The sequence below is a fragment of the Patiriisocius sp. genome (assembly GCF_051252435.1).
GTDB lineage: Bacteria > Bacteroidota > Bacteroidia > Flavobacteriales > Flavobacteriaceae > Patiriisocius.
Window position 1 is genome coordinate 461,372 of record NZ_JBPOFW010000002.1, and the last position, 48,617, is coordinate 509,988.

The window sequence follows — 48,617 nt, forward strand, 5'->3', positions numbered from 1 at the left end:
GGGACAACACTTTTTAACCGATGTTTTATTAGGCTATGCGCTTGGTGCTGCCACTGGTTATTTAGTTCCAGAATTACACAAGAAAAGATTAGACGGAGTTTCATTATACCCAACGGGAGGAGTTAATTTTTTGGGTGATGAATACAAAGCAATGGCACTTAGAGTACAATTTTAATACAAATAACATTAGCATAACAAAAAGGGCTTTTTCTACTATTAGAAAAAGCCCTTTTTTTATTAGAATAGTATATTAACTCACTAAACATTAAAACGGAAATGCATCACATCTCCATCGCTTACAACATATTCTTTTCCTTCCACCCCCATTTTTCCAGCTTCTTTTACTTTTGCTTCGCTACCATAACTTACGTAGTCTGCATATTTGATGACTTCAGCACGAATGAATCCTTTTTCAAAATCGGTATGGATTACTCCCGCTGCTTGTGGCGCAGTTGCACCTACGGGAATTGTCCAAGCACGAACTTCTTTTACTCCTGCTGTAAAATACGTTTGTAAATTCAGTAATTTGTATGCACCACGAATCAATTTTGCTGAACCTGGCTCTTCAAGACCGAGGTCTTCCAAAAACATCTGGCGTTCTTCAAAAGAGTCTAATTCTGTGATATCTGCTTCTGTTCCTACTGCTAGGATGATTACTTCGGCATTTTCATTGGCAACGGCGGCTTTTACTTTTTCTACATATTCGTTACCTGTTGCAGCCGCATCTTCATCTACATTACACACATACATTACCGGTTTGTCTGTAATAAACTGTAATGGTCTCACAAACTCTTCGCGGTCTTTTTCTGTAAAGTCAATTGCTCTAACTGAAATTCCTTGCTCCAAAGATTCTTTGATTTTCACTAAAATGCTTTCTTCTTTTTGAGCTTCTTTATTTCCGGTACGCGCGGCACGCTTTACTTTTTCAAGTTTTTTATCGGTAGTTTCCAGATCCTTTAATTGCAATTCAATATCAATCGTTTCTTTATCTCTAATAGGGTCAACGCTTCCGTCCACGTGAACGATATTGTCATTGTCAAAACATCGTAACACATGTAGAATAGCATCTGTTTCTCTAATATTTCCGAGGAACTGATTTCCAAGACCTTCGCCTTTACTAGCGCCTTTTACAAGACCCGCAATATCTACAATCTCCACAGTAGCGGGCAATACGCGCTCGGGATTGACTAATTTTTCTAATTGAACCAAACGATCATCAGGGACATTTACGACTCCAATATTGGGCTCAATAGTACAGAATGGAAAGTTTGCACTTTGCGCCTTAGCGTTGGACAAACAATTAAAAAGTGTTGATTTACCTACATTGGGCAATCCTACAATACCTGCTTTCATGACATATTTTTTGTTTTTCTGAAATGTAACACGAATGTTAATTTAGGTCATATTTCAGAATTAAATTTTAACCTAAAAAATCGTGCAAAGATATGGTTTAATAGGATATTAAGTCACAAATAGAAATCCTTTCTTTTTAAAATTATAAGAAAACTTTATTACCTGTTTTGCAAACAATTAACAACTCCTTATCTATTTTTGAATCAAACATTTAAAACAACAAACCCATGAAAAAATTAGCAATTAGTCTAGGTGTATTAATTTTCGCAGCAGGCGGGATGATGGCACAAGAAAATGTAGACGTTAAGAAAGAGACTGTTACTAAGAAGGTAAGAGTACACGATAAATATTCTGAAGATGTTCAGGTAACTGAAGACGTTGAAGAAGAAGTTGAAGTTATTCAAGTTGAGCAAAATAATCAAACTAATCAAGAGACTTCAAGACTATCCAATAAATCAGAAGGCAAAAACGTCTTAGTTAAAACTTCTACAGTTGATACTGACAAAATGAAGCAGGACGCGATGAAGAACGAAATGCTTAAAGAAGAAATTGAGGTTAAAAAAGTTGCTGAATTGCAAGAATCTAAACAAAAAATGATGGAGCGCGAGGAAATGGAGAAAAAAGCAATGGAGCAAAAAGAAGCGATGCTCGAAAAAGAACGTTTGGAGCGTAAGGCAATTTTAGAAAGAGAAGTTGGTCAAACTGAAAAAGAGGCTAAAATGATGGCGAAAGAGGCTAAAAAAGAGAAAAAAGCGGCTAGAAAAGCTAAGAAAAAAATTGATAATAGATAATTAAAAAAGTCTATCATCATGAATCGGTTTCAATATTAATTATTGAAACCGATTTTTTTATTTCAAACTTTCTTCAATGGTGGAAGTGTATTCTGCGAAAGTACCTATGTTGTGATGCGTTGCGTTTGGTATTGTTATAAAAGTAAGCTGTTTTTTAGGGATTTGCGTAGCTAGTTTTTCGCCTGATTTATAATCTACTATAGCATCATTGGTTCCATGATAAATAACGATTGGTGATGTTATATTTTTGACGTATATATTGCTTGTCAATTTAATTTTCAACAATGAATCTAAAAAAGGAATCCATGAAAATTTCTGCTTTGCTACATCCTTAAGATTATAAAATGGTGTTTCTAAAATTACTTTTCGAGGTTTGTTTTTGGACGCCAAATATGTTGCAAATCCAGTCCCTATAGACCTACCATAAATTATAATATCTTTTTCTGAATTTGATTTTAGAAGATAATTATACCACAATTGGGTATCGTCTAGCATTTTTTGTTCATCGATACTGCCAGTGCTTTTTCCATATGTGCGGTAATCGACTACTAAAACATCATACTGCAAGGTTGTAAAATAAGACGCAATATGCCCCCAACGAGACAAATCTCCAGAATTACCGTGAAAATATAAAATAACACCTTTAGGGTTTTCAACTTTGAAATGAATGCCGTGTAGCGAAACGTCATTTTCTGCAGTCAATCTCACTTCTTCAAATGAAATATCGAAATCGAATGTATAATCTTGATCTAAACTTGTTGCTGCAAATACTATATCCTCTTGTTTAAAATACATTACGGCTGTGCCAATTGAGATGAGTAAAATAAGACCCGTTAGCGCGATTAAAGCCCTCTTAATTATTTTTTTCATTATTTATAAGAATGCTTAACACCTATGCTAGTTGTGGATAAATCAATATCTACCGTGCGTTCTTGGATAATCCGGGTCAACGTTTTATGATACGCAGCAAAGGTATTCATGTTTTTGTGTCCACCACCAAGAATGGGATATAATTGTGTTTTTTCTGGTTGTATTTCGGCCAATTTTAAACTCGATTTAAAAGGTATTAACTTATCATCGGTCCCGTGAATGATGTGAATGGGACATTTTACATATTTTAGCCATTTGTGCGTAGGCATTGGGTATCGCAATAAAATACTCAAAGGCATAAATGGCATATATCTATTTGTCACTGACAAAAGGCTATAATATGGTGCGTCGAGGATAAGCATTTTTGGAGTGTTCATTGAAGCCAACTTTGTTGCAAATCCAGAGCCTAAGGATCTGCCGTAAAGAATGATGTATTCTTCCGGAACCCTATCTTTTATTTTGTTGTATACAAATTGTAAATCTCTTTTAATTGCCTCCTGCGAGCGTTTTCCAGTACTTTTTCCGAAACCTCTATAATCAACCATGATTACGTCGTATTGGTTTCGGGTGAAGTCGACCGCAAATTTACCCCAACCTCTAATGCTTTTACTATTTCCTTTTAAGTAAAGCACGACACCTTTTGGGTTAGTGGTTTTAAAATGAAGTCCGTTAATAGTTGCGCCATCTTTTGTTTCAAGATTATACTCGTCAACTTTTTGGTTTTCATATTCGAAAAGAAAATCCTTTGGAAGCTTCTCTGGTTTAAAAAGAAATTGATCTTGAAGATAATATAGCAATACACTAATCACAATGTAGATTGCAAGTATCCAAATGAGTGTATGAAGCCAAACGGGCATGAGGAATAATTTAATTAAAACCGAAATGTTTGTCCTATAAAGTTACATTAAAATTTCAGAAGAAAACAACGCATAAAAAAAGAGTCTCGATTGCTCGAGACTCTTTATCTATAAAAATTTAACCTGAAATATTATTTCTTCACAAACTTCTTAGTTAATGTTCCCTCTGTTGTATTGATTTTCAAAAAGTAAACACCACTTGTCAATATGGAAGTATCTATTTGATTTTTATTTGTCGAAACAGGTATCGTTTTTCCTAAAGCATCAAAAATTTGTACCGAATCAATCGTAATTTGAGATGTTGTTTGGATGAATAGTATATTGGTTGTAGGATTTGGAGAAATACTAACTTGCGATTGTAAATTATCATTTACTGACAATTCGGTACAAATTGCTCCATAGACAAAATTACCGAACAATTCGCCACTACCAGTCATACCCTCTAGTTCAATTCTAGTAATCTGCTCATCAGATATTAACCCAACAAAAGCCTGTGTTTCAATAGGGGCATTAATAACATAGGTTTCAATCAAAACATCACCTATTCCATAAATCCTAATTGACGTGTCAGGGTTACTATTTTCCCAAACATCTGCAGCTACAGCAAAAACGGGTGGGTCAAAAGTTGCGATTGTAAATTCTGCAAAAGCAGATGCACCAATTAAAGAATCAGTATTCCCTATCGCGCCTGCAGGTATGTTTACCATATCTGTATTGCTTGAAGCTGTGGCAATAAAACCATCTTCAATTTCACCAACAGCAAAACAACTATCGCCAGCACTACTAATGGACAATCCGCAAGGGGTAATAGTAGTTGGACCATTTGTAAAGTTTTCACTTGTAAGCACAGTATTTGGACAGTTAGTCAAAACACCGGCATTAAAATTAGCTAAATCAGTATATGTCTCTATAATAGGCATTCTATTCGTATCGACTCTAGACATGGTTGCCACTGAACGCCCAGAATTTGATGCAGGGTGAGCATTTGAAGTTAAAGCTTCATTATAATTTGTTGGACTCTGAGCAAATGAAATTGTGCAGGTCAATAATGTGAGGATTGTAATTTTCTTCATTTTATTTTTTTTGTAGGGTTAAATTAATATTTCAGAATAAAATATAAAAAAGAGTCCCGATTGATCGAGACTCTTTAACTATATAACTAAATGTGACTTCTTATTTCTTTCCGTCCATTTTGTCTTTTAAAGCTTGAAGTGCTGAGTTAGCATCCCCTAAAGTAGGTTTCGCTTCGTCGGCTTGTGCAGCAGCTTTCTTAGCAGCTTGCTTTACAATCTTCGCTTCTTCTTCTTTGTGAATTGCCATGTGAGATGCTACCACTTTCTTGAAATCTTTATTGAATTCAATAATTTGGAATTCTGCTTCTTCACCTTTTTTCACATCAGTACCGTCTTCTTTTTCAAGGTGACGTTTAGGTACAAATGCAGAGATATCTTCGTTAAAGTTGATAATCGCTCCTTTGTCAACAACTTCGTCAATAGTAGCTGTATGTGTAGTACCTACTGCAAACTCAGCCTCATACTTGTCCCAAGGGTTATCCTCAGTTTGTTTGTGACCTAAACTAAGTTTACGTCCTTCAACATCTAATTCAAGTACAACAACATCAAGTTTGTCTCCAATGTTTGTAAACTCACTTGGATGCTTGATTTTCTTAGTCCAAGAAAGATCAGAGATATAAATCAATCCATCAATTCCTTCTTCTAATTCAACAAATACGCCAAAGTTTGTAAAGTTACGTACAATACCTGTGTGGCGTGAACCTACTGGATATTTTGTTGTGATATCAGTCCATGGGTCTGGTGCCAATTGTTTGATACCTAAACTCATTTTACGTTCTTCACGGTCCATTGTCAATACTTGCGCTTCAACAACATCACCAACATTTACAAAATCCTGTGCGCTACGTAAGTGTGTAGACCAAGACATTTCGCTAACGTGGATAAGACCTTCAACACCTTCAGCAACTTCGATAAATGCACCGTAATCTGCGATTACAACTACTTTACCTTTTACTTTATCACCCACTTTAAGCTCTTCACCAAGTGCATCCCAAGGGTGTGCGCTCAATTGTTTAAGACCTAATTGGATACGTGTTTTATCCTCATCAAAATCAAGGATTACAACGTTCAATTTTTGGTCAAGCTCTACAATCTCGTTAGGGTGGTTGATACGTGACCAAGAAAGGTCTGTAATGTGTACCAATCCATCAACACCACCAAGATCAACAAATACTCCGTAAGATGTGATGTTCTTCACGATACCTTCAAGTACTTGTCCTTTTTCAAGTTGTCCAATGATTTCTTTTTTCTGCTCTTCGATATCTGCTTCGATAAGCGCTTTGTGCGATACTACAACGTTTTTAAATTCGTGGTTGATTTTCACAACTTTGAATTCCATAGTTTTACCTACATATACATCGTAATCTCTAATAGGCTTCACGTCAATTTGAGAACCTGGCAAGAATGCCTCAATTCCAAAAACGTCAACGATCATACCTCCTTTAGTTCTGCACTTCACAAAACCGTTAACGATAGTTGCTTCGTCGTGTGCTTTATTAACACGGTCCCAAGCCATAATCGTTCTCGCCTTACGGTGAGAAAGAATCAATTGACCTGTACTGTCTTCACGCACATCAATTAAAACCTCAACTTTATCCCCTACCTTAAGGTCTGGATTGTAACGAAATTCGTTTAAAGAAATAACACCTTCACTCTTCGCGTTGATGTCGATAATTACATCACGGTCCGATAAGAACACTACTTCACCTTCAACAACCTCATCATCAAGTGTATCTACGAAGTTTTCCGTTACTAATTTTTCAAATTCCTCTAACTTACCATCATCTACGGGGTCAATTCCCTCTTCGTAGTTGTGCCAGTTAAAATCCTCAAGAAATTTCTCAGGATTTGATTCTTTTAAAGAAGGCTCTCTTTTTTCCTTTACAGGAGCGGCTACTTCTTCTTCAGTTGTTTCTACTGAGTTCTCCATTTCTGCATCGGCAGGAGCTACAACAGCAGGAGTTCTTTTTCTTGTTTTTTTAGCAGTTTCTTTAACCGCTTCGTCTTTTGCTTTTTCAGCCATTTGTTTAATTCTCTTAAGGATTTAATATTCCCGCGAAAGCGAAAAGCTTTAACCTCAATGAGTTTTTGTATTCTGCTAGTGTATACTGGTTAAAACGACGCACCCACAGAAGGGTTATGTTTAGTTTGATTTCCTTTTTCCAGTACTTGATCGTTAAAAGGGGTGCAAAAATAATCTATTTGTTTTGATTTTCAAAAGGATATATTAAAATGTTGAACTATATTTATAGGTGTTGTTACATTTCGGGAATAGAGAGCATTGACGGCAAATATAATTTACTACTTTTAGTTCTTATTCATATCTATCATCCTATTAACTTCGGAAATTTAAAACACATGAAACATATTGCCATTGTTGTATTATTAGGTCTTATAGCCTGCGGCACTAGAACCAAACCGACCACCGTCACCGAAACACTCGAAATAGCAAGTTTTAAAGTAACTTGCCAAGGAATAGGCGATTCGCAATGCATGCAGGTACGCAAGCATGGACAAAAAAACTGGGCAGAATTCAATATACCTATTCAAGGTTTTGAATACCAACAAGGCTATAAATATACGATTCAAGTAACAAAAGAAAACCTAGACCCATCAATAATACCAGGCACGGCTGCCAGTTTAAACTACACGCTGGTGAAACAGATAAGAAAACAAAAAGAAAACACCATTAGACTGCACGATATTTGGGTTGTAAAAACAATCAACGATACTCCAGTAAAGGAGCTAGGTAATCAACCGCAAATAACACTCGAATTACAACTTAACGAAAAAAAGATTTTTGGAAACGATAGTTGCAATGAATTCTTTGGAGCGATAGAACAAGTAGATGATAATAATCTACAATTTGGATTATTGGGAAGAACTAAAAAAATGTGCCCAGATATGGCCTTAGCAAATCTATTTTATGATACCATGCAAGAAGTTGCCGGCTATCGTATTGAAAAGTTATCATTGTATTTACTCAATAATAATGAGGAGCAAATTATGCAGCTGCAAAAAGTTGACTAAAAAAAACGACCTATTTTAGGTCGTTTTTTTTTTAATTGGGAAAATTATATTAATCAAGCATTATAACACCATCATAAGTCCCACTACCGTCAGTATAATTAAATACACCAGAGGAAACAGGACCACAGGGATCGGCAGAATAATAATCACCGGATTCGTTATGAATAGACCAAGAAGCCGCCCCTCCTAAATCAGATGTTTGACTTATAGCAAAAACAAAATTGGAATTAGCACCAGGGACATAGTTAGGAATACCATAACAATCAAAATCAAAACTTTCAAACTCAGTATCTGTTATTTCCATACCATTATAGGTAACCATTAAAAGCGATAATTCTTCTTCTCCAGCAACAGCTCCAGCCGAAACTGTACCATTGGTCATCAAATTCCAAGTACCAGTTAAAGATGGATTTTCTGGATCAGTAAATGTTCCTGTTCGCGAAACAGGCATTCTTGTACTTGTTGCTTTCGCTACCTGAACAAAATAAGGATTGTTATTTAAAGTTACATCTTTCACAACTGCTTGAGATTGATTCAAGTCTAACACAAAAGAACCGTTGGAGGATACAAAAGTAAAACTTCTGTCAGCAATATCAGCTGCAAAACTATTATTGGAAGTATATTCAATTATTTCACCACTTACCATTTCAACGTAAGCATTATAAGTTCCATTATTTTCTGCGTTTATCCATATAACACCCCTATCTTGAGTGTTGGCAGCCGCAATAACTCCTGTGTAAATACCTTTTTTCTGGGTATCAAAAAGACTATTGGGTGTTTGTTCTTTGGCATTTAAAGACTGACTTGTCTGTAGATTTAAATTTTCTTGTTCTTCTAAAGTTGCATCTTTTGAGCAACTTGCAAATGCTAGTAATCCAGCAATTGCCATTAATTTGATTTGGGTTTTCATAAAATTAGTTTTTAAAGGTTAGTACTTAAAAAACAAATCTAGGTAGGTTTCAGAGTTGTTTTAAGCGGGTTGGAAACAAAACTACATAAAAAAATTCGATTAAAAACAATATTTTACGATTAAATGTAAAATTTAATATTCACAAAGACACCATAAATCTAAAAATATTGTAACAAAATCGCTAAAACACCAATAATATATGTTTAAGCGACATATCTAAAAATTTATTTGTAAGAAAAAAGGAGTTTTGACAAATCTTATTTTAACATTCTACCAGCAATTCTATCTTTTGCTAGTTGGAGAATGACGTGAAATTGATCTTCAAGATTCATTTCACTGTTGTCAATTTCAATAGCACCTTTGGCTTTACGCAGCGGAGAATCTTCTCTTGTTGAATCAATATGGTCGCGTTCAATTACATTTTCAAGTACGTCTTTGTATAAAATAGCATCTCCACGCTCTAGAAGTTCTTTGTAACGGCGTTGTGCACGAGTTTCAGGTGAGGCATCTAAGAATATTTTGAGTTCGGCATCTGGGAATACAACTGTACCAATATCGCGTCCATCCATTACTACACCCTTGCCCTGCCCCATTAATTGTTGCTGATGAACCAATTTTTTTCGTACTTCAGAAATCGTTGCAATGGGACTAACGAATTCTGAAACTTCTAACGTTCTAATTTGGTTTTCTACGTTTTCACCATTGAGATAAACTTCGGCAATTCCGGTAGCTTGATTTTTTTTGAAGGTGATTGAAATGTCATCGAGACTTTTAATAAGTCCTTGGGTGTCTAGTATTTCAGAAGAAATGAAACTATTTCGCATTGCAAATAGTGTGACCGCTCTGTACATAGCACCTGTATCAACGTAGATGTAGTCTAACCAATCTGATAATTGCTTGGCGATGGTGCTTTTTCCTGTAGATGAAAAGCCGTCAATGGCAATGGTAATTTTTCCCATGTCGCAAAGTTATCGTAAATCAACTTGTACTCCAAAGAAACTTGCGGAGGCTGCTGTATTATATTTTGAATACGAATAATTGAGTCTAATTTTATTGAGCTTTATCCCAAATCCTGCACTAATTCCTGCAAAAGCACGTCTATCAACAATACGTAACTCTTCTGCTCTTCGGAAATTGTAGCCTAAACGAATATTGAATCCACTTTCTGGAAACAGCTCCACTCCTACTATCATGTGACGAAGTGCGTGGTCAAAAAAGTTTATATTTTCGGTAGTCACTCCTCCCTCTAAATCTGTTATTTCTCTATCTGGATTTGAGAATGCGACATTCCAACGTTGCATATTTTCTAACGTAAAATGCCAACGAATGGGTATTCTTTCTAAAGTTTGAGAGATTCCAAAAATAAGTTCAAATGGTACTTGCTCAAGTTCTATATCATAGGGAGTTACTTGAGTTCCTATATTTCTGGCAACTCCTGCGATGTGTAAATCCCAAGGTTCATAGATATAATTTAAAGCCACATCAACTGCAACTCCAACTGAATTATAACTTTCTAATGTAGAACTAATGAACTTAATATTTCCGCCGACGTGAAAATCGGTATATGGAATATTACGTGCATGACCAATGGAAACAGCTACTTCACCACCACTAAAACTGCCGGTTTCGTTACCATTTTCGTCATAACCTTCAAAATTTCCGTAGTTAATATACGTTGCACCAGCGTGGATTACCTGCGTTCTTCTGTCCCATAAATAAGCGTATGCAACAGTCCCATAATTAACATCGCCTATATAATTATTGTAATTTACAGAGAGTTGATTATCCATTTCTGGGTTAATCGAAGCTGGATTGAATAATCCCTGCACTGGGTCGTAGTCATAATTTGTCACCGTCTTACCCCCTAGAGCAGCCTGCCGGGGATTGTTAACCAAATTTAAAAAAGAATAGGTAGAACGTCCACCAATTTGCCCAATCGCAGAAACGGTTAATAATGAGGCTAATAAGAATAAAACCTTGTGGTTCATTGGCATTGGGACGCGGTGTCTTTACATAGTAACGACTGCAAGTATAAAATATTTTTGAACGGTAAAAAAAGGAAACATTATTATATAACAAAAGAGCCAAAACTATATAAGATATTCCATATTGAGTTTTAGCTCTTTTGTTTTATAATTTCTTCGCGTCCTTCACTTTTTCTTTTGTCAATGCGAGTGTTAATACATCGCTCATATCTTTGACGTAATGAAAAGTGAGTCCTTTTAAATATTCTGGTTTTATTTCTTCAATATCTCTTTTATTTTCTTCGCAGAGTAGAATTTCTTTGATACGAGCTCTTTTTGCCGCCAATATTTTTTCTTTGATTCCGCCTACGGGTAATACTTTTCCGCGGAGCGTAATCTCTCCCGTCATCGCTATACTTTTCTTCACTTTTCTTTGCGTAAACAATGATACTAATGATGTTAACATAGTAATTCCTGCGCTAGGCCCATCCTTAGGAGTAGCTCCTTCTGGAACGTGAACGTGGACATTGTATTTTTCAAAAATTTCAGGATTAATGCCCAGTTTATCTGCATTAGCTTTAATGTATTCCATGGCAATGGTTGCAGACTCTTTCATTACTTTCCCCAAATTACCTGTCATATTGAGATTACCTTTTCCTTTACTTAGAATAGACTCAATGAATAGAATATCGCCTCCTACGCGCGTCCATGCCAGTCCTGTAACAACTCCAGCAACATCATTGCTTTCATATTTATTACGTTCCATTTTTGGTGCGCCAAGGATTTCAATAATGGCTTCGTTGGTTACTTTTACTTCATACTCTTCCTCCATTGCAATCTTCATTGCTGCAAAACGAACGGTTTTTGCTATTTGCTTTTCTAAACCACGAACGCCACTTTCTCTTGTATATCCTTCTACAATCTTTTCTAATTGAGTCTTACCCACCTTAAGATGATCTGTAGTTAAGCCGTGCTCTTTTAATTGTTTTGGTAATAAATGCTGCTTGGCGATTTCAACTTTTTCTTCAATCGTATATCCTGTGACATTAATGATTTCCATACGGTCACGAAGTGCTGGTTGAATGGTGCTCAAGCTGTTTGATGTAGCTATGAACATTACCTTTGATAAATCGTAACCTAACTCTAAAAAATTATCATAGAATGCACTATTCTGTTCTGGATCTAGAACCTCAAGCATTGCCGAAGACGGATCACCTTGACTGCCCACAGATAATTTATCAATTTCGTCCAGTACAAAAACCGGATTACTTGTCCCTGCTTTTTTTAGACTTTTAATAATTCTACCTGGCATTGCGCCAATGTATGTTTTACGATGTCCTCGTATTTCGGCTTCGTCTCTTAATCCACCTAAACTAATACGAATATATTCTCTCCCCAATGCTTCGGCTACAGATTTTCCCAAACTTGTTTTACCAACTCCCGGAGGTCCGTATAGACATAATATGGGCGATTTCATATCATTTCGGAGTTTGAGAACTGCTAGATATTCAATGATTCGTTTCTTTACATCGTCAAGACCATAGTGATCACGGTCAAGAATTTTCTTTGCGCGTTTTAAATCGAATTTATCTTTACTGAATTCATTCCAAGGTAGATCCAATAACAAATCTAAGTAGTTTTTCTGAATACTAAATTCAGCTACCTGTGGATTCATTCGTTGTAATTTCGCCAATTCTTTACTGAAATGTTTACCAACAGCTTTATCCCATTTTTTAACATTTCCGCGACTGCGCATTTCTTCAATTTCAGCTTCCGAAGAATTTCCACCCAATTCCTCTTGGATGGTTTTCATCTGCTGATGCAAGAAATACTCACGCTGCTGTTTATTTATATCGCTGTGAACTTTACTTTGGATATCATTGCGCAGAGAAAGTTTTTGTAACTCCAATTCCATAAATCTAAGTGTCTCCAATGCCCTATCTCTCAAATCATTTATTTGAAGCAACGTTTGCTTTTCGGCAACGGTAACATTCAAATTTGAGGATACAAAATTGATTAAAAACGAAGGGCTCTCTATATTTTTTATCGCGAACGACGCCTCGCTAGGAATATTAGGACTATCCTTTATAATCTTTAAAGCCTTTTCTTTAATCGAAGCAACTATTTCCTTAAACTCAGCATTATCCTTTGCCGGACGTGCCTCAGCGACTGATCGTACAGTTGCAGTCATAAAAGGCTCTGTGGTCATTACTTGATTGACCTCAAAACGTTTTTTTCCTTGGATGATAACTGTAGTATTACCATCTGGCATTTTTAGGACTTTTAAAATTTTTGCAACAGTCCCTACTGTATTAATATCATCAATGCCCGGCTCTTCTTCGCCTTCCACTTTTTGGCTTACAACGCCAATTATCTTGTTGCCTTTATTTGTTTCGTTGATTAATTTTATGGACTTGTCACGGCCTGCAGTAATTGGTACAACAACACCCGGAAATAAAACAGTGTTTCTCAATGGAAGGATAGGGAGAATTTCGGGTAGTTCTTCATTGTTCATTTCTTCCTCATCTTCTGTAGACATCAACGGTATAAACTCCGCATCATCTTGAAATTCCTGCAATGACAGACTGTCTAATATTTTTATTCTTGATTTTGACATAGTATGTGATAAGACATTGTGTCACGTATATACGCAAAACACTGTCGTTAAGTTTTTTAAATGAAATGTAATCTCGCTGATAGGAACTGATTTTCAGTAGATTCAATGACTATCGCAATTACTATATTTCAAAGTGTATGCCAAGGGGAAATGTTTGCTGCGGAAATGAAGAAAACAAAAACTCATTTAACTATAAGGACAAATTTTATGTAATTTATATTTCCGAAGAAAAAATAAATTATGCAAATCGTAAATTTTTTTCCTCCAACTGTAACAATTAAAAACCAGCCGTATCTTTATAACAACCAACCATCAAAAAAGTGTCATTAACCAAAGTACCTGTTGAAAGTTTACTCGAGCTCTGTTTGCAGAAGAACAATCTGGCGCAGTTAGAAATTTATAATAGGTACCAGAAAGCGATGTTCAATACATCAGTTCGGATTGTAAAAAATAGTGCACTTGCGGAAGACATAATGCAAGAGTCGTTTTTGACAGCCTTTAATAGGTTGGATACATTTAAAGGCACGGCAACTTTTGGATCTTGGTTAAAAAGGATTGTTGTGAACAATAGTATTTCGGCATATCACAAATCCAGTAAATATGTTCCCTTAGACCAATTTTTACATAACGAAGAAACCTATGAAGATGAAGATGAAAATGGCATAGCCGAAATTTCAAACGAAAACCCAAAAGCAAATAACCTATTAAAAGTAATGAAAACCTTGCATCCCAATTATGACCAAGTGTTGACCCTCCACTACATTGAAGGATTTGATTACGAAGAAATTTGCGAGATTTTGAACATTACAAATGCCAATTGTAGAACCATGATTTCAAGAGCAAAAGAAAGTTTGAGAAAAAAATTGAACCTAAAATAATGAAAGACTCAATAGAACATATTCTAAACAACAACAACGGTCAATTTGATATTGAGGAAACGCCACAAGGCCATCAAAACAGATTTTTTGATAAACTGAAAGCGCAAGAAAATGCTATTGAAAAGACCCGTAAAAAAACGAATTGGTGGAAACCATTGAGTATTGCAGCTAGCATTGCCGTAATTGTTGCCGTTGGCTCTTTGTTTTTTAATAAAGCACCCAAAGATGCAGAACTTTCAAGTATCTCTATTGAAATGCAAGAAACACAATCCTTCTTTACGACCGCTATTAACAAGGAGTTAGAAACCTTAAAAAGTTATGACGACCCAGAATTAAAACAAATCATCAACGAAACACTAACCGAAATTGAATCCCTAGAAGCGCAATACAAAAATTTGAAAGTAGATTTACTGCAAAGCGGCAATGACAAACGCGTTGTAACTGCCATGATTGCAAACTTTCAAAATAGAATAGAGTTGCTTCAAGGGGTAATTGACATTATAGAAGATATAAAAATTCAAAAAAATAATAAAGATGAAATCACATTATAACATACTATTACTAGTACTACTCATCCCTGCAATGACTTTTGCAAATGAAACTAAGTTTAAAGGTAAGTACACAAAGGAAAAAAAAGTCTCTAAAGAGTTTACAGTTAGCCCCAACGCTGGATTGAACGTTGATAATGCCTACGGAAATATCAATATCACAACTTGGGATGAAAACCGAACAGTTATAGACGTCCTAATTAAAACAAATGGTGACGACGAAAGTAAAGTTCAAGAAAAACTTGAAGAAATTACGATTGACTTTAACGCAACTAGTAATCAAGTGAACGCCGAAACTAATTTTAAAGATGGCGGCAACAACTCTAGCTGGAAGAAAAATGGTAACCAAGTTTCGTTTGAGATAATTTACACCATAAAATTACCAAAGAGCAACAACGTAGATTTGACAAATAAATACGGCGCTATCACAATCACCTCCCTCAACGGAAACGCAAAAATAAATGCCATGTATGGCGATGTTATTATTGGAGATTTAAATGCTGATGACAACTACATCAAAATGCGCTACACAGATCACGCTACCATTAATTATATGAAAAACGGCAAAATTGAAGCAGATTATTCAGATTTTTCATTGGAAAAAGTGGATGACCTTGAATTAGTTGCAGATTATACAAAAAGCAATATTGGCACTGTAAGCAAACTCGACTATCAAAACCGCTACGGTAAATTGAGAGTGGAAAATGCGGGTAGCGTAAATGGAAAAGCAGATTATAACGGCGGTATCTTTATGAATGTAAAGTATGATTTCAACGTCACTGCACGCTATAGTTCATTGAGTATAGAAAAAACCGAAACCACGATGAAAGACATCCTTATTGATGGTAGCTATTCAAAAATCTCATTGGGAATAAACCCTGGGTATAACTTTAAATTCAAAGCAGATTTAGGATATGGTGGATTGAAAGGAGCCGATTTTATTACAATGACCAGCGAGAATAAAAAGTCGGGTAAATCTGAATATGTGGGTTACTTCGGAAATATGAATTCCAAAAACAATATAAATATCAATTCACGCTACGGAAGCATAACAATAACCAAAAACTAAAATTATGAAAACTTCAAAAATACTTAACACACTATTATTCATTGCAATATGTATAGCAACCACACAAAGTACCCTTGCTCAAAAAAAGATTACCGGAAGTGGTAATGTAGTTACAAATACTGTAAATACCGCAGATTATCACACGGTAAATACGGTGGGCTCTATTACCGTTGAACTTGTTTCCGGGAACGAGGGAGACATTAAAATTATTGCCGAAGATAACTTGCAGCAATATGTTGAGCTTACCAATAACGACGGCACATTAAAAGTTACCACGAAAAACAAAATGCCGTATTATGAATCAAAACATAAAATACGTGTTATTGTTCCTTTCAAAGATTTGGATGCAGTTACACTAACAGGTTCTGGCGATGTGATTGGAAAAGATGTAATCAATGCTCAAAATTTTGAAACGAAACTTACAGGGTCAGGCGATATTACTTTGCAACTGCAAGCTAAGAATATAGAAGCAAATCTAAAAGGAAGCGGCGATATGACACTAAATGGCACAACTGACACATTGAACGCGGTGGTGTCTGGAAGTGGCGACTTTAAGGCTAAAAATCTAAAGGCAACTACAACCGATATTTCATTAACTGGATCAGGTGATGCTGCGGTATTTGCTTCGGGAAGTATAAAAGCACGCGTGAAAGGAAGTGGTGATATCGAATACTTTGGAAACCCTACTCAAAAAGATACCAAAGTTTTTGGCTCCGGTGACATCGATAAGATGTAATTATAAACTCTAGATAAAATTTAAAAAGCTCCCATATCTTCGGAAATGTGGAGCTTATTTTAATTTAGGGTTTGCATTTACAAAGAATTTCAGCATAACAAAAAGCCTCTTTAAAATGAATTAAAGAGGCTTTGATATTTAAAATTTCCGAAGTGCTACTAGAGAATATTTAATGCAAATTCTCCTTCAGTAATTGAAGCAATTGAGGGGTTTGTCCCAACATTATCTATTGCAGTAAATGAGAAGGTCGCTCTAATTTCTCCCGTCTCAGAATCATACTCTTGAACGGTAAGGTTACCTGGATTTGAACTGAAAACTGTATTCACGTTAGGCAATGTATACGTTCCAACGACTTCATCACCATTTACAACCTCAGGTGCCATTTCATAGACCCCTACTTCAACGTTTACAGGCAAAGTGATAGTGATTTCTCTTCCGCTTGGTATTGTAGCTGTAATCGTTCTTGACTCAATCATGTTCACTTCATTATTTGTTACAATAATGTCATTTACCGCAGGTAAAAATTCCAATCCATCAACGACTGCTCTAAAAGGTAGTGGTTCTGGTATTGAAATATCCGTTGTGAAAACTGTAAATGTACCTTCGGTTATTTCTACAACTGTTGGGTCTTGCATGAGTGGATCTCTCGCGGTGAAGAAAAATGTTCCTTCAAGAATTCCATCTGTAACATTAAAGGTAGTGATTGTCATTTCGCCAGGATTTGAACTTAAATTCTCTCCTCCGGTATTTCCGTTATAAAGACCTATTAACATAGAACCGTCTGAAATTTCACTCTCCATTGGGAATGTTCCAATTCCAATATCCGAAGGAATATCAAGACGTATTAATTGTCCTGTGGCTGTAAGCGCTTCAATTTTAATAACGAGCACCTCTCCTACCATATTTGAAGTTGTAGTTAATGTGGTGTCAACAAATTCTTCACCATCAGCCAATGCAAAGAAATCTTCAACAGGACCATTTGGATCTCCGCCACCGCCATTTCCGCCGCCACCGCCACCATCTTCATCTAATATGTATGGGATTGCGGTAAATAAACCTTCTGTGATTTGAACCTGTTGAATGATCGGGTCTCCATTACCATCAAAAAGCGGAGTGCCTTGAGCATCTTGAGCTTGTCTGGCTCCAGTAAACTGAAATGAACCAGAAATTAACATGTCAATTTCATTGTAACTCGTAATCACCATTTGCCCAGAACCTCCTATACCACTTAATGTTGTGTAAGGATTGGTTACTTGTGCCGCATCTACGTAAGCTGCAGTATTACTGGTATCTGGTATATCCGTTAGGCTAAAATTACCAGTAGCTATATTAGGAACCGAAATTGTAATCGCATTGTTACTACCCGATACTCCTGTAATTGTAAAAAAACCATCGCTAAAAACAACAGCCGAAGTACTTGCTGCAACAAAATTCACCCCATTAATTTTAGCAGTAAAGGCTCCAACTTCACCTTCTGCAGGTCCGCCACCTGATTGTGGGAATTGGCCTTCTAAAGGTTCATCACTACATGAAGCAAATTGAAATGCCATTAAGGCGACAAGCATCCAATTAAATAGTTTAAATTTTTTCATAGTTAAGTAAGTAAGTTCTTTCTTTAAACGCAAACATAAAGAAAAATTGTGTAATCCTTTTTATTTTTTAGGCACTCTAAACAGTAAAATAACGCCAATTACAAAGAAAACAACGAGAAATAAGATTGCGTTACGCATGCTTCCCGTAATCTGATCTATAAAGCCATAAATACCCATTCCTATAACGATACCGATTTTTTCGGCAACATCATAAAAGCTAAAATAAGACGTGGTATCCTTTGTTTGGGGTAAAAATTTTGAATAGGTAGAGCGCGATAAAGATTGTATTCCACCCATTACCAAACCAACAAATCCAGCCGTAATATAAAACTGAACAGGTTCATAAATAAAAAATGCTGAAATGCATAATAAGACCCAAACAGTATTTATAAATATCAAAGTTTTGATATTTCCGAATTTAAAAGATGCTTTGCTGGTTAAATAAGCTCCTAAAACTGCAACCAATTGTATAATTAAAATACTGCCTATAAGCCCTACAGTCTTGGCGTCACCATCTCCCCAGTTTATTTCTTGTTCACCAAAATATGTCGCCACGAGCATTACTGTTTGTACAGCCATGCTGTAAACGAAGAATGCTCCTAGATATCGTTTTAGCTTTAAGTTATTGGTCAAAGATTGATAGACGCTTCTTAATTCTCGAAATCCATTAAAAATAACTGCGCTGGTAACTTTGTGACCAGATTTGTTTCCTTTTGGTAAATGATAAAATGAATATTGACTGAAAATAATCCACCACAAACCAACCGTTATAAATGAGATTTTCATAGCCTCAATACTTCCGTTTCCGTCGTCACTTAAACCAAAAATTCCAGGGTACATTACCATTCCGAGATTAAAAACAAGTAACAAAACACTTCCTATATACCCCAATGAATACCCCTTTGCACTAATGCTGTCTTGTTGTTCTTTATGGGCAATGTCTGGCAGATAAGAATTATAAAAAACCAAACTTCCCCAAAAACCAATGAGCGCAAGAAAATAACTCAATAGGCTTATGTAAATATTTTCAAGATTAAAGAAATATAATGCGATGCACGACAAGGCTCCCAAATAGCAAAAAAACTTCATAAAGTTTTTCTTGTTACCCACATAATCAGCAATACCTGAAAGTAGCGGAGACAAAATGGCAACAACTAAAAATGCCGCAGCTGTTGTGAATGTAATCAAAGGTGTACTACGAATTGCAATACCAAATACCTCAACTGCTTCAATCCCTTTTTCTTTGAAGAGCGCCCCATAAAATATAGGGAAAACCGCCGATGCAATTACTAAACTATAAACAGAATTTGCCCAATCATAAAACGCCCACGCATTCAATAACTTTTTAGACCCTTTTTCTAGTTTTGCCATGTTGAAATATTAAACGTCTAAAATAAAAATATCCCGATGAATCATCGGGATATTTGATAGTTAATTTAAAAAATATTTCTATTAATTTTTAAATGTGGTAACACCATATTTTCTAGCTTCGGCTCTTGCCTCTGGTGCCCATTGCATAATATTATTGATACGTGTTTGGTTTGCGGGGTGCGTGCTTAAAAACTCTGGTGGAGCTCCTCCGCCTTGCTGGCTCATACGCTCCCAGAGTCTCGCTCCTACTAGTGGGTCATAACCAGCGATTGCCATTAATGTCAATCCAATTCTATCAGCCTCAGTCTCGTGACTTCGGCTAAAAGGCAACATCCCTAAAACATTTGAACCTACTCCAAAAGCTTGATTATAAATAGCCGCATTTTCAGAACTTGCAGTACCTACGGCTACTCCTACAGCAGCTAATTGTTGCAACTGTCCTGCGCTCATACGTTGTTGACCGTGATTAGCAAGTGCGTGTGCTACTTCATGCCCCATAATTGCTGCAACTCCAGCTTCATTTTGAGCGATAGGCATAATTCCTGTATAGAAAACAATTTTCCCCCCAGGCATACACCAAGCATTAATCGCTGGGTCTTCAACAAGATTATATTCCCAACGGTAATCGGTCAAATATCCCGCATAACCATTAGCCGTTAAATATCGCTCCGCAGCACTTGATATTTTTTGTCCAACGTTTTTTACCATATTTGCTTGAGGCGTTCCATTAATAACCTTATTTTCAGTTAAAAATTGGTCGTACTGCTGAAATGCCATCGGCAAAATCTGCGAATTTGGCACCAAAGCCAACGTGGATTTCCCCGTAAATGGATTTGTTGCGCATGCTACCATAAATATGGCAACAATTGCTATTGAAAGTATCTGTTTGTAATTCATAATGATGGTGTTTGTTTTTGTAAAATTAAAAGTACTGTTTTAACATTTCAATTATATTAAAAAAACTATAAATTCTTTCTTCGGAAATAGAAATATCAAATACAACGCCAAGACTTCTTTGGCTTAATTTTAATACTGAAATTTTAAGAAAGCGACTACCTTTAACTTCTCAATTTAAAATTCAGCAAAAACGGAATCGTTGTTGTAACATTTCCGAAAAACAAAACAATTATGAAACATTTATTTTTATTCCTTGGTATTACAGCATCGCTATTATTTTCATCGTGTGAAGGCGACCCAGTACCTCCTGGAGAACCGGGTATCAACATTTTAGGCCAAGTTTTTGAAACTACATTGAATTTTAATCTGGACACAGGTAATAATCAATATGTATCACAAATTATTAATTATCCGTTTGAAGTATTTGAAAGTGATGCTATTTTAGTCTACAGGTTGCAAGCGGTAGTACCTTTAGGCGACGGTACGCCAGCAGATGTATGGACACAATTACCACAAAATGTATTTTTCAATGACGGTACTGGAGATATTTTTCAATATAATTTCAACCATACTTTTCTTGACGTTCAAATGACGATAGAAGGTAATTTTGATTTGACTAACATAGGCAGTGAGAATATAAACAATCAAACTTTTAGAATTGTTGCCGTTCCAGCAGAATTTGCAGATGCTAATTTAAGTATGGACGATTTATTACGACAGATAGAAATAGATGCTTCGGAAATCGAACATATATCAAACTAATAATAATAAATTAAAATTTCAGAATTATGAAAAATCTAATATTCGCACTTGCTTGTTTTACTCTCTTTAGTTGTAATTCACAAGCTAAAAAAAGTGAAAAATCTGCCGAAAATTTTAAAGTGACAAAAACCAAAGAAGAATGGAAGGAACAATTAACATTTCAGGAATACGATGTATTACGAAATGAAGGAACCGAGCCGCCATTTTCGAGTAAATTAAATAAAAATTACGCGCCCGGAACCTATGTTTGTGCAGCTTGTAATACGCCTGTTTTTAAAAGTGAACATAAATTTGACAGCGGAACAGGATGGCCAAGTTTTGACCGTGAAATTGAAGGAAATGTAGCTTTTGATACAGATAACAAATTAGGATATACAAGAGTTGAAGAGCATTGCGCAACATGTGGTGGGCATTTGGGACACGTATTTAACGACGGACCAAAGGACACTACTGGAAAAAGACATTGCATTAACGGCGTGGCGTTAAACTTTATCCCAGCAGAAAATGAGTAAATACCCAGTCCAAAAAACCGAAGCCGAGTGGAAAAAAGAACTCGGTGAAGCCAGATATAAAATTTTAAGAGAAAAAGGAACCGAGCGTCCCCACACAGGAGAGTACAATCTCACTTTTGAAAACGGAACGTATGTTTGCGGTGCATGCCACAACCCACTTTTTGAGAGCGACAGTAAATTTGAAAGTGGCTGTGGATGGCCAAGTTTTGACGAAAGCATCCCCGGAAATGTAGAATACATAAAAGACACTACCTTTGGGATGATGCGCACAGAAATACTTTGCGCGAACTGCGGGAGTCACTTAGGTCACGTTTTTAATGACGGCCCAACTAAAACGGGACAGCGATATTGTGTGAATTCATTATCGGTTGATTTGAAGAAATAAGAATCATATTTTAATAAAATTACATCCCAAATTTCTAGCAATTTTAGCTTTGAGATTTGGGATTTTTTCTTTTATGTAATTTCTCTGTATTTCATTTCACATTTAGTAAATTTGACTTCTTAAATTAACAAGCAAAAAAAGTACCATGAGCAAATATGATGTTATAGTTTTAGGAAGTGGTCCAGGAGGCTATGTTACTGCCATTAGAGCTTCTCAACTGGGTTTTAAAACTGCAGTTGTAGAAAAAGAAAGCTTAGGCGGTGTGTGCCTTAACTGGGGTTGTATCCCTACAAAAGCGCTTCTTAAAAGTGCCCAAGTTTTTGAATACTTGAAACATGCCGAGGATTATGGATTGACCGTTAAAGAATATGATAAAGATTTCACAAAGGTTGTAGAACGTAGCCGTGGCGTTGCCGAAGGCATGAGCAAAGGAGTTCAGTTCTTGATGAAGAAAAATAAAATTGATGTTCTTAATGGCTTCGGAAAATTGAAAGCCGGAAAGAAAATTGATGTTGATGGAAAGGAATACAGCGCAGACCACATTATAATTGCGACGGGTGCTCGTTCTAGAGAATTACCCAATCTTCCGCAAGATGGAAAAAAAGTAATTGGATATCGTGAAGCAATGACACTTAAAAAGCAACCAAAATCTATGATTGTTGTAGGTAGTGGTGCCATAGGTGTTGAGTTTGCACATTTTTACAACGCAATGGGAACTGATGTTACCATCGTTGAGTTTTTACCAAACCTTGTTCCTCTTGAGGATATTGATGTTTCAAAACAATTTGAAAAATCGTTCAAAAAAAGTGGAATTAAAGTAATGACCAATTCTTCTGTTGAAAAGGTAGATACGTCAGGAAAACTAGTAAAAGCAACGGTTAAGACAGCAAAAGGCGAAGAAGTTATCGAAGCTGAGATTGTACTTTCGGCTGTTGGTATTGCTACTAATCTTGAAGGAATAGGTCTTGAGGAAGTGGGTATCGTAACAGATAAAGGGAAGGTTATGGTGAATGACTGGTACCAAACTAATATTCCAGGATATTATGCTATTGGCGATATTACTCCCGGGCCTGCATTGGCACACGTAGCATCTGCCGAAGGTATTACTTGTGTTGAGAAAATAGCAGGTGTTCACGTAGAGGCTATTGACTACGGAAATATACCAGGATGTACGTACGCAACCCCTGAAATTGCAAGCGTAGGGATGACAGAACAACAAGCTAAAGATGCTGGATATGAATTGAAAGTGGGCAAATTTCCATTCTCTGCTTCAGGAAAAGCAAGTGCTGCTGGAACCAAAGACGGATTTGTAAAAGTAATCTTTGATGCCAAATATGGCGAATGGCTAGGTTGCCACATGATAGGTGCTGGAGTGACCGATATGATTGCCGAAGCTGTTCTAGGAAGAAAATTGGAAACTACAGGACACGAAGTGTTAAAAGCAATCCACCCACACCCTACTATGAGTGAAGCGGTAATGGAAGCAGTTGCTGATGCCTACGGTGAAGTAATTCATTTATAGACGTAAGACGTAAGACGTAAGACGTAAGACGTAAGATAAAATTAAAAAGTCCCGAAACAATAATTGTTTCGGGACTTTTTTTTTATTCCATATATTAACGACGAGAGAGAATAATTTTTTTTCCTTTTTCAAAAGCCAAATCCAAGTCCTAGGAATAGAACATTGGGGGATAGCTCTTCAAAACCAATGGTATATTTTAAGTTTGCCTCTATATTTTCAGAGAAATGATATGCAGTACTTATATCTGCTCTTACCTTAAATTTATTGACGAAAAGGTCAAAAAAATAATTGAGACTAGGGCCAAGCAATAAACTCAAATCTTTCGCAACATAATATTCTAGATAAAATGGAGCGTTTATAAAGTGAAAATCTCCCACCCCTTTATATAATAATTCAGGTTGCACGTGAAATGATTCACTAATTTTGAAATCAACAAACAATCCACCAAAATAACCGGTTTCAATTTCTGGGTCTTCTCCAAACTGTTCTTGATTTTCATTGAAGAACGTAAAGTTGACTCCTCCTTTTACACCAAAACTTGTTTGTGCAAGCAGTGTACTAGTTACCGAAGAAAGAAAAAAGGAAATAAAAAATATATACTTCATAAGTCAACTTTTAATGTAGAATGTTCGAAACATAATCTTTGTTAAGATTATGTTTAAACAATTAATAAATACTCTAGATTAAGACAAAAAACTCTGAATAGCCAAATCGTAACTCTGCATTCCAAAACCCAAAATCACTCCTTTCGCTACTGGCGAAATATACGAATGGTGTCTAAAATCTTCTCTTGCAAATGTGTTTGAGATATGTACTTCAACCACCGGTGTTTCGATTGCTTTTACTGCATCACCAATAGCCACAGATGTATGAGTATATGCCGCAGCATTAAGAATAATGCCATCATAATCAAAACCTACAGCTTGTATTTTATCAATCAATTCTCCTTCAATATTGGATTGGAAATATTCTAGTTCGATTTCGGTATACTTAAATTGTAATTTTAAAAAATAGTCTTTGAATGTCTCGTTTCCGTAGATAGCCGTTTCCCGCTTTCCAAGGAGATTTAAATTGGGGCCGTTGATGATAATTAGTTTCATATTTCAAATATAAGGATAAAAAAAACCGAGAAATTATTTTCTCGGTCTCTAAATAAAATGTTTAACAATTAAGTACGTATTAAAAATCAAAAACTAATCCTAGTCGTGCATGTACATAACCACTACCACCTGTTGTACCTGCATCAATAATCGTATATTTAACTTCCCCAAATGCATTTACATTCGATACAATATGTAATTTATATCCACCACCCAAATTTCCACCAAAAAATGATTCACTTACGGGATCAGAGTTTATAACAAAACCTCCAACTGAAGATTTTACATTAAGCGTTTGAGATAGATACTCTCCACCGGCAAAAACATAAAATTCTTCGTACACTTTATATCGCGCATTCAAATCTACTGCAAACCATTTTAATCTGTCATCTGAATCCAAAGTAGCTACCGAAAAGGTATTTGTATTTCCAATCCCCCATTTTTCATCAAGTTCATAAATTAAATCAACACTACCTCCACCACCATCAATCTCAGTCAAATAACCAACACCAAAACCTGCCTTAAATCCTTGCGCCTTAGATGCAGCTATTGAACAAATAAAACAACCTAAAAAAAGTACTTTCTTCATTCTGAAATTTTTAAATATTAGACTTCAAAAATACAGTATTTAAGATAATAAAAAAGTGGAAACTTGATGTTTCCACTTTTCAGTAATTTGAATAATTATGTTTTACAAAAACGAATATCCCGCCCAAACTTGAAATACATTATTTTGGTTCTTGTTATTCGTAAAATCGCTATTATTTATGTTTGAAATTCCTTTGTTATATCGTAAACCAAACAAAAAGCCATTATCTAGTGCATAAGAAGCCCCTATTGCTATACCAATATCTAAATCGTTAAAAGCTTCCTTATTATCAACCTCTACACCATTTTGATTGAATGCTCTCTCACCATCTGCCGAAAGTAAAAATCCGAAGACAGGGCCTAACTCACCACTCAAACCTTTTATAAATCTTCTTTTAACTAATATTGGAGCATTGATATAATTGAGACGTTGATCATCAATATCATTAAAACCAAAGGCGCCACCAAACTGACTCCCTTGTGCAGAATACAATAATTCTGGTTGAATTGAAAACTTCATCACAAGTGGAATTTCAGCAAAAACCCCTACATGGTAAGCAATTCTTGAGTCAAGACCTCCCAATCCTGCGTAAGCATCCCCACCAATGGAGGCTACGTTAAGTCCTGCTTTTACTCCAAATTTTAAATCTTGCGCCTTCGTTGCTGTCATTGCAAAAATTGAAAGACATACTCCTAAAATAATTTTTTTCATGTTTTGTTGTTTTAGTTACTACTCGTTTATCTATTAATGCCTGGGGAGCCAAAAGGTTAACTTCTTTAAATGAATTAAACAATTACAGATTTTAATAAACTGGTTATTAGATAAATATAACAATTATTTTTAACGAATAAATCTAGGTAGGATTTTATTTACATTTACACCATGAAATGGAACCAAGCCCTCAAATCATATCAAGATTATCTTCGCATTGAGCGTGGGCTTTCGGCTAATTCTATAAGCAGCTATTCTTTAGACATCAAAAAATTGATGCTTTGGTTAGAATCGAATAACGTAACTGTTTCCCCCATTAAAATTTCTGCTGAAACGTTACAACAATTTATATATTCGATTGCAAAAGAAGTAAACCCAAGGTCTCAAAGCCGAATTATCTCAGGATTAAAAGGATTTTTCAATTATCTCATTTTTGAAGATATGCGAACTACAAATCCTTTAGAACTTATCGAGGCTCCAAAGATAGGTCGCAAACTTCCGGACACATTAGCAGTTGAAGAAATTGACGCATTAATTGGGGCTATAGATTTGAGCAGTCCGCAAGGCGAAAGAAATCGAGCAATACTAGAAACCCTTTACGGCTGTGGTTTGCGAGTGAGCGAATTAACCACCCTTAAAATTTCAGATTTATTCTTTGAAGAAGGTTTTATCAAAATTACCGGAAAAGGAGATAAACAACGATTTGTGCCCATTGGCGACCATACCATTAAATACATCAATCTCTACCGCAAAGAAGTGAGAGTTCATCAAAATATCAAAGCCGAAGCAAATGACACGCTATTCTTAAACCGAAGAGGCAACGGCCTAACGCGCGCCATGATATTTACCATTATCAAACAACTTGCTGAAATTAGCGGCATTCGAAAAACCATTAGCCCGCATACATTTCGTCATTCTTTTGCGACGCATCTGCTAGAAAACGGTGCCGACTTACGTGCCATCCAACAAATGCTGGGGCACGAAAGCATCACCACCACAGAAATATACACCCACATTGAAACCTCTTTCTTAACCGAAACTATTAATAAATTTCACCCTCGTAAGGATGATTAACTTATTAGTTATCTATTAAATGGATATTCATTTACCCAATTAAACTTGCGATTTATCAATAAGTAATCATTAATATCTTTTAACTTCAATTCTATATATAACGTATCGTTACGGTACATTCCATCTAGCTTTAAAATGCTGTCTTGAAATTTATATTTAAAGTCGTAAAGGTTTGTACTGTCATTCCAAGAGGAGAGTTTCAACGTTTTTTCAATGGTGTCAATCTCTTTTTTCCAATACGAATTCTCATCGTTCTTAAACTGTATTTGTGTACTGTATTTATCAACTATAAATCGTTTCCATTGAATACTATCTGCACTCATTTGTGATAGCGTGTCTTGATTAACAATAAAATTCTCTAATGTATAAATACCGAAAAGAGCTGGCTTTGGAGCTTTTTTACCCCATTGAAATTGGCCTTGATACGAGCTATAACCACTAAATATTACAATGTAAAGGATGAAAATTATTTTTAGCACGAGTTGTGAAATGTTCCATTTCCGAAGTGAAAAATAGTTTGTTATTTGTTTTTTTTCGGTAGGCTTATTTAATATAAAAAAGTATATCACTCTTTTTGAATCTAGCAGTAGCAAAAAGACACTTATCAACAATAAATGACCCGAAAAGAGTTTCACAGGAACGTCAAAACTCATGTTCATCATAAATACATTCAACATAACGCCAGCAGAGACTAACGCGCCAAGTGTAGTAGTTCTTCGGAAAAGTAACAATAACCCTCCTACTACTTCGGCCAGCCCTGAAAATATAGTGTAGGCATCACTATATTCCATAAAATTCCAAATGAGTCCCATAGGAGAAGAATCGCCGTAGGGAGTTACTAAATCACCGAGGGATAATTCAGAAAATTGATTTAGGAATACCTTGGAAAACCCATAAGACAATAAGATGGAAGCTAGATAATATCTCAAAAATACTGTGAAGATGGTAAGGAGCTTATGATAATTTTTCCTTTTGAAATCCACTATTGACCATATAACAGTGGCTACAACCGCAATAATGAGATATGTAAACATCTGCACATAATTAAATAATCTATCACCACTTCCGCCGGGTGTTGGGTCAATCTCATCACTAATCCCAAAAACATGTTCCCCGAACCATAAAGAAATATTCGTAAATATTTCCATAACAAATGGCACTATCTGTGAAACCCCTGGAATATAACTTGCAGGAAAAGGAATGATGTACAGAACAAAATAAACAAAGAAAAATCGAAAAAAGATACGCTGAGCCAAATTGAAATTTGGCTTTTCGCTGATTGATGAAGTCATAATTAGTTGGTTTAGTTCTAAAATAGACTTTTATAATTTGTAAATGTTACAATTAAATTTTAGTGAAATTTTCCTTAAACAAAAAAGAGTCCCGACATGCGTCTGGACTCTTTTAAAATATATTGGTTTTATATTATTACTTTGCAATATTAACTGCTCTCGTTTCTCTAATTACAGTTACTTTCACTTGTCCAGGATACGTCATATCTGTTTGAATTTTCTGTGAAATTTCAAAAGATAATTGTGCGGCTCTTTCATCGGTTACTTTTTCACTTTCAACCATAACGCGTAATTCTCTACCTGCTTGAATAGCGTACGCTTTGTTAACTCCACCAAAACCAAAGGCTATATCCTCTAAATCTTTTAAACGCTGAATGTAGCTATCAAGAACTTGACGTCTCGCGCCGGGTCTTGCTCCGCTAATCGCATCACAAACTTGAACTATTGGCGAGAGTAAACTTGTCATTTCAATTTCATCGTGGTGGGCACCTATGGCGTTACAAACTTCTGGCTTTTCACCATATTTCTCAGCCCATTGCATTCCAAGAATTGCGTGAGGAACTTCTGTTTCGCTTTCTGGCACTTTACCTATGTCGTGCAATAAACCTGCACGTTTAGCTAGTTTTGGATTTAAACCTAGTTCACTTGCCATTACTCCACATAACTTTGCAACTTCTCTTGAGTGTTGTAATAAGTTTTGACCATAAGAAGAACGGTATTTCATTCTTCCAATAGCTTTAATCAATTCTGGCTGTAGACCGTGAATTCCTAAATCGATTACCGTACGTTTTCCAACTTCGATAATCTCTTCCTCAATTTGCTTTGTGGTCTTTTTTACAATCTCTTCAATACGTGCTGGGTGTATTCTTCCATCCGTAACTAATTTATGTAATGATAAACGTGCAATTTCTCTTCGCACACTATCAAAACAAGAAAGTATGATTGCATCTGGTGTATCATCAACTATAATCTCAACACCAGTAGCCGCTTCAATGGCTCTAATATTTCGGCCTTCACGCCCAATTATTCTACCTTTTACATCATCACTTTCTAAGTTAAATACAGACACACAGTTTTCAACCGCTTCCTCAGTACCTATGCGTTGAATTGTTGTAATAATAATTTTCTTTGCCTCTTGCTGGGCCGTCATTTTTGCTTCTTCAACAGAGTTTTGAACAAATGCCATTGCGTCTGTCCTAGCCTCTTCTTTTAAACTGTGCATCAATTGTTCTTTGGCATCATCTGCCGAAAGACTAGAGATAACTTCTAATTGTTCAATTTGCGAACGGTGCATTTTATCAACTTCGGCTTTCTTTTTATCCAAAACTGTCATGCGCTCGTCATAATCATTCTTTTTGTTATCAAGCTCGTTTTTCTTCTTTTCAAGCTCCGCGGTTGATTTTTTACTTTTGGCCAATTCATTAGATATTTGAGACTCTTTATCTCTAATTCTCTTTTCGGCCTCGCCCATTTTTTTGTCACGGCTATTGATAACTTTTTCGTGTTCGCTCTTTAGTTCAAAAAACTTTTCTTTGGCTTGAAGCATTTTATCTTTTTTGATAGATTCACCTTCAATAGTTGCCTCTTTTAAAATACTAGCAGCTTCCTTTTTTGCTGAAGCCACTGTTTGCGACGCATTATTCTTTTCAATCATTTTAGCAATTACAAAGCCAATGGCTAGGCCTATAATTCCTACTACAATATATATTACTATGTCATTCATTTTATATTTGGTTTAGTTGTATTAATTATTAAAATTTTTTTAACGATTTTCTGAAACAATAAGACATAAAAAAGCCTACAATAATATTTGATTTGTGTAAACTCCAATGAAAAAAAGTTTAGGGCTAACAAGCTGATCAAGCATCCGCTCAAAGACGGCTCGCTTTTACAACTCTAACTCACCCTTCTCAAAAGAATCTCTGTTGAGTTTACCAAAATGTATATTAATGTAGGCAGTAACCTATTGTTATGTAAAGAACGTTACGATAAATGCTGTTGCAACAATTCGTTAAGAGCACTAATCTTTTGCTCCACTTGTGTTGTATCAGTCAAATTATCAATATTTTTTTGCTCTACTTGTGCGGCAAATTGCAAAGCTGACATTGCTAGAACATCCTGCTTATCCCTTACTGCGTAGCTCTTTTCAAACCTTTTAATCATTACTTCTATCTTCTTTGCGGCTTTTCTTAGCCCCTCTTCTTGATCTGGATGAATCGTTAATGGATACACACGATCTGCAATAGAAATTTTTATTTTTAACTGGTTTGACATTACTATTTTCTATTCGGAAAGTTGGGTAATACACTGATCAATTTCCCGTACTAGAGCATTTATTTTGAGTTTTGTATCTCGTTTATATTGGTCGCTGCCAAGCATTGAGTTTGCCAATTTTAGCGAGTCACAAGTATTTTTCCAATCTTCAATTTCGGCTTTGGAAGTATCCTGCTGTTCTTTCAGTAATTTAATTTCGGCAGAAAGCGTTGCATTTTTCTGTTTCAAGTTCGTGTACTTGTGTAACAGCTTGCTAACTCTATTCTCCAGCGTATCAACATGTTCTGAAAGCGTACTCATTAACTGGTTATTTCAATCCTATAGTCACAAAGTTAAACTACATTAACGAATAAGCAAACCTTTTGCGTTAATTTTTGTAATATTGAATATCTATCACAATATTTGTCACCTACTCCCCGTATATAAAGCATCTAGTAGATATTCGATGAAAACAATTTTAGCAGCCCTCTTATTACTCACTTCCTTATCTTTAATCGCACAAGACAATCTTCCGCAGGATTATTTTGACTCGCCCTTGCAAATCCCAATCATTCTCTCTGGGAGTTTTGGCGAATTGCGAAGTAACCATTTTCATAGTGGGCTCGATATAAAAACCCAACAAGTTGAAGGAATCCCCATTTATGCTCCGGCTGACGGTTACATCAGTCGAATAAAAGTGGCGCATTATGGCTACGGAAAAGCATTGTACATTAACCACCCTAATGGCTATTCTACTGTGTATGCACACCTCAAAGAATATGCTGGCGACATTGAAGATTTCGTCAAGAAAACCCAATACGAGAAAGAAACATTTGAAGTCGAACTTTTCCCCGAAGCTACCCAACTCACTGTTAAAAAAGGAGACCTCATTGGATACACAGGAAATACCGGAAGTAGCGGTGGGCCACACCTCCATTATGAAATAAGAGATAGCGCATCGCGCCCAATGAATCCAATGCTTTTTGGAGTTGATGTCCCCGATATCAAAAATCCAATCATTACTACGTTAATGGCATATCCGTTAGAAAAAAACGCGATTGTCAATGGTTCTAAAGACCCTATTAAATTGAGACTTATCTTACAAAAAGACGGTTCATACACCACCGAAAAAGTAATCGCAAACGGAAAAATAGGATTTGGAATCAATACCGTTGACCAAATGAATGGTGCTTCAAACAAGAATGGAGTTTATCAAATAAAAACGAACTATAACGGCGAAGAAAAAGTTGATATAAGATTTGAACGATTTTCTTTTAGCGAAACCCGTTATTTAAATAGGTACATTGATTATAATAGTTATAAGGTAAATAGAGACAGGGTTCAAAAATTATTCAGAGAACCCAACAATCCGTTGAGTATTTTTAAGTATGAAAACGACAAGGGAATTATCGAGGTCGAGGACGGATTTAGCTCTATTTTTAACATCGATGTGATAGATTTTAAAGGAAATACTACATCGGTTTCAATACCCATAGAAGGTAAATTGATTGAAATTTCCGAAGAAAAAACCATTGATGAATCTTTAGAGTTTGTGCAGTCAGATGAGCCAACAACTATTAATAAAGGGAAGTTTACCATTTTTATTCCTAAGAAAGCACTATACGAAGACACATACCTATCTATCACCACTAGTGGCGACACGCTACATTTTCACGAAGACGTGGTGCCGGTGCACAAAAATATTTCGGTGAGTTTGAACATTGATAATTATGTGGGTGCTGACAAAAGTAAATTGTTTATTGCGCGGTTAAATTATAGGGGCGATCCATATTATAACTCCACACGACGAAGAGGAAATGTACTCACCGCTTACACGCGAACATTAGGTGACTACGCGCTCGTGGCAGATACAACGGCACCAAAAATGAGCGCTGTAAATTTTACTGAGGGAAAATGGATAAGTAGCAATAAGACGCTCGAAATTAAAATTGATGACGATTTGAGCGGGATTAGCTCTTACAGGGCGACCATCAACGGGAAATTTATATTGATGGAATATAATTACAAAAAGGACGTTTTAACTTATGATTTTGATGACGCCATCATTTCTGAAACAGAAAACAATTTGAAATTAATTGTAACCGATAATGTGGGAAATAGCAGTACATTTGAGGCTCAATTTTTCAGAAAACAACTATAATCCTTGCTTTTGAAGACACGTTTATATTCCCTTAGCATATTCCTTTTTTTTATATCGATTTCACTGTTTGCCCAAAAAGCAACCATTAAAGGAGTCATTCTTGATGAAAATAATTTTCCCGTTCCTAGCGTAAATATTACCTATGGAAATGAAGGAACCATTTCAAATCTTGATGGTTATTTTTTATTAGAAATCCCATCGAATCAAGACGTTACATTAAAATTTAGTCACGTTTCAAATAAAGACATTACGGCAACTTTCAACTTGAGCCCGAATGAAGATTTTATCTTCAATCCGGTAATGAAGTCGGACATTGAGCAAATCACTACAGTCGTAATTACAGGAAGAGAAAATAAACGTGTTGAAGGAATCACTACAATAAGCCCCGAAACAATTAAAAAAATACCAACGGCAAATAGTGGGGTCGAAACCTTACTACAATCTCTACCCGGAGTAAACAATAATAACGAATTGAGCACGCAATATGCTGTACGTGGTGGAAACTACGATGAAAACTTGGTCTATGTAAACGAAGTTGAAGTGTATCGTCCATTTTTAGTACGTAGCGGTCAACAAGAGGGATTGAGTTTTGTAAATAGCGATATGACCTCTAGAGTTGATTTTTCGGCGGGTGGATTTCAAGCAAAATATGGAGATAAATTATCTTCGGTTTTAGACATTACGTATCGCAAACCTACTGAATTTGGCGCAAGTCTTGATGTTAGTTTTTTAGGAGCAAGTGCTACCGTTGAGGGTGTTTCAAAAAATGGACGACTTACAGGAATTGTTGGCCTTCGTTATCGCGATAACAGTCTTTTTGTCAACGCAAAGGAAACCGAAACTAACTACCGCCCTACTTTTGCAGATGGACAAACATATTTGAGCTATAAGTTTAACAATAAATTTGAGTTGAGCTTTCTAGGAAACCTTGCAATAAACAATTATAGCTACAGGCCGTTAGCCCGACAAACAAACTTTGGAACATTAGCAGACCCGGTTGCACTCATTGTTTTTTATGAAGGACAGGAAGAAGATAGATATGACACGTATTTTGGGGCTTTAAAAGGAACGTATGTGGTTTCTCCTAATTATACTGCAAAACTCATTGGTTCTATTTATCAAACACAAGAGCAAGAATATTACGATATTTTAGCGGAGTATCGCCTTGGAGAAGTTGACACAAACATAGGTAGTGAAACCGCAGGTGATGTAACATTTACTGAAGGAATAGGCTCCCAACTCACGCACGCCCGCAACAATCTTGATGCCTTGATTGTCAATTTAGAACACAAAGGAAATGCCAGCATTGGAGACAACGAGATTGAGTACGGCGTAAAATTTACACACGAAGATATTCGCGACCGTATTCAAGAATATGAAATTATTGACTCAGCAGGATTTTCAATTCGTCCACCAATTATTGATTTTGCAAATCTCCAGCCTTATGAGCCCTTTACATCTGCCATTGTTCCTTACACAGACGTAAGAGCAGAAAACGATGTTCAAATTGATCGCGTGAGCGGTTATGCGCAATGGAGTCGAAGAACAACACTTGGTGAAAGTGATGTTTGGTTAAACGCTGGTGTCCGCGCTCATAATTGGACGGTAAGTGGCGATGGGATTCAAAGTACTAACCAAACGGTTTTTAGCCCTCGCGCACAGGTTTCTTTAAAACCAGATTGGGAAATGGATATGCTTTTTAGATTGTCTGGAGGAGTGTATCATCAGCCCCCATTTTATAGGGAGTTGCGAGATTCTACAGGAACCGTGAGACCCGGAGTTAAAGCACAACAATCGGTTCATATTGTCCTCGGAAATGATTACAGTTTTGACCTTTGGGGCAGACCATTTACACTTAATACGGAGGCGTATTATAAAAAATTAACCGATGTAAATCCTTACACATTAGAAAATGTACGAATAAGATACCGAGCGAACAACAACGCTATAGCATACGCCTATGGACTAGACCTTAGACTTGCGGGAGAATTTGTTCCCGGAACTGAAAGTTGGGTAAGTTTAGGATACCTAAAAACCGAAGAAAATATTGACGACAGAGGATATATTTTTAGACCGACAGACCAACGATTAAAAGTAGGATTGTTATTACAGGATTATGTGAAAGTGATACCAAATTTAAAAGGATATTTAAATTTACAATATAACACAGGATTACCGGGAGGCTCACCGAGCTACGCTGATCCTTACGATTACCAACAACGCTTGCCCGATTACAAACGTGCCGACCTTGGAGTTCAATACGTTCTTGTAGACGAAAATAGCCAAAGAGAAAGCGGCATTTTCAAACCTTTTGAAGAGCTTACCATTGGTGCTGAAATATTCAATATTTTTGATGTGCAGAATTCAATTACCAATACGTTTGTAAGAGATGTGTACACTAAGGTACAATATTCAATACCCAACTATTTAACACCACGTGTGTTTAATGTAAGAGTTACGGCCAAGTTTTAGATTACTGAAATTTTAATGAAGTAAATAAGTGGTTTTCTGAAGATAGGTTTCAAAACAATAATTTCAAACCCTACACATTTCCGAAGGAAGATAAATTTGAGTTTTAAGAATTCACAAACTCTTTTAAAGTAGCAACCACGTAATCAATTTCATCTTTTGTATTGAAGCTTGAAAATGAAAATCTGATGGATGGTTTTGCCATATTTTCATCGTTTAATATTTCGGCTAAAACATGAGAGCCTTTAGAGCTACCACTTTGACAAGCGCTCCCTCTTGAACACGCAATCCCTTTTAAGTCCAATTGAAATAGAAGCATCAATCCTTTTTCTGTCGTTACCGGCAAGCAAACATTTAATAATGTATAAGTACTCGTTACGTTATCATCGCAAGAACCATTGAAAATTACATTTGGAATATGCGATGAAAGTTGTTGCTTGAAATAATCTTTTAAGTCGGTTATATATGCTTTTTCTTTTTCAAGATTTTGATAACTGATTTTCAACGCTTCTACCATTCCAGCAATCGCGTACACAGCTTCAGTACCAGCACGCATTCCTCGTTCTTGTTCACCCCCAAAAATGAGCGGTTTTAGTCCAGTGTTCTTTCTAATAAAAGCAAATCCCGCGCCTTTTGGTCCATGAAATTTATGTGCTGCAACAGCTGCAAAATCAACTGGGATTTCTTGAAAATCTAATTGATAATGGCCTACAGATTGCACGGTGTCACTGTGAAATAGAGCATCATATTTTTTGCAAAGTTTTGCCGTTTTTTCTAAATCTAAAACATTTCCTATTTCATTATTTACGTGCATTAATGAAACAAGAGTTTTGTGTTCTTTGTCTTTTAATAGTTCTTCGAGATGCGTAAAGTCAACATGTCCACAATCATCTAACTTTACAAAATCGACTTTAATATTGTGGGTAGTTTCAAGTTGGTTGATGCTGTACAAAACGGCGTGATGTTCAATTTTGCTTGAAATGATTCGGGTGACACCCAAATCTCTAACGCAACTGTTTAGAACTAAATTATCGGCTTCGGTACCTCCAGATGTGAAGATAATTTCAGAAGGAGAAACATTCAAAATTTTTGCAACCTCTTTTCTTCCTGTTTCAATGACACTTTTTGAAGAACGCCCATAGGCGTGGGATGAGGATGGGTTTCCATATTCGGTTTTTAGTACTTCAGTCATAGCGTAAATAACTTCGCTTCTCAACTGTGTGGTTGCTGCACTATCGAAATATACTTTTTTCAAGGGGATATTTTTTTTGAAATTTGTAAATGGAGTGCAAAAATACAGATAATATTATGAGTAATGAGAGCCACTAATAAAGAAATGCTTTACTTTGTAAGTAGAAAATGAATGTCATATTTGTTATGGGAAAAATTTGGTTATTATTGATAGCAACCGCTCTATTTTTAGGTTGTAATGACGGCGATATTATTGTTACTAACTTTGATTTTCAAGATGCAAACCTGCAAACTTGTGGTGAAAATGGAGGGTATGTTTTTTATAAAATAAATCCAACAGTCAACGAGAGTATTTCTTTGTTACTCTCCACGAATGACAGCCTTTTTTTAGAAAGCGGAATAAGAACGTTCGAACTTGCCGAGGGTACAAATACAGTAAACTATCGTAGTTTTGACAATACTGTAACTAGCGATTATTTTTGTAATCCTATTCCTCCCACTACTCCATTAACTGTTACAGAGTATTTAGGATATTCTGGTACTGTAGTTCTTAATTCAACCACGGTACTGGATGATAATGATGGCATTGAGGAATCTATTTCAACACTAGACACAGATAATGATGGAATCCCTAACTATATAGACTTTGATGACGATGGCGATAATGTACCTACTCGAATTGAGCTCGGTCCTGACTATCCAGATGTTCCAGCGATAGATACAGATAATGATGGAACACCAGATTATTTAGACAGAGACGATGATGGAGATGGAGTACCCACCATTAATGAGGATGCAAATGGCAATATGGATCCACGCGATGATGTAAATGACAATATTGTGGGAGCTAATTATTTAAATCCTGCGGTTATTGATTCATATCCCGCACCAGGATATAGGGAGCATAGCTACACAAGGGTAAGTGATGGTATCATCACTATTGAAGACCTAACGCTCTTTAATACGGAAGAAGAGATTATCCTTGAAGTATTTAATTTCGGGACTATTGAAGGAATTAGAAATGAAACAATCATCAAAAATCCAAGTCTCTAATTATTTTTTATATTCTGAAATATATACACCTCCGTCGCACCTCTGCCGTATTTTTGATAATTAGCATCGTTATAAGCAACGTTATCATATTTACGGAATAAAAATTCTAGTTCGGTTTTCAAAACTCCTTCACCTACCCCGTGAATAAACACAATGCGCTGTATTTTTTTTCGCATGGCGAACTCTAGTTGTCGTTTCGCCGTATCTAATTGAATTTCAAGCATATCAAAATTAGACATTCCTTTTTCATTGGGAACCAATTGATGGATATGCAAATCTACTTCCATGGGCGGAAGTGAACGCTCTTTTGGTTTTACGCGTGTGCTTTTCTTTGGCTTATTTTGCTGTTTGTCAGCTTTAATTTCGTTTAAATTGAAAGGGTGAAATTCGTTTTTTTTAATTTCCGAAGAAATTATAACGAGTTCTGAACGGTTAAAATCCATTTCAAATCCGTCATCAGTTTCAACGCTAATAATTTCTCCATTTACCTGTACAACAATTCCTGAAAAAACATCGTCAAGAACCATAATTTTATCTCCTACTTCCATAACCCTATTCATTAATGAAAATCAAAAATACTTACAAAATTTTTCTTTAAAAGGATAATGGAAGATGCATTTCATCGAAAATACATGTATATTTTTCCTACATAGCCACTAAATACTTAAATTTATCGCGTAACAAAAATATTTGACCCCCAAATCCAAATATTTTCTTAAAATCTTATTATGAAACACCTACTACTAACCGCCGTTGTAATCCTCGCATTTACGTCGATGACAACAGCGCAATTATCAGTATCCCCCAATGTGACTACATCAACTGATTCTTTTATCTATGTTGATGGTGTTGTTATAACTGTTGAAGGGTATGTTAGACTTGTTGAAAATATATACGATACAGATACTGAGGCAAGTATGTATCTACGCAACCAAGCACAATTAATGCAAAACGGTAATGCCCAAAATAGAGGGACCGGGGCAATATCTGTACAACAAGATAGTAATTCTGACGCTTACGATTATAATCTATGGGCTTCACCCGTTAGTGTCCCTGTCGCAGCTTTTGGAAATAATCTTTTTGGAATTTCAAGAATTAATGAAACTACAGGATTAACGAGTGCAGAACCCGCTACTCTTAAAACTGGACACGACGGGGTTTCGAGCCCATTACAAATATCAAGAAGATGGTTTTATCGCTGGGCTCCTGCAAGCCAAGAATTTGTAGCTATTAATAATGCAGATGTAGTTCCACCGGGCTATGGTTTTATTATGAAAGGAACTGATATCACACAAGAGGGTGTTCCCGAAACTCAAAATCAAACTTATGACTTTAGAGGGCGTCCAAATAGTGGAGATATAGAAATCCCTTTATTTCCAGTTGGTACAAACGATGAAGGAAATACCTTGACGGGAAATCCATATCCATCAGCTTTAGATTTAGATGCATTTTTCTGGGATTCAGCAAACGCAGGCAAATTTACAATGATACAATATTACGACGAGGATAGAACTATAAATTCTCATGCATATGTAGATAATAAAGCTGGGTATGGTACTTGGGCTCCTGGTGGTTTAGGTCCAAATAACGTAAGCCCAGGTGATCCTTCATACGACCCAGGAGTATATACGATACCTGTATTTCAAAACTTCAATAATGATGGCACTCCAGCCGGAGGAAACGAAGGATCAGGAGATTATTTGGAGAGAAGAATGGCTCCAATTGGACAAGGTTTTTTCATCAAAGCATCTCCAGGAGTTAACTCGCAAACTACTTTAACATTTAAAAATAGCCATCGTCGTTTTGTTAAAGAAAGTACAACATACTCAGAATTTAGAAATCAAGAAGGAAATACTACTTCAAATAACGGAACTCTTACAGGCTCTGTTTCAGGTGGAAATACAATCGATCCAACAATTATTGAGGGGACTTTTACACCACGACTAAGAATAAACACATATATGGGGACCTCACACATGAGACAAACGGCATTACTTTTTAATGATAACGCTACTGATGAATTTGATTTGGGAGGAGATGCAATAAGCCCAATGGATGCTACAAGTGAAATGTACTTTCCTGTATTAACACCCTGGAATGATGAAAAACCATTCCCATTTGTAATCAATACAGTTCCTTTTAATATTTCAAAAAAGATACCCGTTACTTTTGAAATTGAAGAAGAAATGAGGGTTAGTGTAACTGGAATTGAAGAGCTTAATTTGCCTACAGACCATACATATATGTACGATTCTCTAAATGATACTTACCAAGAAATTACTGGTAATAACACAGCTTCTTATTTTCTGGAGCAAGGTAAATATGAGAATCGGTTTTATATTGTATTTATAGACTATGACCCTACAATTACGGCAAACGAAATATATAAGAAAGAGCAAACCAAAGAAATGGAAGCCTCAGTAGATTTCTTTCAAAATAATCGACAAGGGCAATTAGAAGTTTCAAATCCAGAAGGATATGATATCAAAAGCGCAGTAATATTTGATATGGCTGGTAGACTGGTTTTAAATCAACAAAACCTAGGAAATAATAGAAACCTACAATTTCCAACTGGTACCTTTAGTGATGGTGTTTATTTAGTATTACTTACAACAACTACAGATTTAGTAATCGATTATAAAATTCTTGTGGAAAATAAATAATTGTCTTTTATTTATAGGTATGGAAGATTTTATGTTACCCTGCCTAAATAAAAAACTTTTTGGATTAGAATGTTTTGGCTGTGGCTTTCAAAGAGCTACAGCCTTACTTTTTAGGGGTGAGTTCATTGCAGCTTTTAAAATGTATCCCGCAGTGTATACCCTACTCCTATTTGGGCTCTTTATTATTGCTAGCATGATTTGGGAAATTAAATATGCCTACAAAATTAAAATCGTCTTTGCCATCCTCAATGGCGTCATCATCCTCGTAAGTTATTTTTATAAGATGAGCTTCTTATTTTAGTACATCAAATTTTTAGGTTATTTTTAAGTACTAAACCAAACAACACATTACTATGGAACAACAAACATTACCCAATTCGCAGGCAGTACTCATCTTAGGAATTTTATCAATTCCGCTATGCTGTTGCTATGGAATTCCCGCATTAGTACTAGGTATTATTGCCATAGTCCTTGCAAAAAAAGCAACCGCACTACATAATGAAAACCCTGAAATGTACAAGGGATTTCAGAATGTAAAAACTGGTAAAATTCTTGCAATTATTGGTATATCGCTAGGTGTTATTTATATTATTATAAACATTGCAATGATAGCTATATATGGATTTGATGGGCTTCAAGAAATGCAACAAGAAATGTTACAACAATACAACCTAGAAGGATAGTTAATAGTTAACTAATAAATTAAATGGCGCGATATCAATATTATATTGCGCCATTTTTTATTTTAAATTTCTTCGGAAATATTAGATCTCGAATTCTTTAAGTGTCTTAATGATAATAGCGATACATTCATCAAGTTGTGACTCGTTCATCACTAAAGGCGGCGCAAAACGAATGATATTTCCGTGTGTGGGTTTAGCCAATAATCCATTGTCTCTCAATTTCAGACAAATATTCCAAGCTGTGTCGCTTTCTTCATCATCGTTTATTACAATAGCATTCAGTAATCCACGACCTCTAACTAATTTGCAGATACCACTCGTCTCAATATAATCATTCAATTTACTTCTGAATCTAGCACCAAGCTTGTCTGCATTATCTGCCAAATTCTCATCTGAAACAACTTGAAGAGCCGCCACAGCAACAGCTGCAGCCACAGGATTCCCGCCAAAGGTTGATCCGTGGTTTCCCGGCTTAATAACTTCCATAATATGATCATTCGCTAAAACCGCAGAAACTGGATAAGCTCCACCGCTCAATGCTTTTCCTAAAATTAAAACATCTGGTTTTACATCTGGTGTTCCGCTGCAATCTTTCTTTGGACAGCTGCAATTTCCGCAAGTAGCTAATAAACGTCCTGTTCTTGCAATTCCCGTTTGTACTTCATCTGCAATAAATAAAACATCGTGCTTTTCGCAAAGTGCTTTTGCTTTTCTTAAATAATTTTCAGATGGAACAAATACACCAGCTTCTCCTTGGATAGGTTCCACTAAAAATCCGGCGATGTTTTTATTACTATTAAAAACTTTTTCCAAAGCTTCATAATTGTCATATTCAACTTTTATAAATCCTTTCGTGTAAGGACCAAAATGCTCTCGGGCGACAGGATCATTTGAAAACGAAATGATCGTAGTGGTTCTTCCGTGGAAATTATTTTCACATACTATAATTTCGGCTTCGTTTTCATCGATTCCTTTCTTTTCATAGGCCCATTTTCTACAAAGTTTCAAAGCAGTTTCAACAGCTTCAGCTCCCGTATTCATTGGTAAAACCTTGTCAAATTTGAAATACTCGGTTACAAATTTTTCATATTTCCCAAGGATATCATTATGAAACGCTCTAGAGGTGAGGGCCAAAGTTTTTGATTGTTCAATCATTGCATCCACAATACGCGGATGGCAATGCCCTTGGTTTACAGCAGAATATGCAGATAAAAAGTCAAAATACTTTTTTCCTTCAACATCCCAAACATAAACGCCTTCCCCTTTGTTCAGTACAACGGGTAATGGGTGATAATTGTGGGCTCCATACTTGTTTTCTAAATCAATCGCCTGCTGCGATAAGGACTGTTGTGTTACAGACATAACATTAAAATTTTAAAAATGAAAAATATAAAATTCCTACTATACCTTTATCCTTTCGAAAGCTCGAAAATTCAGCGGAGGAGAGAAATCATCCTTGTCTGCAAATTAATAAAATTTGACTTAAATTGTAAAGTAAACTTGGTACTTTTGCGCTTATGGCAAGAAAAAAAACAAATAGAGTTATTTTAGAAAACTTAACCGTCATTGACGCAGGTGCAAAAGGGAAAGCTGTTGCAAAAGCAGAGGACGGTAGAGTGGTTTTTATCAATAATGCCATTCCCGGCGATGTGGTTGACGTACAGACCACAAAAAAACGAAAAGCATACTTTGAAGGGAACGCTATTTCTTTTTCAAAACTCTCAGACAAGCGTGTAGAACCTACATGTGAGCATTTTGGTACATGCGGTGGCTGTAAGTGGCAAAACATGGGCTACGAACACCAATTGTTTTACAAACAAAAGGAAGTTGAGAATAATTTAAAACGCCTTGGTAAGGTCGAACTCCCCGAAGTCTCCCCTATTTTAGGTTCTGCCGACCAATATTTCTATCGTAATAAAATGGAATTTTCATTTAGTGACAGCAAATGGCTCACACTTGACCAAATTAAAAGCGATGTCATCGTTGAGAATAAAAATGCTTTAGGTTTTCATATTCCCGGCATGTGGGATAAGATTCTTGATTTAAATAAATGCCATTTACAAAGAGACCCAAGTAATGCCATAAGAGATTTTGTTAAAGCCGAAGCCGAAAAGTTAGACATTCCTTTTTTTAATACCCGAAATCAAACGGGCGTTCTAAGAACGTTAATGATACGAACTTCAACTACGGGAGAAGTCATGGTTTTATTGCAATTTTTTAAAGAAGATAAAACCAAAAGAGAGGCATTGCTAAATGCTATTGCTGAAAAATTTCCTGATGTCACTTCACTCTTATACGTAATTAACGGAAAAGGAAATGACACCATTTATGACCAAGAGGTGTTAGTCCATAGCGGAAAAGACCACATTTTTGAAGAAATGGAAGGACTTACTTTTAAGATAAATGCAAAATCATTTTATCAAACCAATAGTGAACAAGCCTTCGAACTTTATAAAGTAACACGAGATTTTGCAGGATTGAATGGAGATGAACTTATTTTTGACTTATATACAGGCACAGGCACCATAGCACAATTTGTTGCGAAAAACGCAAAGAAAGTGATTGGTGTTGAAGCTGTGCCAGATGCTATTACCGCAGCCAAAGAAAATGCCGAACGTAATGGGATTACAAACTGTGAGTTTTATGTAGGCGACATGAAAAAGGTTTTCAATGAACAATTTATTGCAAAACATGGAATGGCAGATGTTGTTATAACAGACCCTCCCAGAGATGGAATGCATGCATATGTTGTGGCTCAACTCATCAATCTTGCACCACAAAAAATTGTGTACGTGAGTTGTAATAGTGCAACACAGGCGAGGGATTTATCGTTATTAGATAGTCTTTACAAAGTGACCAAAGTACAACCTGTTGACATGTTCCCGCAAACCCACCACGTAGAAAATGTGGTTTTACTTGAAAAAAGAAACGTTTAGGAAAAACAAATGAATTATATTAAAATTAGTAGTGCATTTACTATCTGCATCTTTGCAATAGCCGTTTTTATTGGTTGCACAAGAGATGATATTTGTCCTGAAACCACACAGTCAACACCACGATTGGTAATGGAGTTTAGAGATAATACAGATTTTAGATTGGTAAAACCCGTGACAAATTTGAGCGTAAAGTTAACGAGCACGCAAGAAGAAGTTTTTACCCCTAGGACAGATACTATTTTTCAAATTCCTTTAGATCCGTCTGCTACTTCGTTGCAATTTAGTTTTACAAGAGACGCTTCGGGGACGAGTCCAAATACAGATTTTGCTACTATAAATTATACCCGTGGCGAAGATGTTTATATCAACAGAGCATGTTCATTCGTAACAACGTATGATGATGTGTCTATAACAATCCAAGGAGAAGGAACGGCAAACTGGATGTTTGGCCCTGTAATTACTAACCCAACCGTAGAAAATGAAGACGTTACGCATATTACTATTTTTCATTAGCACGGTTTTCATTTCTGAAATTTCAGTCGCACAGACCGAAACGTTAGAACCTAATGATACCATCGCACAACCTATAAAATATGGGCTGAGAGTAGGTGCAGATATTTCAAAACCAATACGAAGTTTGTTGGATGAAAATTATTCAGGTTTTGAAATTATGGCTGATTTCAGAATTAAAGAGAAATTCTACGTCGCTGCGGAAATTGGAAACGAAAAGAAAGATTATTTTGAACCCAACTTAAATGCTAGCACTAGCGGAAGCTATATAAAACTGGGGATTGACTATAATGCATACAACAATTGGTTGGGTTTGAACAATGCTATATTCACTGGTTTGAGATACGGTATATCTTCTTTTAAGCAAGAATTAATTGCTTACACCATTTACACTACAGACCAAACATTTCCGTCAACGGCAGTTGTAGCACCTCAAGAATTTAGTGGTTTGACAGCCACTTGGATTGAGTTTATCGCCGGCGTAAAAACCGAAGTTTATAAAAATTTATACCTTTCCGTAAATCTCCAATTAAAACGAAAGGTGAGCGAAGATATCCCAGAAGGCTTTGCTAATCTATACATTCCTGGCTTTAACAGAACGTACGATTTTAGTGAGTTTGGTGTGGGTTATGGCTATACCGTTTCTTACTTGATTCCTATTTTTACTAAGTAATATCTCGTTTACTGAATTTTTTACTCCCCGCATAAATTTCGTACTTAACAAATTTACTTTCAAGTGGACCGTTAAATAATTTAATCTTTTTTGAAGGTCTCAATCCTACAAACTTTAGGGCCTCAAGGTTTGAGGTAATCAACCACGCTTGGGTATTTTCATAGTTTCGTTTTAGCGTATTTCCTATTTCTCCATAAAAATGTTCAACATCTCTAATGGCAATTCGTTCGTCGTACGGAGGGTTAAAGACCATAAAAAGTGGTCGGTCTTGTAACTTTTCAGTCTTAAAAAAATCGGCTTCCTTAATGGTAATGAATTCTGTCAAATTTGCTGCGGCAATATTCTCCTTCGCTTTTGCAATCGCACTTGCATCGCTGTCGTAACCGTATATTTTGAAATGGAAATCTTTAATTTTTTTTAAAGCTGCGTTCTCAATCGTTTCGTATAAATCGACATCAAAATCTGGCCAGGTTTCAAAACCGAATTCTTCCTTGTTCAAGTTAGGCGGAATATTACACGCTATCATCGCAGCCTCAGTAAGAATAGTACCACTACCGCACATTGGGTCCATAAAATCGCATTGGCCGGTCCAACCCGTTTGCATAATCATACCCGCAGCAAGGACCTCGTTAATTGGCGCTTGTGTGTTCGCCACTTTGTAGCCACGTTTGTGCAAAGATTGCCCTGAGCTATCCAATGAAACCGTACAAATATTTCTATCAATATGAATATTGATTCGCAACGTGGGATGATCTAAGTCAACATTGGGGCGCTCCCCTTCCATATCTCTAAATCTATCAACAATCGCATCCTTTGTTTTTAAAGAAATAAATTGCGAGTGCGTAAAATAATCTGAAAACACCGTAGAATTTACTGCCAACGTACCTTTGACCGACATATACTCCTGCCAGTTGATATTATAAATCTTATCGTACAAATCATCTTCCTTAAAAACATTGAACGATGTTATTGGCTTTAAAATCTTAATGGCGGTCCTGCAGCACAAATTGGCTTTGTACATAAACCCGGTATCGCCTTCAAAACTCACGTTACGTGTTCCTATTTCAATGCCTGAAGCGCCAAGTTGTCTCAATTCCTGTGCTAAAATCTCCTCCATCCCAAAGAGGGTCTTCGCCACCATTTTAAAGTTTTTATTCATAGTATATCATTCGTTGGACTGCAAAAATACAGTATTTTCGTACTCCAATACCCGTATATGCAAAAAGAAGATTTTAATTGGTTTGCCTCCTGGTTTGACAGCCCTTATTATCACATTCTCTACAAAGACCGTGATTATGAGGAGGCAGGTACTTTTGTTAAAAATCTTGCTTCTTTTTTAAATTTGGATAAAAATGCAAAGATTTTGGATTTGGCCTGCGGAAAAGGGAGACATTCAAAACATCTTGCTTCGCTTGGCTATAATGTTACGGGAGTAGATTTATCGCCCAACAGCATTAAAGCTGCGAAGAAATTTGAAACAGAGAATTTGTCATTTGAAATTCACGACATGTGCATCCCGTTTGATGGAAAATTTGATGCTATTTTAAATTTATTTACGAGTTTCGGTTATTTTGAAGCCGAAATAGATAACCTGAGAACAATTAAAGCCATTAAAACATCACTAAAACCTGAAGGTTTTGGAGTTATCGATTTTTTGAATGTAGCGTATTTAGAGGAACATTTAGTGCCTTCCGAAGAAAAAATTGTGGAAGGTATTACATTTCAGATTGAAAGAAGAATCGAAAATAATCACATCATAAAAGATATTAGATTTAAAGCTGAAGGCCAACATTTTTTATATACTGAAAAAGTAAAAGCATTAACCCTCAGTGATTTTAAAGAATATTTTAAAGAAGCGGGCGTCACATTGAAAAAAACTTTTGGAAATTATCAATTAGATACCTTTGACCCTATCACATCTGAAAGATTAATTCTTATTTTTGGCTTATGATTTATATTGCATTATTTGTCGCAGTAATCGCAGGTTATGGGGTTTCCTTGATTTTAAATAAAGGTCAGGTTTCTAAACTCCCATTATTACTTGCATTTAGCGGGGCATTTTTATTGGCATTAACGCTATTCGAACTTTTGCCCGAAGTTTATGAAACACCTTCGAAAAGGATAGGCGTTTTTATTGTTGGCGGTATTTTACTACAAATTTGTTTAGAGTTTTTTAGTAAAGGTGCCGAACACGGTCACGTCCATATTCATGCCGATGCTACAAAATTTCCTTGGTTGTTATTTGTGAGTCTCTCTATTCACGCATTGTTGGAAGGATTTCCCATTACAGATGGACACTCCATTTATATTGGCGTCCTTATTCATAAATTTCCCATAGCGATTATTCTTTCACTTTTCTTCATTAAAGCGAATTATAACAAGGCAATCACGCTTGCATTTCTAGTGCTTTTTGCATTGATGACACCGCTAGGTTCTTTTATTGCCGAAAATACCACGCAATTAAAACAGTACAGCACAGAAATAAATGCAGTGGTTATTGGAATTTTCTTGCACGTCTCGACCACTATTTTATTTGAAAGTAGTAAGGACCACAAGTTTAATTTTACAAAACTGGCAACGATTATTTTAGGTGTTGTCATCGCTTATTTTATCTAGATAGGCATAATGATATTGTATTTCAGAAATCACATTTCAGAAGAAAATACTTAAGTGATTTGATGGAAGATGAATATATAATGGCACAAACTCCCTAGGAGTACAAAAATATGCCATATCACGTGGCCAAAATATAATCTGTCCCAAGCATAAAAAATGATACCCACAGTATAAAATAGTCCTCCGGCAACCAGCATTAAAATTCCATAAGTATCTGTCACGCTATTTAATGCATTAATATCAAAGACAATTAACCAACCCATAACGAGATATAGTAGTACCGAGATGATTTCAAATTTTCCCGTAAAAAACATCTTGAGAATTGTTCCTAGAATTGCAATTCCCCAAACAATACTAAATAATAAAATTCCTTTAGAATGTGAGAGGAATAATAACGTAACTGGTGAATATGTTCCTGCGATGAGCACGTAAATACTTATGTGGTCTAATTTTCGGAAAAGACTTTTCGTCTTCATTTCTTTACTGAAATGATATGCGGTTGACACAAAATATAATACCATTAAAGATGAACCGTACAATCCTAACGCGAAATATGAAATTATAGTTCGCTCTTCATTAAGATACAAAAGTAAAATACTTAAAACTGAAAATACAACGAATCCAATGCCATGGCTCAAAGCATTGTATTTTTCTTCTAAGTTGGTTTGTGTTCTCATTCAATTGAAAGTTTACAAATAGTAAAGATAATACTCAAATATTTAGGACCAAAAAAAGAGACTGTTCTTGCGAACAGTCCCATCAGCTATAAACTCCCCAGTTTATATAGCATTAATTAATAAGTTATAAAGATGGGACAGTATGGCCTGTCCTACAAGAGGATTTTTCCCCTTTTTCAGGGGTGTTTTTCCCCTTTTTTGTATTCTGATAATGGATATCCCCAAACCC

At 36.0% G+C, this 48,617-nt stretch carries 48 protein-coding genes and 1 other RNA gene (1 of these 49 cut by a window edge); 23 read left to right on the forward strand and 26 right to left on the reverse strand.

Going from position 1 to position 48,617, the window contains the following annotated elements; translation table 11 throughout:
• Nucleotides 1-175: the 3' end of a phosphatase PAP2 family protein gene (locus tag ACSHW7_RS07200; protein WP_435678658.1), read on the forward strand. It extends 668 nt beyond the left edge of the window; only the last 175 of its 843 coding nucleotides appear in the window; its start codon lies beyond the left edge, outside the window; it ends in the stop codon at nucleotides 173-175.
• A gap of 83 nt (nucleotides 176-258) precedes the next feature.
• Here ACSHW7_RS07200 and ychF read toward each other — a convergent pair whose 3' ends face one another.
• On the reverse strand, nucleotides 259-1,353 hold the full coding sequence (ychF, locus tag ACSHW7_RS07205) for a redox-regulated ATPase YchF (protein WP_435678659.1): 1,095 nt from the start codon (nucleotides 1,351-1,353) through the stop codon (nucleotides 259-261).
• Nucleotides 1,354-1,580: 227 nt separating this feature from the next.
• On the opposite strand from ychF, the gene ACSHW7_RS07210 reads away from it, so the two are divergent.
• Nucleotides 1,581-2,144, forward strand: coding sequence for a hypothetical protein (locus ACSHW7_RS07210; RefSeq protein ID WP_435678660.1), 564 nt, complete (start codon nucleotides 1,581-1,583; stop codon nucleotides 2,142-2,144).
• A 57-nt stretch (nucleotides 2,145-2,201) separates the two neighbouring features.
• Here the strand turns inward: ACSHW7_RS07210 and ACSHW7_RS07215 are convergent, their stop codons facing one another.
• The 4 genes from ACSHW7_RS07215 to rpsA all read right to left on the reverse strand — a co-directional run bounded on the left by ACSHW7_RS07215 (nucleotide 2,202) and on the right by rpsA (nucleotide 6,874).
• Nucleotides 2,202-3,014 carry an alpha/beta hydrolase gene (locus ACSHW7_RS07215; RefSeq protein ID WP_435678661.1) on the reverse strand — a complete coding sequence of 271 codons (813 nt, stop codon included), beginning with the start codon at nucleotides 3,012-3,014 and terminating at the stop codon, nucleotides 2,202-2,204.
• Nucleotides 3,014-3,871, reverse strand: coding sequence for an alpha/beta hydrolase (locus ACSHW7_RS07220; protein WP_435678662.1), 858 nt, complete (start codon nucleotides 3,869-3,871; stop codon nucleotides 3,014-3,016). The genes ACSHW7_RS07215 and ACSHW7_RS07220 overlap by 1 nt, the downstream gene beginning before the upstream one ends.
• Before the next feature lie 131 nt (nucleotides 3,872-4,002).
• Nucleotides 4,003-4,944: a T9SS type A sorting domain-containing protein gene (locus tag ACSHW7_RS07225; RefSeq protein ID WP_435678663.1), complete on the reverse strand. Its 942-nt coding sequence runs from the start codon at nucleotides 4,942-4,944 to the stop codon at nucleotides 4,003-4,005.
• Between the two features lie 100 nt (nucleotides 4,945-5,044).
• Nucleotides 5,045-6,874 carry a 30S ribosomal protein S1 gene (rpsA, locus tag ACSHW7_RS07230; RefSeq protein WP_435678713.1) on the reverse strand — a complete coding sequence of 610 codons (1,830 nt, stop codon included), beginning with the start codon at nucleotides 6,872-6,874 and terminating at the stop codon, nucleotides 5,045-5,047.
• Nucleotides 6,875-7,302: 428 nt separating this feature from the next.
• On the opposite strand from rpsA, the gene ACSHW7_RS07235 reads away from it, so the two are divergent.
• On the forward strand, nucleotides 7,303-7,974 hold the full coding sequence (locus tag ACSHW7_RS07235) for a DUF4377 domain-containing protein (protein ID WP_435678664.1): 672 nt from the start codon (nucleotides 7,303-7,305) through the stop codon (nucleotides 7,972-7,974).
• 49 nt (nucleotides 7,975-8,023) lie between these two features.
• Here ACSHW7_RS07235 and ACSHW7_RS07240 read toward each other — a convergent pair whose 3' ends face one another.
• The 4 genes from ACSHW7_RS07240 to lon all read right to left on the reverse strand — a co-directional run bounded on the left by ACSHW7_RS07240 (nucleotide 8,024) and on the right by lon (nucleotide 13,465).
• Nucleotides 8,024-8,884 (reverse strand): hypothetical protein, encoded by an 861-nt coding sequence (locus ACSHW7_RS07240; RefSeq protein ID WP_435678665.1) that lies wholly within the window; start codon nucleotides 8,882-8,884, stop codon nucleotides 8,024-8,026.
• 257 nt (nucleotides 8,885-9,141) lie between these two features.
• Nucleotides 9,142-9,843 (reverse strand): (d)CMP kinase, encoded by a 702-nt coding sequence (gene cmk / locus ACSHW7_RS07245; protein WP_435678666.1) that lies wholly within the window; start codon nucleotides 9,841-9,843, stop codon nucleotides 9,142-9,144.
• Nucleotides 9,844-9,852: 9 nt separating this feature from the next.
• Entirely contained in the window at nucleotides 9,853-10,872 is a 1,020-nt protein-coding gene (porQ, locus tag ACSHW7_RS07250; protein ID WP_435678714.1) for a type IX secretion system protein PorQ, read from the reverse strand.
• 142 nt (nucleotides 10,873-11,014) lie between these two features.
• A complete protein-coding gene (gene lon / locus ACSHW7_RS07255; RefSeq protein WP_435678667.1) occupies nucleotides 11,015-13,465 on the reverse strand; it encodes an endopeptidase La in 2,451 nt (816 codons plus the stop codon).
• A 320-nt stretch (nucleotides 13,466-13,785) separates the two neighbouring features.
• On the opposite strand from lon, the gene ACSHW7_RS07260 reads away from it, so the two are divergent.
• From ACSHW7_RS07260 to ACSHW7_RS07275, 4 genes are read left to right on the forward strand one after another with little or no spacing between them, the layout of a single operon-like run.
• Nucleotides 13,786-14,343: an RNA polymerase sigma factor gene (locus ACSHW7_RS07260; RefSeq protein WP_435678668.1), complete on the forward strand. Its 558-nt coding sequence runs from the start codon at nucleotides 13,786-13,788 to the stop codon at nucleotides 14,341-14,343.
• On the forward strand, nucleotides 14,343-14,894 hold the full coding sequence (locus ACSHW7_RS07265; RefSeq protein WP_435678669.1) for a hypothetical protein: 552 nt from the start codon (nucleotides 14,343-14,345) through the stop codon (nucleotides 14,892-14,894). The genes ACSHW7_RS07260 and ACSHW7_RS07265 overlap by 1 nt, the downstream gene beginning before the upstream one ends.
• The gene (locus ACSHW7_RS07270) at nucleotides 14,878-15,960 is read left to right on the forward strand and encodes a hypothetical protein (RefSeq protein ID WP_435678670.1); all 1,083 of its coding nucleotides are present in this window, start codon (nucleotides 14,878-14,880) and stop codon (nucleotides 15,958-15,960) included. Before ACSHW7_RS07265 ends, ACSHW7_RS07270 begins: the two co-directional genes overlap by 17 nt.
• A 4-nt stretch (nucleotides 15,961-15,964) precedes the next feature.
• On the forward strand, nucleotides 15,965-16,696 hold the full coding sequence (locus tag ACSHW7_RS07275; RefSeq protein WP_435678671.1) for a head GIN domain-containing protein: 732 nt from the start codon (nucleotides 15,965-15,967) through the stop codon (nucleotides 16,694-16,696).
• A gap of 158 nt (nucleotides 16,697-16,854) precedes the next feature.
• Here the strand turns inward: ACSHW7_RS07275 and ACSHW7_RS07280 are convergent, their stop codons facing one another.
• From ACSHW7_RS07280 to ACSHW7_RS07290, 3 genes are all read right to left on the reverse strand, one after another.
• Nucleotides 16,855-18,288, reverse strand: coding sequence for a DUF6252 family protein (locus ACSHW7_RS07280; RefSeq protein WP_435678672.1), 1,434 nt, complete (start codon nucleotides 18,286-18,288; stop codon nucleotides 16,855-16,857).
• 60 nt (nucleotides 18,289-18,348) lie between these two features.
• Nucleotides 18,349-19,659, reverse strand: coding sequence for an MFS transporter (locus tag ACSHW7_RS07285; RefSeq protein ID WP_435678673.1), 1,311 nt, complete (start codon nucleotides 19,657-19,659; stop codon nucleotides 18,349-18,351).
• Nucleotides 19,660-19,740: 81 nt separating this feature from the next.
• On the reverse strand, nucleotides 19,741-20,556 hold the full coding sequence (locus ACSHW7_RS07290; protein WP_435678674.1) for a M48 family metallopeptidase: 816 nt from the start codon (nucleotides 20,554-20,556) through the stop codon (nucleotides 19,741-19,743).
• A 231-nt stretch (nucleotides 20,557-20,787) separates the two neighbouring features.
• Here ACSHW7_RS07290 and ACSHW7_RS07295 point away from each other — a divergent pair, with 231 nt between their 5' ends.
• The 4 genes from ACSHW7_RS07295 (at nucleotide 20,788) to lpdA (ending at nucleotide 23,737) form a co-directional block, all read left to right on the forward strand.
• Complete coding sequence (locus ACSHW7_RS07295) at nucleotides 20,788-21,318, forward strand: collagen-like protein (protein WP_435678675.1); 531 nt, start codon at nucleotides 20,788-20,790, stop codon at nucleotides 21,316-21,318.
• A 26-nt stretch (nucleotides 21,319-21,344) separates the two neighbouring features.
• A complete protein-coding gene (gene msrB / locus ACSHW7_RS07300) occupies nucleotides 21,345-21,830 on the forward strand; it encodes a peptide-methionine (R)-S-oxide reductase MsrB (RefSeq protein WP_435678676.1) in 486 nt (161 codons plus the stop codon).
• Nucleotides 21,823-22,215: a peptide-methionine (R)-S-oxide reductase MsrB gene (gene msrB / locus ACSHW7_RS07305; RefSeq protein WP_435678677.1), complete on the forward strand. Its 393-nt coding sequence runs from the start codon at nucleotides 21,823-21,825 to the stop codon at nucleotides 22,213-22,215. Before msrB (ACSHW7_RS07300) ends, msrB (ACSHW7_RS07305) begins: the two co-directional genes overlap by 8 nt.
• A gap of 145 nt (nucleotides 22,216-22,360) precedes the next feature.
• Nucleotides 22,361-23,737: a dihydrolipoyl dehydrogenase gene (gene lpdA / locus ACSHW7_RS07310; protein WP_435678678.1), complete on the forward strand. Its 1,377-nt coding sequence runs from the start codon at nucleotides 22,361-22,363 to the stop codon at nucleotides 23,735-23,737.
• Nucleotides 23,738-23,865: 128 nt separating this feature from the next.
• Here the strand turns inward: lpdA and ACSHW7_RS07315 are convergent, their stop codons facing one another.
• The 4 genes from ACSHW7_RS07315 to ACSHW7_RS07330 all read right to left on the reverse strand — a co-directional run bounded on the left by ACSHW7_RS07315 (nucleotide 23,866) and on the right by ACSHW7_RS07330 (nucleotide 26,137).
• Nucleotides 23,866-24,342 carry an outer membrane beta-barrel protein gene (locus tag ACSHW7_RS07315; RefSeq protein ID WP_435678679.1) on the reverse strand — a complete coding sequence of 159 codons (477 nt, stop codon included), beginning with the start codon at nucleotides 24,340-24,342 and terminating at the stop codon, nucleotides 23,866-23,868.
• A 78-nt stretch (nucleotides 24,343-24,420) separates the two neighbouring features.
• Nucleotides 24,421-24,837: a type II 3-dehydroquinate dehydratase gene (gene aroQ / locus ACSHW7_RS07320; protein ID WP_435678680.1), complete on the reverse strand. Its 417-nt coding sequence runs from the start codon at nucleotides 24,835-24,837 to the stop codon at nucleotides 24,421-24,423.
• Nucleotides 24,838-24,916: 79 nt separating this feature from the next.
• Nucleotides 24,917-25,426, reverse strand: coding sequence for a hypothetical protein (locus ACSHW7_RS07325; protein WP_435678681.1), 510 nt, complete (start codon nucleotides 25,424-25,426; stop codon nucleotides 24,917-24,919).
• A gap of 102 nt (nucleotides 25,427-25,528) precedes the next feature.
• Nucleotides 25,529-26,137 carry a porin family protein gene (locus tag ACSHW7_RS07330; protein WP_435678682.1) on the reverse strand — a complete coding sequence of 203 codons (609 nt, stop codon included), beginning with the start codon at nucleotides 26,135-26,137 and terminating at the stop codon, nucleotides 25,529-25,531.
• Nucleotides 26,138-26,308: 171 nt separating this feature from the next.
• Here ACSHW7_RS07330 and xerD point away from each other — a divergent pair, with 171 nt between their 5' ends.
• Complete coding sequence (gene xerD / locus ACSHW7_RS07335; RefSeq protein ID WP_435678683.1) at nucleotides 26,309-27,211, forward strand: site-specific tyrosine recombinase XerD; 903 nt, start codon at nucleotides 26,309-26,311, stop codon at nucleotides 27,209-27,211.
• An 8-nt stretch (nucleotides 27,212-27,219) separates the two neighbouring features.
• Here xerD and ACSHW7_RS07340 read toward each other — a convergent pair whose 3' ends face one another.
• The 5 genes from ACSHW7_RS07340 to ACSHW7_RS07360 all read right to left on the reverse strand — a co-directional run bounded on the left by ACSHW7_RS07340 (nucleotide 27,220) and on the right by ACSHW7_RS07360 (nucleotide 31,077).
• Nucleotides 27,220-28,503 carry a DoxX family protein gene (locus tag ACSHW7_RS07340; RefSeq protein ID WP_435678684.1) on the reverse strand — a complete coding sequence of 428 codons (1,284 nt, stop codon included), beginning with the start codon at nucleotides 28,501-28,503 and terminating at the stop codon, nucleotides 27,220-27,222.
• A gap of 136 nt (nucleotides 28,504-28,639) precedes the next feature.
• Nucleotides 28,640-30,226 carry a ribonuclease Y gene (gene rny / locus ACSHW7_RS07345; protein ID WP_435678685.1) on the reverse strand — a complete coding sequence of 529 codons (1,587 nt, stop codon included), beginning with the start codon at nucleotides 30,224-30,226 and terminating at the stop codon, nucleotides 28,640-28,642.
• A 98-nt stretch (nucleotides 30,227-30,324) separates the two neighbouring features.
• A non-coding RNA gene (gene ssrS, locus ACSHW7_RS07350) (6S RNA) lies at nucleotides 30,325-30,434 on the reverse strand.
• Between the two features lie 52 nt (nucleotides 30,435-30,486).
• Complete coding sequence (locus ACSHW7_RS07355) at nucleotides 30,487-30,777, reverse strand: cell division protein ZapA (RefSeq protein WP_435678686.1); 291 nt, start codon at nucleotides 30,775-30,777, stop codon at nucleotides 30,487-30,489.
• A gap of 9 nt (nucleotides 30,778-30,786) precedes the next feature.
• Nucleotides 30,787-31,077 (reverse strand): hypothetical protein, encoded by a 291-nt coding sequence (locus tag ACSHW7_RS07360; protein WP_435678687.1) that lies wholly within the window; start codon nucleotides 31,075-31,077, stop codon nucleotides 30,787-30,789.
• Between the two features lie 145 nt (nucleotides 31,078-31,222).
• Between ACSHW7_RS07360 and ACSHW7_RS07365 the strand changes: the two genes are divergently transcribed.
• On the forward strand, nucleotides 31,223-32,917 hold the full coding sequence (locus ACSHW7_RS07365; protein WP_435678688.1) for a M23 family metallopeptidase: 1,695 nt from the start codon (nucleotides 31,223-31,225) through the stop codon (nucleotides 32,915-32,917).
• 9 nt (nucleotides 32,918-32,926) lie between these two features.
• Nucleotides 32,927-35,389 (forward strand): TonB-dependent receptor, encoded by a 2,463-nt coding sequence (locus ACSHW7_RS07370; RefSeq protein ID WP_435678689.1) that lies wholly within the window; start codon nucleotides 32,927-32,929, stop codon nucleotides 35,387-35,389.
• A 103-nt stretch (nucleotides 35,390-35,492) separates the two neighbouring features.
• On the opposite strand, the gene ACSHW7_RS07375 is transcribed toward ACSHW7_RS07370, so the two are convergent.
• Nucleotides 35,493-36,641 carry a cysteine desulfurase family protein gene (locus tag ACSHW7_RS07375; RefSeq protein WP_435678690.1) on the reverse strand — a complete coding sequence of 383 codons (1,149 nt, stop codon included), beginning with the start codon at nucleotides 36,639-36,641 and terminating at the stop codon, nucleotides 35,493-35,495.
• A gap of 104 nt (nucleotides 36,642-36,745) precedes the next feature.
• Between ACSHW7_RS07375 and ACSHW7_RS07380 the strand changes: the two genes are divergently transcribed.
• Nucleotides 36,746-37,630: a hypothetical protein gene (locus ACSHW7_RS07380; RefSeq protein WP_435678691.1), complete on the forward strand. Its 885-nt coding sequence runs from the start codon at nucleotides 36,746-36,748 to the stop codon at nucleotides 37,628-37,630.
• Here ACSHW7_RS07380 and ACSHW7_RS07385 read toward each other — a convergent pair.
• Nucleotides 37,627-38,178, reverse strand: coding sequence for a Smr/MutS family protein (locus ACSHW7_RS07385; protein WP_435678692.1), 552 nt, complete (start codon nucleotides 38,176-38,178; stop codon nucleotides 37,627-37,629). The genes ACSHW7_RS07380 and ACSHW7_RS07385 overlap by 4 nt on opposite strands.
• A 180-nt stretch (nucleotides 38,179-38,358) precedes the next feature.
• On the opposite strand from ACSHW7_RS07385, the gene ACSHW7_RS07390 reads away from it, so the two are divergent.
• From ACSHW7_RS07390 to ACSHW7_RS07400, 3 genes are read left to right on the forward strand one after another with little or no spacing between them, the layout of a single operon-like run.
• Nucleotides 38,359-40,293 (forward strand): T9SS type A sorting domain-containing protein, encoded by a 1,935-nt coding sequence (locus ACSHW7_RS07390; RefSeq protein WP_435678693.1) that lies wholly within the window; start codon nucleotides 38,359-38,361, stop codon nucleotides 40,291-40,293.
• 19 nt (nucleotides 40,294-40,312) lie between these two features.
• Complete coding sequence (locus ACSHW7_RS07395) at nucleotides 40,313-40,594, forward strand: DUF2752 domain-containing protein (protein ID WP_435678694.1); 282 nt, start codon at nucleotides 40,313-40,315, stop codon at nucleotides 40,592-40,594.
• A 52-nt stretch (nucleotides 40,595-40,646) separates the two neighbouring features.
• Nucleotides 40,647-40,976: a CCC motif membrane protein gene (locus ACSHW7_RS07400; RefSeq protein WP_435678695.1), complete on the forward strand. Its 330-nt coding sequence runs from the start codon at nucleotides 40,647-40,649 to the stop codon at nucleotides 40,974-40,976.
• 81 nt (nucleotides 40,977-41,057) lie between these two features.
• On the opposite strand, the gene rocD is transcribed toward ACSHW7_RS07400, so the two are convergent.
• Nucleotides 41,058-42,338 carry an ornithine--oxo-acid transaminase gene (rocD, locus tag ACSHW7_RS07405; RefSeq protein WP_435678696.1) on the reverse strand — a complete coding sequence of 427 codons (1,281 nt, stop codon included), beginning with the start codon at nucleotides 42,336-42,338 and terminating at the stop codon, nucleotides 41,058-41,060.
• Between the two features lie 155 nt (nucleotides 42,339-42,493).
• Here rocD and rlmD point away from each other — a divergent pair, with 155 nt between their 5' ends.
• The 3 genes from rlmD to ACSHW7_RS07420 are packed head-to-tail and all read left to right on the forward strand — an operon-like array spanning nucleotide 42,494 to nucleotide 45,095.
• Nucleotides 42,494-43,912, forward strand: a complete 1,419-nt coding sequence (rlmD, locus tag ACSHW7_RS07410) for a 23S rRNA (uracil(1939)-C(5))-methyltransferase RlmD (RefSeq protein WP_435678697.1) — start codon at nucleotides 42,494-42,496, stop codon at nucleotides 43,910-43,912.
• Nucleotides 43,913-43,921: 9 nt separating this feature from the next.
• A complete protein-coding gene (locus tag ACSHW7_RS07415; RefSeq protein WP_435678698.1) occupies nucleotides 43,922-44,425 on the forward strand; it encodes a DUF6452 family protein in 504 nt (167 codons plus the stop codon).
• Complete coding sequence (locus ACSHW7_RS07420) at nucleotides 44,391-45,095, forward strand: DUF6048 family protein (RefSeq protein ID WP_435678699.1); 705 nt, start codon at nucleotides 44,391-44,393, stop codon at nucleotides 45,093-45,095. Before ACSHW7_RS07415 ends, ACSHW7_RS07420 begins: the two co-directional genes overlap by 35 nt.
• Here ACSHW7_RS07420 and ACSHW7_RS07425 read toward each other — a convergent pair.
• Entirely contained in the window at nucleotides 45,088-46,254 is a 1,167-nt protein-coding gene (locus ACSHW7_RS07425; RefSeq protein ID WP_435678700.1) for a THUMP domain-containing class I SAM-dependent RNA methyltransferase, read from the reverse strand. The genes ACSHW7_RS07420 and ACSHW7_RS07425 overlap by 8 nt on opposite strands.
• 57 nt (nucleotides 46,255-46,311) lie before the next feature.
• On the opposite strand from ACSHW7_RS07425, the gene ACSHW7_RS07430 reads away from it, so the two are divergent.
• Both ACSHW7_RS07430 and ACSHW7_RS07435 read left to right on the forward strand, forming a co-directional pair.
• Nucleotides 46,312-47,046, forward strand: coding sequence for a class I SAM-dependent methyltransferase (locus ACSHW7_RS07430; protein WP_435678701.1), 735 nt, complete (start codon nucleotides 46,312-46,314; stop codon nucleotides 47,044-47,046).
• On the forward strand, nucleotides 47,043-47,711 hold the full coding sequence (locus tag ACSHW7_RS07435; protein ID WP_435678702.1) for a ZIP family metal transporter: 669 nt from the start codon (nucleotides 47,043-47,045) through the stop codon (nucleotides 47,709-47,711). The genes ACSHW7_RS07430 and ACSHW7_RS07435 overlap by 4 nt, the downstream gene beginning before the upstream one ends.
• Nucleotides 47,712-47,761: 50 nt before the next feature.
• On the opposite strand, the gene trhA is transcribed toward ACSHW7_RS07435, so the two are convergent.
• Nucleotides 47,762-48,388 (reverse strand): PAQR family membrane homeostasis protein TrhA, encoded by a 627-nt coding sequence (gene trhA, locus ACSHW7_RS07440; RefSeq protein WP_435678703.1) that lies wholly within the window; start codon nucleotides 48,386-48,388, stop codon nucleotides 47,762-47,764.
• Nucleotides 48,389-48,617: the final 229 nt, after the last annotated feature.

Bases quoted from the DNA above. Each gene is read 5' to 3' on its own strand.
- ACSHW7_RS07365 (WP_435678688.1), top strand. From the start codon at position 31,223: ATGAAAACAATTTTAGCAGCCCTCTTATTACTCACTTCCTTATCTTTA.
- ACSHW7_RS07360 (WP_435678687.1), bottom strand. From the start codon at position 31,077: ATGAGTACGCTTTCAGAACATGTTGATACGCTGGAGAATAGAGTTAGC.
- ACSHW7_RS07380 (WP_435678691.1), top strand. From the start codon at position 36,746: ATGAATGTCATATTTGTTATGGGAAAAATTTGGTTATTATTGATAGCA.
- lpdA (WP_435678678.1), top strand. From the start codon at position 22,361: ATGAGCAAATATGATGTTATAGTTTTAGGAAGTGGTCCAGGAGGCTAT.
- ACSHW7_RS07275 (WP_435678671.1), top strand. From the start codon at position 15,965: ATGAAAACTTCAAAAATACTTAACACACTATTATTCATTGCAATATGT.
- ACSHW7_RS07400 (WP_435678695.1), top strand. From the start codon at position 40,647: ATGGAACAACAAACATTACCCAATTCGCAGGCAGTACTCATCTTAGGA.
- ACSHW7_RS07240 (WP_435678665.1), bottom strand. From the start codon at position 8,884: ATGAAAACCCAAATCAAATTAATGGCAATTGCTGGATTACTAGCATTT.
- ACSHW7_RS07420 (WP_435678699.1), top strand. From the start codon at position 44,391: ATGAAGACGTTACGCATATTACTATTTTTCATTAGCACGGTTTTCATT.
- ACSHW7_RS07295 (WP_435678675.1), top strand. From the start codon at position 20,788: ATGAAACATTTATTTTTATTCCTTGGTATTACAGCATCGCTATTATTT.
- ACSHW7_RS07290 (WP_435678674.1), bottom strand. From the start codon at position 20,556: ATGAATTACAAACAGATACTTTCAATAGCAATTGTTGCCATATTTATG.
- msrB (WP_435678677.1), top strand. From the start codon at position 21,823: ATGAGTAAATACCCAGTCCAAAAAACCGAAGCCGAGTGGAAAAAAGAA.
- ACSHW7_RS07215 (WP_435678661.1), bottom strand. From the start codon at position 3,014: ATGAAAAAAATAATTAAGAGGGCTTTAATCGCGCTAACGGGTCTTATT.
- lon (WP_435678667.1), bottom strand. From the start codon at position 13,465: ATGTCAAAATCAAGAATAAAAATATTAGACAGTCTGTCATTGCAGGAA.
- porQ (WP_435678714.1), bottom strand. From the start codon at position 10,872: ATGAACCACAAGGTTTTATTCTTATTAGCCTCATTATTAACCGTTTCT.
- rny (WP_435678685.1), bottom strand. From the start codon at position 30,226: ATGAATGACATAGTAATATATATTGTAGTAGGAATTATAGGCCTAGCC.
- ACSHW7_RS07415 (WP_435678698.1), top strand. From the start codon at position 43,922: ATGAATTATATTAAAATTAGTAGTGCATTTACTATCTGCATCTTTGCA.
- ACSHW7_RS07430 (WP_435678701.1), top strand. From the start codon at position 46,312: ATGCAAAAAGAAGATTTTAATTGGTTTGCCTCCTGGTTTGACAGCCCT.
- msrB (WP_435678676.1), top strand. From the start codon at position 21,345: ATGAAAAATCTAATATTCGCACTTGCTTGTTTTACTCTCTTTAGTTGT.
- ACSHW7_RS07210 (WP_435678660.1), top strand. From the start codon at position 1,581: ATGAAAAAATTAGCAATTAGTCTAGGTGTATTAATTTTCGCAGCAGGC.
- ACSHW7_RS07220 (WP_435678662.1), bottom strand. From the start codon at position 3,871: ATGCCCGTTTGGCTTCATACACTCATTTGGATACTTGCAATCTACATT.
- aroQ (WP_435678680.1), bottom strand. From the start codon at position 24,837: ATGAAACTAATTATCATCAACGGCCCCAATTTAAATCTCCTTGGAAAG.
- cmk (WP_435678666.1), bottom strand. From the start codon at position 9,843: ATGGGAAAAATTACCATTGCCATTGACGGCTTTTCATCTACAGGAAAA.
- ACSHW7_RS07315 (WP_435678679.1), bottom strand. From the start codon at position 24,342: ATGAAGTATATATTTTTTATTTCCTTTTTTCTTTCTTCGGTAACTAGT.
- rocD (WP_435678696.1), bottom strand. From the start codon at position 42,338: ATGTCTGTAACACAACAGTCCTTATCGCAGCAGGCGATTGATTTAGAA.
- ACSHW7_RS07285 (WP_435678673.1), bottom strand. From the start codon at position 19,659: ATGGCAAAACTAGAAAAAGGGTCTAAAAAGTTATTGAATGCGTGGGCG.
- trhA (WP_435678703.1), bottom strand. From the start codon at position 48,388: ATGAGAACACAAACCAACTTAGAAGAAAAATACAATGCTTTGAGCCAT.
- ACSHW7_RS07325 (WP_435678681.1), bottom strand. From the start codon at position 25,426: ATGAAGAAAGTACTTTTTTTAGGTTGTTTTATTTGTTCAATAGCTGCA.
- ACSHW7_RS07340 (WP_435678684.1), bottom strand. From the start codon at position 28,503: ATGACTTCATCAATCAGCGAAAAGCCAAATTTCAATTTGGCTCAGCGT.
- ACSHW7_RS07265 (WP_435678669.1), top strand. From the start codon at position 14,343: ATGAAAGACTCAATAGAACATATTCTAAACAACAACAACGGTCAATTT.
- ACSHW7_RS07355 (WP_435678686.1), bottom strand. From the start codon at position 30,777: ATGTCAAACCAGTTAAAAATAAAAATTTCTATTGCAGATCGTGTGTAT.
- ACSHW7_RS07390 (WP_435678693.1), top strand. From the start codon at position 38,359: ATGAAACACCTACTACTAACCGCCGTTGTAATCCTCGCATTTACGTCG.
- rlmD (WP_435678697.1), top strand. From the start codon at position 42,494: ATGGCAAGAAAAAAAACAAATAGAGTTATTTTAGAAAACTTAACCGTC.
- ACSHW7_RS07395 (WP_435678694.1), top strand. From the start codon at position 40,313: ATGGAAGATTTTATGTTACCCTGCCTAAATAAAAAACTTTTTGGATTA.
- ACSHW7_RS07425 (WP_435678700.1), bottom strand. From the start codon at position 46,254: ATGAATAAAAACTTTAAAATGGTGGCGAAGACCCTCTTTGGGATGGAG.
- ACSHW7_RS07235 (WP_435678664.1), top strand. From the start codon at position 7,303: ATGAAACATATTGCCATTGTTGTATTATTAGGTCTTATAGCCTGCGGC.
- ACSHW7_RS07385 (WP_435678692.1), bottom strand. From the start codon at position 38,178: ATGGAAGTAGGAGATAAAATTATGGTTCTTGACGATGTTTTTTCAGGA.
- ACSHW7_RS07280 (WP_435678672.1), bottom strand. From the start codon at position 18,288: ATGAAAAAATTTAAACTATTTAATTGGATGCTTGTCGCCTTAATGGCA.
- ychF (WP_435678659.1), bottom strand. From the start codon at position 1,353: ATGAAAGCAGGTATTGTAGGATTGCCCAATGTAGGTAAATCAACACTT.
- ACSHW7_RS07270 (WP_435678670.1), top strand. From the start codon at position 14,878: ATGAAATCACATTATAACATACTATTACTAGTACTACTCATCCCTGCA.
- ACSHW7_RS07330 (WP_435678682.1), bottom strand. From the start codon at position 26,137: ATGAAAAAAATTATTTTAGGAGTATGTCTTTCAATTTTTGCAATGACA.
- ACSHW7_RS07225 (WP_435678663.1), bottom strand. From the start codon at position 4,944: ATGAAGAAAATTACAATCCTCACATTATTGACCTGCACAATTTCATTT.
- xerD (WP_435678683.1), top strand. From the start codon at position 26,309: ATGAAATGGAACCAAGCCCTCAAATCATATCAAGATTATCTTCGCATT.
- rpsA (WP_435678713.1), bottom strand. From the start codon at position 6,874: ATGGAGAACTCAGTAGAAACAACTGAAGAAGAAGTAGCCGCTCCTGTA.
- ACSHW7_RS07435 (WP_435678702.1), top strand. From the start codon at position 47,043: ATGATTTATATTGCATTATTTGTCGCAGTAATCGCAGGTTATGGGGTT.